The sequence below is a fragment of the bacterium genome (genome assembly GCA_022616075.1).
Lineage (GTDB): Bacteria > Acidobacteriota > HRBIN11 > JAKEFK01 > JAKEFK01 > JAKEFK01.
Window position 1 is genome coordinate 1 of record JAKEFK010000202.1, and the last position, 50,701, is coordinate 50,701.

Sequence of the window (50,701 nt, forward strand, 5' to 3'; positions counted from 1 at the left end):
CTTTTCTTGCTTTTGGGCGGTCCAAGCTTTCCATCTTTCGTAAGGGTGCGTCTGATATGAATTCTTTTCTTGTCCAGGTTGACTTCTTCCCAATTGAGCGCTGCAGATTCGCCGGCTCGCAGTCCTGCCTGAAGTGCCAACGCGAAGAAGTAGTAATACTGCGGTGGCTCTTGTTTAGCCGATTTTAAATACCGTTCAATCTCAGTTTCGGTCAGTGGATTAATTTCCTCATGTAGATTTGCCGCTTGTTTGTATTCCTCACCAACGCGGCTGGCTGGATTGGATCCGATTCGGCCTTCCTTCAGCGCCTTGTTTAAAACCTTGCGAAGATAGGCGATCTGAAGTCGGATTGTACTTTTCGAAAGTGGTTTGTCTTTCCGGTGATTGTTTCCTTTGCCTCGCTTGGTCATCAAGCCAACGATGAATTCTGAAATCTTCTTTGGAGTGATTTGTGAAAGGTGGAGATCTCCAAGTACCGGGAGAATGTGGAGTTTAAAATTATCAACATACGATTCTGCGGTGGAGGGACGAACTGAATTCCGCAAGTGAGTATCCTTGAAGCTTTCGAAGTATTCACGAAGTGTGACATCGTTTTCCGGATCGATTTCCTGCGGCGCTTTCTTGAATTGGAATTCGCCGCTCGCGATTTTTCTGATCAGGGCCAATCGGGTTTTCTCGGCTTGCCGACGGTCCTTTCCGATCCGCTGTGCCTGGCGAACCTTCTTGTAATTGATGTAAATGTAGTATTCGCCGCGGTGTTTGCGGATTCTTACGCCCATTTGCTAAAATGTCCCCTCGAGATTAAACTGTGATGGGAATTATGCACGTGACGAGCGTATCATTGAGATCCGAGAAATGCAACCAGGCGCAACCAAAGTGCAACTGGCGGCAGGCCATAATTGCAACTTAAGTCATTGCATTATAAGTACTTGGGCCGTTAGCTCAATTGGCAGAGCATCTGACTCTTAATCAGGGGGTTGTAGGTTCGATTCCTACACGGCCCATTTTCACCCTCTTTTTTCAGACATTATCATTGTCTCGTTTCCAGTGACGGAAAGAATCGAGAGTCAGCATTCCAAAGCAGACCAGAATCAATAAGAATCCGTAGCGAAGTCTGTATAATGTTCCGAGATTTGGAATTGCAATGCTCAAGACCGTGATCATACTAATTGAAAAGGCCAAGCCCATCCAAATTGCCAAATTATTACGATATCTACTCACCAGTCCCCATCCAAGCAATGTAAGTCCAAGATAGACCACTACGGTCTCGATCACGGCAGTAAGCCAGAAAAGCTTTCCATGTGAGTGCCCGGAAATATCGGACCAGTCTTTTGGAAACGGCGCTAGTAGTCCTATTGCCAGTGCGCGTGGTATGTACCGAATAATTTCGGCCGCACTATTCAGTCCGACATCAATATCAACGGCGCTTGTTGCGGACCTGTGGACTTGACGGTATACCTCGCGTTGTAACGCTAAAAGATAGAAGCCTCGGTCTATCAGAGAAGGAATGGATTTGTGCTTGCTCCATTTTAGTTCGACTCCAAATTGTTCAGAAGGCGCCGGAGGGGATTCAACTCGGATCATCAAGAAAGCAGGAATCATCGCAACAATTAGAAACGCAATTAAAAGGGATGGTATCGGAGAAACTAGCGTGCGCGCCTTTCTCGAGTGTAGAATCCACGCAAAAGACAATAGGGCGAACATCAAGGAACCGGTCACGAGCAACAATAACAAAGTATCGGGGCGAGCTAGCCAGACTACTCCGATGCCTAAAACGCCTGATATCCCACTCAGGATCGTTTGTTTCGTTCTCTGACCTTCTTTCTGCAGCCAGGGAAGCAAAGACAGGAAACTGTACAAGAACAAATAATTACCAAGGATAAAAAAGCCATCCTTATGAATCTGCGTATACCAGATCATTGCTGAAGGGAAAATTACAAACGGAATTACGGAGACGAGGGCCAGCTTTTGGTTGACGACAAAAAGCCTTGCCATCTTATGTAGAAGGATGGTTGCCGTTGCATGGAGCGCGGCGGCAATCGGAAGGAATACGATCGGCCGTTTCAAAAAGAGAGCGTAAAGAAAGGCGAGAATCCCTGACATAACCTGTCCTTCAGGGCGTAGTTTCCAGGCTGCCCATCCTTCCATTTCGATCTTACGGGACATTTGAAGAGCGATCTCATGGAAATATAGAGAATCTCCCTCTGCGAGCAGTCCCGCGCCACCATGTTTCGAAGGAAATAAGTAAGGCAGAACTATCATCTGCATGAGTACTCCAACAAGGAATACATACCCGGCCGAATACAGCCATAGAAGCGTGGTAACTTGTGCTTTCCGATGGTTCATTGCGGAGGACTGCAATGGCTAATCAGCTTGCCGTGGTAAGAATCGTTTCAACGTCCCGGCAGAATAGGTCCGAATTTCACGATTCATTAGTATTGCCGAAACAACAAAGAGAACTATTCCCGCCGGCACTGCTGCTTGCATGGCGAAAGTCCGAGCGACCATATACGTCAGGAACATGATTCCACAAGCTAGAAGTGGCTTAATGACAATTCTTAAAGAAGGAAGTTCAGTACTCTGCGCGCGAGCCATCCGGTAAGCGAGAACTCCGTTGATCACAACAGCCGTGAGAATCGCTATCGCGGACCCGATAGCATGATACTTTGGGATTAGAGCAAGGCTCAACAGGAGACTCACCGCTGCGCCACAAGCCGAAGCTGCAAATTCTTTCCGTTGAGAATTCAAGACAATTAGAACGGACCGGTAATGGCCACTGAGAAGAGCTATAGGAATGGTCCAGATCAGAATTTTAAAGGGAAGTACCGATCCGCCATATTGATACCCAAAAACGTAAATTAATAGATCTTGACCCACTATAAGCACGGCGAACGCCAGAAAAAGCCCGCTCCAACAGGTAAGCCGAATAGAATGAGTTAGAAGTTTATTGAAGTGAAAAGGCGATTCGATGGAAGATCGGGATAAGGAAGGGAGAAGATTATAAAAATATAAAACTACAAAAGCGTAGAGAGTCATAACCGGCCTGTGCGCTGCTCCGAATAGACCCACGTTTTCCCCTTTCGTGAGAATTCCCAAAAGAATCGGTGCAGAGTACCACATACCAAACCAGGTCAGCTCGCTCAATCCAACCGGAAAAGCCTGAGACAGGAAAGCCGTCATGGATTGGAAATTCAATCGGATCTGAATCATGCCTGTCAGCCTTCTCACAACACACAGGTTATAGATAACTACACTGATGGCAGCTATACAGGCGCCCACGCCGATCAACCAGATTTGTTCGGGAGTTCGAACAAAAACAACAACTCCAAGAGCAAACACCGCCTGACGTAACACGGTAACCGGGGCGACCCACTTCATTTGATCCAGGCCCTGAAATACATATTCCAATAAGCCTGGACCCCCAAGAAGAGTTAGCCCGTATACGGCGATCAGGCGCTGAAGCGTTGCGTTCTCAAGATAGAAAAAGGACCAGACGACCAGAACAAAGTAAGCGCCTAAGGAAAGGAAAACTCGCAAAACGACAATGTTAGAAACGATTTCGCTTATCCGATTCCTGTCTTTGGCTATTTCCCGAGCGGCGGAAGTGCTGGAACCCATATCAACAATCAGGGCAAGGAACAAAAGAAGGCCAATCGTAAACTCAAGGTAGCCATAAGCGCGAGGACCCAGCATCCGAGCTAAAAAGATTAATACCAGGAAAGTGATTCCTTTGCTTAGAACACGTCCTGCGAATAGAATCGTAAAATTAGAAAAAAGTTTTTTGAGCTTCATTTGAACGGAATAAATGGTGGATGAAACTATCGCGATGCTTAACTATTTATTTTCCCAAGCGATTGTATCACGGCGGGGAATGCAGACGGCTAAACATGTGGTTCATTGCGAGCGCAATAACCATCGCGCTGACCGGCATCAGTATCATCCTTGTTCTACAAATCGGAATACTAAAAACCGCCGTTATCACCAGGAAGTACCCACAAAGGAAGAGGCCCACAAGACCTGCTGCTCGTTCGCTTTCGCCCCGCGTGATGAGTAGAAAGAGAGACCCAATCGTGGCGAGACTTAGCAGCAACTGAAGAAGCGGACCTGCTAATCTCACGCGCTGAACCATAATCCAGTAGGCATCAGCCAGCAACGGAACATACGTTGCTCGCTGTCCCGGTAGGGTGGTGCCGTTGCTTCTTTCCCCTGGCGGTTCAGCACTTCCCCCTTGCACGTGTAGTGCATGTATCTCAGTGCGCGTTCAAACACTGATACTGTAAATTTTAATGGTTGCGCGCACACCGCTTCCCGTGCAATCTCGAACATACGATCCTGCGTTTCGTTTGCGGAAAGCCCGGATTTTATCAGGGCTTCTTGCACAGGATATCCAGCCCTCGGATCCTGTATTGTGTTTGCTAAGACTCGCTTCTTTGTATCAGCAGCAATTTCGCTATCGGGATAGTCCAATGATGCCCACAAGAAAACGGATCGCCATAGTTGAAAACCAGCTGTATAAGTCAGAATTGGACGGCCTGTCAAAAAATATCCGCGCAGCATCCACGGTGTAATCATGCACAACGTAAGCAAGCACACAACGGCAGCAACTCTCATATGTTGTCGCACGGCGTGGGTAACTTTGCGGTGGCGAACCACTTCGATGATCGCAGGCAAAAAAAGTATTCCTGCAAGAAAGTGTGGAATCCCGCGCACCAATGCGGAACAACCGAGCGCGATTCCAGCAACCGCCGCCCAGAAATCATTTCTTGAATCAGACCTCAGCGAAACCAGATATGCGGAAAAAAAAATTGACAAAAAGGGCAGAAATAAAGCTTCCGACAGGATCCTGGTTCCGAAAAAGGAGGGCGCGGCCGGCAGAACAAGCAGCACGCATGCGATGGACGCTGCCCGAATGTTTCCAGAAAAACGAAAAACAGCCCATGCGACAAACAGATTCGCTGCAAAACCAAAAGCCTGTTGAATGCAAGATGAAAACAGGATTCCGAATCCGCCGCCGAAAAATTGCATCGTTCCAAGAAAGGCGGGATAGAGTGGAGGACGTTGAAGCTGGATCGGATCGGACAGCAGCCAGTCCCCCCTGGCCATCTGTTCGGATAACCTCCAGTAATCTAACGCATCCTTTTCCAGAGGCGGTATTCCGTAACCGACCCTCAGAAACCTCTGAACAAGATCTCCTGTAGCCGCGGCAATCATCAGAAATTTCCATAGCCGCTGTTTGATCAAAAAATTCGGAATCAACGCGATTTCACTCTAGAATTCTTGCATATTACAGGAGAAATTGGATGAGCACGATTAGTATACGACCTCCGAATTCCATGCATCAAACACTGAAGACAATGGCGGAAAGGGACGGTGCAGTGCAAGAAATTCAGACGTGTGACGGAATCGCCGGTTCCAGGAAGAAGAAAGTAGGGCAGGAAGCGTTTCCGATTGAAGATGTCACGGGCGTTTGGGACACATTCTATAAGGGAGCCACTTCCTACCAAGTTTAGTTGTGCCAAAGAATCTCACGGGAAAAGGATGGAGTCTCCTTGTGCTACACGCGCTTTTTCAAACTCCTGCACAATAGCATCGCGCCGTTTCATCATGGAACGGATTTCATAAGTGGTCAGGTATTTTCCGAGCCGGTCCTGGACCTGCGCTTCATCCAGTTTCTTCAAAGCCTGAATAAACGATAAAGAGAAACGCGCGAGATCGGACTTCGCTTTCAAGTTTTCCATGCTCTTGAAACACCGCGAATGATCAATCATCCAGACTTTCCACTCGGGCGTGATGAGGAGATTTCCAAGATTTCTGTCGATGTTATAAACGAGATTGTCGAACAATCTAACTTTGTAGAGTGCCCGATTCCACGCATCAATATCCGGTGGTTCCAATCCTTTCTCCTTCCTCTGGCCTTCTGTCATTGCATTCTCGATCCACCAGACCATTGCGCCGTTCTCACCTTCATAGCGTCGCTCAATGGTTACCGGAATCATGTTCAGGCCAAGCAGTTTGTCGAGCTCATAAGCGGCCACATCGAATTGCCAGGAGTCCTTGAAATCTAGTTCCACGCCACCCTTCAACTTTGTCATTCCGGGTTTGCGTACATGCACGTCCTTGAAAACGGCATAGAATTGCGTGTCCCCATCTTGCATTGTGAGCTTCAGCGGATTTGTGATTCCGGTACCAAGCCTTTTCGACTTGATGACCTTTGCGGTGCGCAAAGCATACTCTTTTGCCTCAAGAGTCGGATAAAGTTCCGAAAGCCGTGATTTTTGAATTGTTTCCTGCGCATAGAGGGAAAAAGTGATGAAGAATGCGAAAAGCGCAAGGAAAATTCGACGGAACATTGGATGGTGTTCTCTAGTCATTTTTTGCTCCTTTTGTCCTTTTGAATTGCAACCATTCTGCCAAATACAAGAATGGAAAGCCCGACGATAGCGTCAACGTTGGCACAGGAAGAAGAGTAAAAATTAACTGGTAGCGCTTTTTAGGGGGCTAAAATTTGCACTTTTTAAACCGCCAAGGCGCCAGGACGCCAAGTTATGAGAGATCCTATTTAGTTTTTCAGCGTTCTATGTGAAGGTAAGACTATGAATATTCAAAAAGTGGCCATCATCATTATTTCCGTATTACTTGCGCTAACAGGTGTGGTTGCGCAGCAGCCTGAGTATTCCAGGCTTAAGGCAGAAGCAGAGCAGCACTACAAGGAAGGTTCTTATGCGCTCGCCCTGGAACTATACCGGAAAGCACACGAATTGGAATTACCTGAAGAAGAAGCTCGCTGGGTCGTTTTCCGGATCGCGGACGCAACGTGGCGGGCGCAGGCTGCTACACAAACTTCCGATCCGACCGTATTCGATCAGGCCCGGGCACGGCTTTTGGAGCTTGCACAGAAAGAAGCAAAGGATCGCATCGTTGCTGAGGCAAGTGAATCGCTCGGTGATTTTTTCTGGACGCGCCGTGATTCACGAGACTGGGGTCAAGGGTGGTCCCACTATCAGCAGGCATTGAATTGGTGGGCTGGTTCCGAGGAAGTCGAATTTGCGCGAGAACGTTATCTGAAAATCGTCCGGACCATCGCGTCTCCTCCAGCTCCTGATCCCTACTATTACTACGGCTATCATGGCTATGTTCTTCCGCTTGAAATCCTGGACAATGCGCTGAAGATATCCACCACGGAAAATGATCGCGCGTTTTTCCATTACCTGATTGCAATGACGCTTCGCGGTCAAGGAGATCCACAGGACCGTGCCTCGGAAGAGTTTGAGCTCGCTTTAAAGGCCGGAAAGAAAACGGATTGGTACGATGATGCTTTGTTTCATTATGCACAAAAACTGGAACAGATATCCGAGTTTCCACGAGCTTTGTCACTTTACCGGCGAATCACGACAGAATTCGCGAAGGGAGAAACGCGCTATTTTGATCAGGCGCAGAATCAGATCAAAAACATTACGAACCCGTCACTCAATATTTCCGTATCCAATCTGTTTGTGCCTGAATCGGAAGTCAGTTTCTACTTAAGTACGCGCAACGTAAAGACGATTCAGTTTTCTCTCTTCCGTGTGGATCTTCTTCGCGATCTGGAAATGTCCACTGACGCCGGCTGGATCTCACAGATCAATACTTCGCAAGCTCAAACTGTGAAGACGTGGACCAAACAGACAGGCGATCAGGGAGATCACAAGCAGAAAGGGGAAGCGATTCAGATCGAAGAAAAATTGCCGGCGGGAGCTTATCTGATTGAAGGCGTCTCCGGAAAATTGCGCGCGCGTGATCTGATCCTGATTACCGACAGAACGCTCGTTACAAAATCGAGTCGCAAGCAATTGTTGATCTACTTTGCCGATGGATACAGCGGCGCCCCGCAACCGGACGCTCCGGTCAAAGTATGGAGAAAGGTCTACGAAAATTCCCGTTATCGATGGCAGCTACAAAGCGGGGCTACAAACAGGGATGGACTCCTTGTTTTAGAGGTGCCGCCTCTCTACAACACCTCTGAGTTCCTGGTCGTAGCCGCCGCAGGGGCAAGACAGGCCTTTTCCATTGGTTACAGCTACTACAATTCTCCGGAGCGGTTTGATTGGCGGATTTATGCTTTCACGGATCGTCCCGCATACAGGCCCGCTGAGGAAGTTCACTGGAAATTTATTGCCCGCAAATACGACGGCACCAGCTACTCCAACCCATCTAATGAATTAGTAAACTACGAAATCACGGATCCACGGGGCGCAAAAATCAAAGAAGCGGAAGTGAAACTGAACGCTTTTGGCAGTGCCTGGGGCAGCTTTCTCTTATCGGAAACGTCCCCGCTCGGTGAATACCGCGTCACCTTCTACGACAAGGGAAAGTCGCGTCATATCGGGCAGGCTGCGATGTTCCGGCTTGAAGAATACAAACTTCCGGAATTCAAAGTTGCCGTTCAGACTCCGGAAGAGAACGGGAAAAAGAAAACATTTCTAACGGGCGAAAGCGTGCAGGTAAACATTCAGGCGGATTATTACTTTGGCGGCGCGGTTTCGAATGCAACGGTGGAAGTTCTCATTTATCAGAATCCTTTTTATCACTGGTGGCATCCGCCTCATCCTTATCCGTGGTACTACGAGGACATCTATCAATCTCCGCACAGATACTGGTATGGTGGCGGGCAGATTATCAAGCGGGAAACGTTGAAAACGGACACTACTGGAAAGGCGACAGTCACGTTCGATACACCGCGAAACTCCCAGCAGGATTTTGAATACAGAGTGGAGGCCCGCGTTACCGATGCATCGCGAAGAGAGATCACCGCGAATGAAGCGGTGCGCGTCACGCGACAACGCTACTATGTTTACCCGCGTCCCGATCACTACCTCTACAGCCCGCAGGATAAGGTAACGTTTCGCATTCAAACACTCGATGCGAACAGCCAGCTGGTTCCTGCAAAAGGTTCGGTGAAACTCACGCGTGATTACTGGTACGAGATCTGGATCAATCCGGAAGGCAAAGAGATCAGTGGTAAAGAGTTGCAGGAGATCCGTGACAAGATAGGTGTCTTTCCACCCACTCCGCCGGTTCCGGGTCCCGGACAGAAACAATGGACATTGAAATTTCGCGGATATGAGCATGACGAAATCTTCACACGAATCGTAAATACAGATGGAAAAGGAAAAGCAGAACTCACCTTTACTCCCGAAAAAGAAGGCTATTACCGTCTTGCCTGGAAAGATGAAGAGAAAACGCGCCAGCCGGTTACCGCGGAAACAACTGTGTGGGTCGTGACCGGAAAAACAACGGAGCTTGGTTACCGTCCGGGCGGCGTGGAAATCATTGTGGACAAAGATACATTCCGCGCGGGAGAAAAGGCTCCTGTAATGATCGGTGTGCCGTCAAATGACCGGTATGTTCTGTTCTCAACCGAAGCCGAGGATTTTTACAGCTATCAATTGGTTCATGTGACCGGTTCAGTGAAACTTGTGGAGCTTTCCATCGAAGAGATGCACGTTCCAAACTTCTACCTTAGCGCCGCGATGATTGATAACTATCAACTATTTCTGGATACCGAACAGGTGATTGTTCCACCTGTGAACCAATTTCTTGAGGTTCAGGTGAAGCCGGATCAGGATGTTTATCAACCGCAACAATCCGGGACCTTAACTGTGACCACACGCGATGCCAAAGGAATGCCGGTTTCCGCAGAAGTGGCCCTCGGAATGGTGGATGAGTCTGTGTACTACATTCAACAGGATTATGCGGGTGATCCGCGTCAGTTTTATTTCGGGAGCAAGCGGCAGCATGGCGTGCAGACGCAGAGCATGTTTCAGCAGAAAAGTGTTGCGCGCAGACTGGAAGCGAAAGAGCGAGGCACTCGTAGCGATCATGCGCAGTTGTTTAAAGATGAGGGGATCGCTGGGGGGAAAGTAGGCGGTGTCGAAGCTGCCGCTGAACTTTCTGTCATGGATGCAAGGAAGAGCGTGGCAAATGAGCCTGTAGCTTCCCCTGCGGCCCCGCCGCCCGCGCCGGAAGAAGCTCCGGAAGCGGCGGTACAAGTGCGCAGTGATTTTCGCTCCACCGCTTTCTGGCAGCCGGATGTTGTTACGGATGCTGCCGGACAAGCGGTTGTGCGTTTCAAGTATCCGGACTCGTTGACTTCCTGGAAAGCGGTTGCCCGTGTTGCAAGCGCAACGAATCAGTTTGGAATTGCGGATGTTTCCACGCGCACAAGAAAACCGCTGATCGTTCGATTGCAGGCTCCGCGCTTCTTCGTTGTTGGCGACACGGTAACTATTTCCGCTATCCTGAATAACAATACCGACTCTGCGCTGAATGTTGCATCCACATTGAACACCGAAGGGATCCGGATATCGAATTCCAATGCAAATACTACTGTCCCCCGAAACGGTGAACGACGTTTGGATTGGGTTGCACAAATCGAAAAAGCCGGTGTGGCAAAACTTACGGTCATCGCGAAAGGCGGAAGTTATTCCGATGCTATGGAGAAGAATTACACGATTTACGAACATGGCATCGAAAAATTTCTGGCCCGGTCCGGCAAAGTTCGCAGCAATGAAGTGAAGATTTCACTCGATCTCCCCCCGGCGCGGCGCTCCGATGAAATGGTTGTTCAGGTAACGCCAAGCATAGCGGTAACAATGCTGGATGCGCTTCCGTACTTGATTGACTATCCGTACGGTTGCACCGAACAAACCATGAGCCGCTTTCTTCCTTCTGTGATCACAGCGCGGACGATGAAAGATCTGGGACTTCCAGCGGAGCAAGTGTTCGACTTTGGCGGCATTGAAAAAACGTACGCTGAAAAAACTCATCCGGGTGGAAGAAGGAAGCTCGGAAATTTACCGGCCATGACAAAATCGGGCCTTGATCGACTTTATGATTTCCAGCATCAGGATGGCGGATGGGGATGGTGGAAAGAAGGCGAGAGCGATCACTTCATGACCGCTTACGTGGTTTGGGGATTGAGACTTGCCAAACAGGCGGGAGTTGAAGTTCGTTCTAATGTTCTCGACCGCGCAGTCGATTTTTTGCAAAAGGAGCTTGTGGAAGCCGAAGAGCAATACGATCTGCAAGCCTGGATGCTTCATGCTGTGGCGATCGATGGGATGAAGAATGATTTTGAAGAAAAAGCCTTCAACAATCTCTGGGCCAAACGGGAACGGCTGAATGCTTACACCAGGGCGTTGCTTGCGCTGAGCGCGCATGGAATGGGCAGAGCCGAAGATGCACGGATTCTGGTTCGGAATCTTGAAAATGGCGTGAAGATCGATTCGAAACCGGATACTTCTGTTTTGATTGAAGGCGCGTACGATGCATCGGCCATCTCCACGGCTCACTGGGGTGAAGACGGCATCTACTGGCGCTGGTCTGAAGGAGGCGTAGAAGCAACCGCTTTTGCCCTGCGCGCGCTTCTTGCGATCGATCCTTCTAACAAATTAGTAGAGCCGGTCACCAACTGGCTGGTGAAGAATCGCCGGGGCGCGCAATGGAGCAGCACCAGAGACACAGCCATTGTGGTTTTGACTCTGAATGACTATTTGCGAAAATCCGGCGAGCTAAAGACGGATCTTGAATTTGAGCTGGTTGTAAATGGCAGCCGCATCGCCGGCAAAAAGATCACTCCGCGAGACATGTTTCAAGCGCCTAGCGAATTCCGAATCGATGCGAAACTCATCCGCGATCACAATGAAATTGTGATTCGCAGAACTGCGGGAAACGGTCCTCTGTATTTTGCGGCAAATGCCAAATTCTTCAGTCTGGAAGAACCGGTTACAGCTGCAGGAAATGAGATCTTTGTGAGCCGTCAATATTTCAGACTTGTGGGCAAACCAACTTTGCTGAAAGGTTATTTGTATCACCGGGAACCGCTGGCCGATGGCGGAGTTTTGAAGAGCGGCGATCGCGTGGAAGTCGTGGTACGGATTGAAGCCAAGAATAATTACGAGTATCTGGTGTTCGAAGATTTAAAACCTGCCGGACTGGAGGCTGTGGCGATTCGAAGTGGAGAGTCGCTATACGCTCAGGAGCTGAAAGCCGGTAAAGCAGGGGCGAATACAATTTCGCCCCTGCCTGATTCTGGCATCTACACGGGTGATAGTCGCTGGGTGTACCAGGAGCTGCGTGATCGCAAAGTGGCGTTGTTTGTTGACAAGCTGCGAGAAGGGATCTGGGAAATCCGCTATGATTTGCGCGCGGAAGTTCCCGGCAAATTTCATGCTCTGCCACTGCTGGGCTATGCCATGTATGTTCCGGAAATTCGAGCGAATAGCAACGAAGTGCGGATTACAGTGGAGGATTAAGAGCGTAGGCTGGAAGCCTGCGCTCCGTACACGATGCTAGAATCAGTGCTATGGTTCGTAGGTTACTCGAATTGTGTTGCCTGGTTGCTCTCCTTAGCGTCGAATGCCGGAGTCACGAGACCCGAAAGCCACATATTCTTCTGATCCTGATGGATACATTGCGAGCCGATCATCTTGGCTGCTACGGTTACTCGCGGAATACATCCCCTAATATTGATGCAATGGCGCAAAACGGAATTTTTTTCAAGTATGCCTATACGGTTTCTCCATGGACCAACCCCACAATTGCTTCCATATTTACAGGACAATTTCCGCAGGCAATCTTCCCTACCGCCGTACATGAAGAAGCGATCACTCAAGTTCTGCCAAAGGAACTGAACACCACGGCTGAACTACTGAAAGCGAACGGGTATAAGACGATTGCTTTGATAGATCATCCCGGCATTGGTCCAGAGCTGCAATACGATCAGGGTTTTGATGTTTTTGTTAAGCTGTTCGAAAAAGGAAACTTTGGACAATGGAGCCGAACGGATGTGGATTATGTGTTGAAAGAATTCAACGAACAAATGGACGCTGCGCGCGGAAAAAGAGTTTTCCTCTACTTGCATCTGGTCTATCCGCACATGCCCTACAGGCCTCCTCCACCTTACGACACAATGTTCGGCACCGGATTCACGAAGCTTTCACAGGAAGAGAGACAGGGGATTATCAATATGTATGATGGCGAAATCCGCCAGACCGACGATGCCATCGGCAGGATCAACAAGGAGCTTCAGAAAAGAAAATTAACCGATGAAACTTATGTTCTTGTCACGTCCGATCATGGGGAAGCCTTTTGGGAGCATGGCCGTTTTACGCACGGAAATTCGTATTTCGATGAAGTTCTTCGAATAGCCCTCGTCATCACCGGACCCCGCAACGCTGTAAAACCGGCGCAGATCTCTGAGCCGGTCAGCAACATCGACATCTTTCCTACAATTTTGCATCTGGCTTCAGTGGAGCCTCCGCAAGGAACTCCAGGAAAAAGTTTGTTGCGTTACGCGACAGATTCTTCGCGCGCGCCTGAGCCGGGATTCATTTTTAGCGAAAATGCAAGTTCAAAAGATATTCATTCCACCGCTTGTTTGCGTCAGAACAGAAAATACGTTCACGAGCCAGGCGTTCCAAACAATCCACATCTCCTCTATGATCTTTCCAGGGATCCCGAAGAAAAGCGCAATCTCGCTGCGGAGGGAGTCCTTTACTCAGATTTGCAGAAGCGCATGCTGGAGCATCTCCAGGAGAATAAGAACCGGAGATCCAGGCTTAGCGTGAAGAGTGTAGAGCCGGACGATGAAACGAAAGAGCGTCTGCGAGCGCTCGGATACGTCGATGAAAATTAGACTCCTCGACCTGGTGGTTTGTCCGGATTGCAAAGAGCCACTGCAGGTTCGGCCAGGCGCGGAATCAGGAGAGGAAATTCTAGAAGGCTCTCTTCACTGCCCCCGCGGACACAGTTACCCGATCGTCAATGGAATCCCGAGATTTGTTCCGGCCGAATTCTATGCGGAGAGTTTCGGTTTTCAATGGAATCGTTTTTCAAAGGTTCAACTGGATGTGTTTAATGACACAAGGGAATCAGAAGAGACATTCCTGGAAAAAACAAATTTCGATGTGACCGGATTGCCGGGCAAACTGGTGTTGGACGCCGGCACCGGCGCGGGGCGTTTCGCGGATGTTGTTTCCAGAATGCAAGCTGAGGTAGTCGGTGTGGATTTATCCACTGCCGTGGAAGCCGCATATTCCAATCTTGGAGATCGACCGAATGCTCACTTTGTGCAGGCAGATATTTTCCGGCTTCCTTTCAGAGAAAAAATATTCGACCGGATTTTCTCCATTGGAGTTTTGCATCACACGCCGGATACGCGAAAAGCATTTCACTCGTTGGTTCCGCTTTTAAAGCCCGAAGGAGAAATCGCAATCTGGGTGTACAGCTGTCACTCGGAGCTGAGAAAAATCAGCGACACTTTGCGAAAAGGGACCGTAAGAATGCCGCGAAAACTACTTTTTTACGCGTCTACGATAGCGATACCACTGTATTATTTAAAACCTCTTCGTCTTGTTTTTCAGGGAATATTTCGGCTGTGCATGCACAAAAACTGGCGATGGCGCTGGCTGGATACCTTTGATTATTTCAGTCCGAAATATCAGTGGAAACATACTTATCCTGAAGTTTTCTCCTGGTTTCGGGAAGCAGGCTTGTCAGAAATCACGCCGCTTCCCGCGGCCGTATCGATGAAAGGCAAAGCCGGTTTGTAACGCTGGCTTCCAGCCGGCCAGATCTCGCAGATCTCGGAGTGTTTTGCCGGCCGGAGGCTGGCGCTGGAGTTTCTACATTTGCTTCCGTATTTACGAGGAGAATGATTTTTCTAAGACGAACCATGCCGGCAGAATGCCGGCGATCATTTATGCCAGCCTGGAGGCTGGCGCTCATCTACCGGCATCAAAGATGAGCGCCGCCATTCTGGCGGCATTGATGTCCGCCGGCTTTTAGCCGGCGCTGCCGGCCGGAGGCCGGCGTTACAAATCGCAATCGAGAGTCGGTGCTAAAGTGACAACCGGAAACCGAAACGAAATAAGCGGCCTGCGAGCGCTTCTTCTACTCTATTAAATGTACTGGACGTAACGAGACGATCCCGCTGGAGAACCGTGTTCGCATTGGTGACGTTAAACACGTCGCCCATGAATGTGATCCTGCCCAATTGCCGCATTCCCAAACTCTTTTCGAATCTCAAATCGAGAGTCAACAGATTGTCATACCGTCTGCTGCCGACCGGTTCCAGAAGAATCAGATGATTGGGCGACCCTGTAAATAAGATTAGATTGTCGGACCGAACCGATCCAAACAGTACATGCGGATAGCCTTGTTGATAGCGTAGAAAAGCGGCGATCTGAGAAGACCACGGTAGTTCATAAACGCCACTGATTTTCAACTGCCATTCCGAAAAAGGATAGATCCCGGTCTTACCGCTACCTCCGGTGGAATAGGCGTATGTTTGGTCCGCGAGAAAGGGGATGTTTGTTGGATCAAAAGGTAGAACTGAACCTGAAAGTCCACCATCTCGTAGAATGAATCCCAATGCGCTGTCCAATTCGTAATTTGCTTTCTGTTTTTGCAGAGCTAGCCCGCCCCGCAATTGAAACCGGTCTTTCCATTCTTTTCGAACAAGAAAGTCGACTCCGTTATAAACCTGTTCGTATCCCTGGATGTTGGTGAGAATGGTGGAACCGTCATGTTGGAAAGGAAGGTCATGATAGGGAACATTGAATTCGCCGAGTGGAGTATCCGCATGAAATACACCTGCAGGAATGAAATCATCCGAAGTGATGCCCTGAGGCAGCACTGCGGGCAGGTTGCCGTAAGTTCGATGAGAATATAGAACTTCAACCGAAATATCTTCTGTGATTTCGCGTTCGATGCCCGCAAGCCATTCGGTTGTATGGGGATTTACCAGATCGATCTCAGGCCCACCGTAACTCGGGCCGTCAATGATGGTGTGGTTATTTCCGTACAGGTAGCAACACAGTGTGATTTCGTCGCGTGTGATGGAGCGGTCCCCGTTTCTGTTTTCGTATCCAAAAATCAAACCACTTGCTGTCAGCGCTGGATTTGCATAGTTCAGAAAGGAAGCTCCAAAAGCGTCGTAATAACGCGCGAAATTTCCTCTGAGCAGTGTCTTTCCGTTGCCATTGAGATCATAAACAATGCCCAATCTCGGGGAGAAATCATCAAAGCGTATGCCGGGCTTGTTCCCTGCGAATTGAATCACGGGTCCTAGAAAATCCTCAAACCCTGATACTGTGGGGATGTCGGATGCCAGATTCTTTCCCGTTTGATGATCAAGGTGAAATCCAACGGTGGCTACAAAGCGATGGAACTTCAATGTATCGGAGGCGTACAAGCTGGTCCGGTCGATTTGACCACGGCCGTTGAGCGGTCGCTGAATTTTGGCATATCCTTCCGTTAATGGACCACCGTGAGTTGTTTGAAGATAGTCTACGAGAAGCACACCATTTCCGTAACTGCTGTAAGAGTGAAAGTCAAACTTCCTGTATTCAAATCCGAATTTAAATTCATGATCACCTTTCCATTTTTCTTTGAATACAGAGGCGTCTGCGTGAAACAAATTGGATCTACGATCGATAGGATCAGAATAATAAAAGTTGTCTTCATAGCGGCGAATCTTTTCGAGGTAGATGATCGGGACCACATTGCCACCGCCAGGCACAAGGGAAAATCCGTTCCCAATGTAAGAAAAGCGCGTTGTCAGAAGAAAGTCCGCACTCGGCGTCCAGAGATGCTGTCCCATCCAGAATCCCGGCAAAATGGTGTCGGTATTTTCCTGTTTCCACAATGTCGCGGGATCGAGTTGTTGAGTAGGGGAACTCGAACGCGCAGTTTTTGTTTTGTCGCTGTTGAAGTAATGAAAGCTCAACTGATGAGTCGTGCGGGGAAGAAAATATGTTTTCCATGACACGCTGTCCAGATCGGTTGTATCACCAATATCGCCGGTGAATGCGAGAGTGTTATTTTTCCGGTAAGCGCCCCAGATTGAAAGATGATCTTTCCAGAGAGAGCCCCCTGCATCGATTCCATAGTCCCGTAGCTCCCGTAGATCGATCGCGCGCGACTCTAAGGGATAGTTATCTGCGGAATTGTTTGTGAAGTAGAAAGAACCATTTGCATGAAAAGCATTGGCGGGACGTCTGGAAACAATGTTTACGACGGTTCCGCCTGTGGGAACATTCACATCTCTTGCGGTTGTTGCGATCGAGATTTCTTCGATCACATCAAAATCGTAGTACAGGGAGGATGCGTTTCCCGCGACCAGATCCGATATATCAACGCCATCGTAATACCAGATGGAATTGGTGGTGTTTCCGCCGCGAGCCGTAAAACCGGACTGCTGTCCCGATTCAGTTCCTCCGACGTTGAATCTATCCATGTCCACACCCGGCGTTTGATCGAGAATGGCCCACGGATCTCGGGCGGATGGCAAGGACTGAAGTTCTTCCAGGCAATATTCTGTTTCATAAGCCCCGTTATTCTCTTCGCTACTCTTTAGACAATTCTTTCGTTCTAATACCGTAGAGTTTTCTTCCGCTAAGACTGGAATTACTATGAAAAGGACTAATCCTTAAGGCTACCCATCTCATAAAACCTCCTGCATGGTTTTTCACTTGCGAACTTTAGCAACTGTTGTACCAGAGCGGTTTCCAGAAGAGATGCAGACAATGAGAGTTCAAGAAATTGGATTATTCAAATGGATGAATTCAAGATTCTGCAGTCCGGTCAACCACATAATTCTCAGGCATCTTAGGATGGTATACGAGCATGGACAGGACGTATTGTGGAGATTAGTGGAGGAAAATGTTGCGAAACCTGTTGTTTGCATCTTTGATTCTTTTGGCCGCCTGTTCCGTGTTCCGCAGCTCGTCGAAGAATCGGGTCATCAAGCAATCGAAAACAGTGGATGTTATCAGAGACCTGGGTACGGCGGTCGAAGCCTACAAACTTGTTTATGGAACTTATCCAATCGGGAAGACCGGTCATCTTGAAGAAATCGAAGCGCAACTTGAGCCGAGATTCTTGCGAAAAATGTCTGAAGAAGATGGCTGGGGAAATGAGGTTGAATATTACTGTCTAAATCCGGAAGGTCCTTATTACATCATCAGTCTTGGATCAGACAAAGAACGCGATGTGGGCCTTTACAAAACAGACCGTTCCCCTTCTGGACTGGGATTTAATGTGATAGCCAATCTGAAAGAAGACATCATTTTCTCTAATGGAATCTTTGTCCGTTATCCGCAGGGCGTAAGGACCGGCGCTTCCTAACGTTAGAGGTTTTAACAATGCGAAAAATTTGCTTACCATTTTTGCTGATTGCTTTAATTATTTACCTGCCGGTCCTGTCTGCACAGGACAGGCCTTATGCGTTTGTGGCGGTCGGTGACACCGGTTGTGGTTGTTCCGGCCAAAAGCAAGTTTCCCAACGATTGAAAGAGTGGCATCGCTCGAATCCTTTTTCGGTTGTGCTTATGCTGGGAGACAACATATATGGAAGCTCTTTTGGAACGCGCGGAGGGAGCAGATCGCTTTTTACAGAGCGGTTTGATGAACACTATTTCCCGCTCATGAACGCGGGGGTTAAATTCTACGCAACGCTTGGCAATCATGATATGGAAACAAAGCGTGGCGCCGATGAGGTGGCAGACAAGAAACGTTTTAATATTTTGGTGGCCAGGGCTACTACTCCTTCGACTCCGAGGCAAAAGTGGATGGAAAACCACTCGTTCAGTTTATCTCGCTTAACAGTGTGGATTTGATTGACGCGGATCCATCCGATAAAACACAGATTGCATGGCTCAGTAAAACTCTTACCGAAAGCGGGGCCGTGTGGAAAGTCGTGTACTTTCATCATCCTTTGTACGCTCCCGCGGGAGAAGGACACGAGCCGGAATTGGAATTACGGCGTGACCTGGAAGACGTATTTGTTGCAGCTGGTGTTCAGCTCGTTTTAACGGGACACAATCATTACTATGCGCGCATGAAAACGCAGCGCGGGATTACGCACTTCATTTCCGGAGGAGGCGGACGGAGTTTAAAGGAGCCGATCGTGAATCAGTACACCGTTCGCGCTGCTGAGATCTATCATTTCATTTATTTTGAAGCTTATCCGGACCGGATGAATTTCAGGGTCGTTCCTGCCCGGAGCACCTACAGCGATAGCGGAACGATTCCTGTGACGCCCCCCGGCGGAAATCCTCCAGCCGTTGCCGCTCAATAATTTTTTTATAGAAGATCGCAAAGCAAGCAAACATCAAAAATTCTTTGCGATCTTTGCGTTCTTCTGTTCAAGGACGAGTTAGAACGGGCGGTCCATCGCAATTCATTCTGAGTATGACTTGACACTCAGATATGATCAAATGTCTTGCGGAGGATGTCGCGATGATCAAGAACAGGTGCGTTAGAGTCACGCTTATTTTTCTCACGATTCTTTTTCCTGCGCAACGAATTTTTGTAGAACCTGCGCCGGTCATGGCAATTCGTTGCGGCCAACTTTTGGATCCGATGAAGGGAGCATTCACGCGCGATGCTGTGGTTTGGATCCAGGGAGACAAAATTACGAAGGTCACTCAGGAGATTCCGGAGGGCGCGCGTGTGATTGATTTAACGCGTTACATAGTTCTACCCGGTTTGATCGACTCCCACACTCATATATTGCTTCAACCGGAGGATGAAGGCGCGATTCCTCCAGTCATCACAAAATCGCAATCTTTTAGAACCGTTCAGGGTGTGGCTGCCGTGGAAAAAGATTTACTGGCCGGCTTTACCACGATGCGTGATCTGGATAGTGAAGGTGCCGGTTTTGCAGATGTTGCAATTCGGGACGCCATCCATCGGAAAATCATTCCGGGACCCAGACTGCTTGTTTCTACGCTGGCTCTCAGTATCACTGCAGGTCATATGAATATCCATGGTCTGAATCCTGACGTCAGCTTTCCGGAACCTTCTGCTCTTGTGGATTCACCGGAAGCGATGGTTGCCGAAGTGCGCAGACAGGTGAAGTACGGCGCGGACTGGATCAAACTGTATGCGACAGGAACCTTGCGTCACATCGATCCGGTCACTCTGCAATCTGTCAGTCAGGTTTCTTTGGAGGAAGTTCGGCTTGTTGTTCAGGAAGCAGCGCGTTGGCGGAAGGATGTGGCAGCACATGCCTATGGCGGTGAGGGAGCTAAGAATTCTATCTTAGGCGGTGTTCGATCGCTGGAGCATGGAATCCTTTTGGATGACGAAACGCTGGATTTGATGGTCAAACACGGAACTTTTTGGTGTCCGACTCTTTCTGTCTATGTTCCGGCCATAAAGGAAGACGACACGGAAGTCAGGCGGAAGATCCTGGCAAGCCACAAACAAGTGTTTCAGAAGGCAATGCAAAAAGGAATCAAAATAACGTTCGGCACAGATGTGGGAGCTTACGAACATGGCACATCGATCCGGGAATTTGAGCGAATGGTGGATTACGGGATGAAACCGCTGGACGCAATTCGTTCCGCCACATTGCGCGGGTCGGAGCTGCTTCGAATGGAAAAGCAGATTGGAACCATCGAACCGGGAAAATTTGCCGACCTGATCGCTGTCGAAGGAGATCCGTTGCAGAACATTCGCGCCCTGAGAAAAGTTGTGTTTGTTATGAAAGCCGGCGATGTTTATAAATCGCCGTAGTCATCGCGAGCCAGGTAGTGGCAGAGTACTTGCCATGCATTTTGAACAGCTGTTCTAATTCAAAATTACCTGAAGAAGCACCGGGTTGATTGATGAGCAAGTGCTCTGCTTGTCTGGAATATTAAGCAGAGCAATTTCTCAGCAATGATAGTTCCATCAAAGAATCAGAGTTATAAACCTAACATGTTCATAAACGCCTTATGGAAAATGCTCTGCCACTACCGGTAAAATCAGACATGGCACTTGCGAGAAACACGAATTTAGGACCTTACGAGATTCAGGACTTGATCGGGGCCGGGGGGATGGGAGAAGTCTATCGCGCCCGTGACACGCGTCTGAACCGCAGCGTTGCCGTCAAAGTATTGCCTGCCAGTTTCGCAGAAGATATCGAACAGCGAATGCGTCTGGAACGCGAAGCAAGAGCCGCTGGTATGCTGAACCATCCCAATGTCCTTGTCATTTTCGATATTGGCACACATGAAGGAAGCCCCTATGTGGTAACGGAACTTCTGGAAGGAGAATCGCTCCGGGACATGATCACTCAAGGGCCAATCGCTTTGCAAACTGCAATGACCCACGCGGTTCAAATCGCATCAGGACTCTCGGCGGCTCATGAAAAATCGATCATTCATCGCGATTTAAAACCGGACAACATCTTTCTCACAAGCAGTGGCATTGTGAAGATTCTTGATTTTGGTCTGGCCAAAATCGACACGATGTTGAAACAGGAAACTACCACCAATTTGCCCACACAATCGCTGACACAACCAGGCTCTTTGCTGGGTACGGTTGCGTACATGTCTCCGGAGCAGGCAAGGGGTCAGCTGGTCGATGCACGCTCCGACATATTTTCATTTGGCGTTGTGCTTTTCGAAATGGTTTCCGGACGCAGACCTTTTCAAGGCCAAACCGCCACCGACATCCTGACAGCCATCTTAAGAGACGAGCCCGATTTCAGTGATTTTCCGCAACCTCTTTTTGGTGAATTGCAACGGATATTGCTTCACGCACTTGCGAAAGATCCCGAAGCAAGATTTCAAAACGCCCGCGAACTTGTTTTCGCCCTTCGCATTATCGAGGCCGAACTGCTTGCGCAAAGTAACAGGCAAGGTCAGGCGATGATTTCCCATCAAAAGAAGGGTGATTTTCGGATGGCTGTACTCCCTTTCCTGGATCTTAGCGCGGAAAAGGACCAACAATATTTTTGCGATGGAATGACAGAAGAATTGATCAGTGCGCTGACTAAAGTCGAAGGATTGCGTGTGGTCTCCAGAACATCCGCGTTTCAATTTCAAGGGCAGCGTACCGATATTCGCAGAATCGGACAGCAACTGGGTGTGGGAGCCATTTTGGACGGTAGTGTTAGAAAATCGGGGAGCAGAATCCGGATCACGGCGGAGCTCATCAATGTGCAGGATGGATTTCATTTGTGGTCTGAAAGATACGACCGCGAAATCGCAGATGTTTTTGATATACAGGACGAAATCGCCCGAACGATTGTGGATACATTGAAGCTGGAGCTGGTTGGTTCAAAAGCGCTGAATCTCGTTCCGAGATACACCGATAATCAGGAAGCTTACAATTTGTATTTGAAAGGTCGCTACTACTGGAACAAGAGATCTCGCGATGGTGTGGAGCGCGCGATCGAATATTTTAATCAGGCAATTGAGAAGGATCAGTCGTACGCTATTGCTTATTCGGGACTCGCCGATTGCTATTCCATCATGGGATTTTATGCATATCTAAAACCTGCGGAAATGTACTCGAAGGCAAAGGCGGCTGCCGAAACGGCGTTGCGATTGGATTCCAATCTTCCGGAAGGTCACCTTTCCATGGGCGCCGTCTATCTGTATTTTGAGATGGATTGGCAGCTCGGCCATCGCTGCATGCGCAGGTCGTTGGAGTTGAATCCGGCGTTTGCGCTTGGGCACTGCTGGTATTCCGGTTTTTTGAGCTTGCTTGGCCAGCATCGTGAGGCCCGAGAACATGCACAGAAAGCGTTGCAGCTCGATCCACTTTCACCGCTTTTTTGTTATTTCTACGGTTTTTGTTTTTACAATGACCGCCGCTACGACGAAGCACTGCAACAGTTTCACAGCGCGTTTGAAATAGAACCTGATTTTCTGGTTGCTCTCTGGTGTTCCGCTCAAATCTATTTGAAGAAGCGGATGTATGAGATGGCAATACGTGCGATGGAAAAAGTATGCGCAATCACCAATCGCAGCCCTTTCTATGTGTCTTATCTTGCGCTTGCTTATGCGGAAGCCGGCGCAACAGGAGAAGCAGAACGGCTGCTGGGAGAGCTTCAGCAAAGAGCCGTCAAAGAATACGTTCCTCCTTTCTCATACACGAGGATCTATATGGGACTGCGAAAACTGGATGAAGCTTTTGAGGAACTCAAGAAAGCAATTGCTGAAAAGAATGTGATCATCTATATGTTTCAATCTCCTGAATTTGACATGCTGCGGGCAGATGCCCGATATGAAAGTATTCTTGGGACTCTAAAACCATGAAATATTTGTTTTTGATTGCCTTGATCATTTTTCCTGTAATCGCCTTTGCCGAGATCACACCGGCTTCGGGCTGGTATGTTCGCCTCGATACCGGTTTTTCCAGCGCACGGGCGGACGAACTTGGCACGTCTCCTGTTTTTGGGGGAGGGCTCGGATATTCATATGTTCCCGGATTGCGAGGTGATCTTACTCTCACGTATCGCCCCGGATTCGAAGATGAATTTCAGGCTCTGACAACGCTCCTTTCGCTGTATTTGGATCTTTATTCAACCGCAAGGGTGTCACCTTATGGCGGATTTGGAATCGGTGTCTCACGCAACGAACTGCAAAACGTAAGGACTACACCTTTTGCCTGGCAACTTTGCGGAGGGGCCAACGTTCAACTGGGGAATAGCTGGCTCCTGGACATTGGATACCATCTCGTGAAGGGCGGCGATTTGCATTCACATGAAGTACAGGCAAGCCTGCAGTTTACGTTTTAAGCAAAGTAGCGCGGGCGTCACGCCTGCAAGTCGCCGGCCAGAGGCCCGCGCTACTTTGTTTATTGCGTGGCGCCGGATTTTACGAGCAAACGGATGATGATTTCCTTTTTGTTCTTGACCGCAAACATGAGGGCGGTCATGCCATCATTCCTTTTTACATTCACATCTGCGCCGGCCTTGATGAGCGCTTGAACGATTTCCGCATAGCCTTTGGAAGATGCTGCCATAAGAGCCGTAAGGCCGTTGTCCGTTTTCGCATTCACATCTGCTCCCGCTACGATCAGCATTTGCGCAATTTGCAAATGCCCTTTTAGCGATGCCCAGGTTAATGCCGTGTCGCCTCCTTCGGCAGTTCTTGCGTTTACATTCGCTCCTTCTAAGAGCAGCTCGCGAACGCGCTCCACATTTCCTTCTCTGGACGCCTGAAGCAAATCACCGGTCGCGCGATCTACTTTCACCGGTTCCTTTTTGGGAGCCGGCTCATTTTTCGGCTCCGATACTTTTTCCGTTACCTCTTTTTTCGTCGGAGGCACCGGCTTTGGTTCGGAGGGAGCATTCTTTGGATTTTGTTTTTTCAATACCGCCAGTACGTCCTGCTGACCAGCTTCCTCTGCCAGCATCACCGCATCTTTTCCATCGTAATCGGTTGCATGAACTCTCGCTCCGGCCGCAATCAACGAGCTGACAATCTCAGTAGAGCCATTCATGGCGGCATGCATCAAAGCGGACCGGCCCTTCTCGTCGATCGCGTTTACATCGGGTTTCGCTCGCAAGATCGCCTTTGTTGCTGTTTTATGATTGCCCGCTGCTGCCTTCATTAAAGCGGACATCCCTTCCTTATCACGGACATTTACATCTGCCCGGTGCTCTGCCAGCAGATTCACAATTTCCGAATGACCTTCCCCGGCCGCCCAGTTGAGAGCGGTTCGACCGTCTTGATCAACGGTATTCAGATTTGCGCCTGACTCGATCAGCATTAAGACTTTTTGAATTTCTCCATTCTTAGCTGCTTCGATCAATGGCGTTGCCGCGAAAGAAAAGGAAGCGAGACACGAAAGAAAAAGGCAAAGAAGAAGACGAACTAACATTTTGACCTCACTGACATTTTATAGCATCGGCCGGGAAGTTGAATCTTGCAAGTTTCGTAAGTAAATTTCGTTTCTAGATGAGTCTAACTAGAGGATAACTATATGGAGGTCCTCATGAATACATGGAGATTGATTCTATTGGGCGTGGCGATTTTGGCGTTCACTTCGATTTCAAGTGCAGATATTGCTCCCGGAGCCCGGGTCGGCGCTTTTTTCGACGCAGAAAGCGCATTTATAGGTGGAGAAGTTGTAGCCGACCTGACAGAGAATTGGAGCATTGTCCCAAACGTGGAGTACGTTTTCCTCGACAATGCGAGTCAATTCAATTTCAACTTCGACTTCCAGTACAACATTCGTACTGATTCCAGGTTCGAATTTTGGGCGGGCGCAGGCCCGGCCATCATCCATGTTGATCCGGAGAATGTAAACAGGGATAGCGAGACAGATTTCGGCGCGAATCTTTTTGCCGGTGTCGGATTTCCTCTTCGTGACGCCCGAATTCTACCGTACGTTCAACCGAAGCTAATTCTTGCTGATAATGTTGAATTTGCGCTGGCTTTCGGAGTCCGATTCTAGACTGGCAAGTTTTGCAATCACTTTTCCGGTCGCTTGAATCGGGATTTGCACATACACTTTTTCATCTTCCGATTTCACGTCCACAATAATGTTTGCGCCTTTCTTGGCAATCCAGACCTTTTCGTCAGGAGTGTTCACTTCAACAAAAGGGCCATCCGGACAACGCATCAGTTCATTGGCGGCGGCCTGGATCAGGTCAGAATGCTCGTTGAGTTCGTTTGGCAAATTCACGCGATCCGTAACGGGAGCAAAGTTGAGCGCTGTATTTACCAGCAACATGGGGACCGGTAAAAAGATATGCCCGTCCCTGCTTTGGACGTCCACGATCAGGACGCCGGTTTTTTGAATGACGATACCGGCTACAGCAACAAAACTGAAGCCGATGGCCAGAACTAAAATGCCAAGTTTCACAAACATGGTTGTTTACTTCGCCTGATTCTTATCGTCGATCCAGACACGGACCGAAGTGTCATTGTCTTTGACGGTGATAATGTCTTTCACTCCGCTGTCGCGCAAGGCTTTGATTGCTGCGGTCAAATTCAGTTCATTTCCCTTGCCAGACAGCATTGCATCCACAACTTTCAACGGAATCCGGATGTCCACTTTACTGTTTTTGGATTTTTCTTGCGGTTGCACCAGGAGGAAGTTTCCCTCAATGTAAACACGCACGTTGTTGTCGCGGCTTTCTATGGTCACAAATTCCATGTCCCCTTCTTCACGAATTTCATTCCAAACCTTTCTCAGGTCTTCGACCTTGAGATCGCTGTCATTGAAATTGAAGTGCCCTTTCCGTACTTGCTTTTCCTCAATGAGTGGAAGCATCGTTTCAACAACGGAAATGGGTAAATTGATTTTGACTGTTTCCTCTTTGGCAGTATCTTCGATATGGACATGCACCCACATCTTGGATGCAGCTGAAGAAATACCCGCGCATAGCAGGATGAGTGTGAAGGACAGGAACAGGTTTTTCATTCGCATTTGGCAACCCCCAAACTGGATTTCGTATGTAAGAGACGGAGGTCGAGAGAAGAAAGTTCTTAAACGAAGTAGCGCGGGCCTCTGGCCGGCGATTCGCAGGCGGGACGCCCGCGTTACTGTGTGCGCAGAATACCGAGAGGTTTACGATTCAACACACCGAGGCTGGAGAGGGCTCCTACGAGCGTCACCAGGGCGCTTGTAACCAGCACTCCAAGGAGATAGACGAGCGGGGTTAACTCCCAATCGATCTCGAAAACATGTTCCGTGATTGCATAGGAGAGCCCGATGGCCGCCACAGATCCGATGAGTCCGGAAACCAGGCCGAGAAGGGCATATTCCAGCATAAGTATCGAAAGGACGATTTTTCTGGTAGCGCCAAGTGTTTTTAGAATGGCCGCTTCGTAGATCCTCTGAAACTTGGTCATGGCGATGGAACCGATCAGGATCAAGACACCGCTTAGAAAAACAAAGCTGCCAATAAAGGAGATGCCGAGCGTGATCGTGTTCAGAATCTTCTGAATTCCCCTCACAATGTCCACCACATCGATCGCTGTGACGTTCGGATAGGCATCCACCAGCTTACTCTGGAACTGGGACCGGGCAGGTTCAGTGAGAGGCGCATCGAGCGCTGCAACATACACGTTGGGTGCCGCTTCCAGAACACCGGGACGAAACAGAACATAAAATCCCGTGCGAGCATTCTTCCAATCGACGCGCCGGATGCTTGTAACTTTTGCATTGATTTTTCGGCCCAGGATATCAAAGGTGATGTTCCCTCCAACATCCAGTCCCATCATCCCTTTCAAGCTTTCCTCGATCGAAACTTCAGGTTTTGGAGACGCCGTATTCTCCCAGAATTTGCCTGACAAAATACTTTCGGTTTCATCCAATTTGCCGCGGTAAGTAAGAGTGTATTCAAAGCCAAGCCTTCCACGGTCCTTCTTGTAGGCCTCGCTTTCCGGATCGATGTTTTTTCCGTTAATTGCGGAAATGCGCGCGCGAACCGTGGGGAGCAAAAGTGGTTTTTGATTTGTTGCGTTTCTTATGATTTTTTCCACCCCTTCTTTCTGATCGGATTGAATATCGATCAAGTACATGTTGGGGAGATTCGTGCGTTTTTGAAAATCCATTTCACGAAGCAAGTTGGATTGCATTGCCTGAGTGGCGATAATAAAAAAACTTCCCAGCCCTACAGCCATCACGATCACATGGGTCTGATTCCCTGGACGGTACAGACTGCTGATCGCGTGTCGGGTTTCAAAGGATGCAATCCGTTTGAACCTGCGTACCAGACGCATCAGGAGCCGTGCGGTGAAATGCAACACCAGAGCTGTAACCACAAGACCGCTCAGGAAAAAGATTCCCACGCGCAGCGAACCGGCTTGCCAGACGGAGAGAAGGAGCAGCCCACCCAGCACTGCTGTCGCGACCGACCAGCGAAGAACATCGATTCTTCGTTTTGTTCTTGGTCCCGGCAGAGTGGACTCTGTTTCTTCGCGCAACAGGACATTTGGCTTGATGTGACGAATTCTCAAAAGCGGCAACACGGAAAATAGCATGGTGACGAGCAAACCGAACCCCATTCCTTGGATCACGGCATGCCACTGGAGTGAATAACTCATGTTTGGCGGCAGAACCGATTCATAGTGAGCGCCTAGTAAGTACAACGTGATTTTTGCAAGCACAATCCCTACCAGACTTCCGGTCAAGCCAAGTAAAGAAATCTGAAGAAGGTAAACAGAAAAAATCTTGCGGCCGGTTCCCCCAAGACACTTCAGAACCGCTATGCTTTTCCGCTTTTCTTCGATGAATACTCGCGTAACACTGGATACTCCGATGCCACCAAGGATCAGAATGATGAATCCGGTCAACGACAAAAAATTTTCCGCTCGCGTGAACTGTTCGTCCATTCGTTCCTGGGACTGGCGGTAGGTACGGACGCTCACAAAACTCGTCTTGAGTTCTGTGCGAAGCTGTTCGGAGACTTTTTCAACATTTTCCTCTTCCACACGCAACGAGATTCTCCTGCGAGACCGGCTTCCGAAGCCTGTTAACTGGGCCCTTTCGAAAGCGATCTTTGAAATGAGCGCTTTTGGACCGAAACGGAAACCCCCTGACGCTCCCGGTTCGCGTTCCAGTATTCCGCGGATTGTAAAAACCTCCGTGCCGATCTTTACTTTGTCACCGGTTTTCAGATGGAGTCGTTCCAGGACGCTGTTGCCTACAAGAACGCCGTTGTTCGCAATCAATTCATGTTGAAAGATCTGGCCATGCGCCAGCGTGAACTGTCCGTAAAAAGGATAGGGAGGTTCAATTCCCTCCAATTCCACGAGAAGTGCTCGTTGATTCGATTCTTCAGCCGGTCGCATCATTGTGTCAGACTCTACCGATTCTGCACGCTCCTTCACAAATGGTTTTGCAATGCGATCAATCACTGCCAGAATGTTCGGGGTCCACGGACGGTTGGAACTGATTCGAATATCCGCGCCAAGGATCGCGCGCGCATCGGAGGTCATGACGTGGTTGAAATTCCGGATGATCGAACGCAATGCAACGATTGCTCCAACACCAATCGCAATGCAAATGAAAAAGAATAGAAGGCGCCGCCAGGCAGAACGCAGATCGCGCCGCGCCATCTTCAGAATGAATTGCATACGATATCTTCCACGATGCGGCCGTCACGCAGATGAATCTGACGGTCTGCTTGTTCGGCCAATTCCTTTTCATGCGTTACAAGAAGAAGTGTTGTTCCGCGATTGCGGTTCATCTTCACGAGCAGCTTAAAAACCAGCTTGCCATTTTGCGTATCCAGATTCCCGGTTGGTTCATCCGCGAGCAAAATCGAGGGATTGTTTGCAAAAGCGCGTGCGATCGCCACGCGTTGTTGCTCACCACCGGAAAGCTGTGAAGGATAATGATGAGCGCGTGGCTTCAATCCTACGTCTTCCAGGAGTTGCCACGTGCGTTCTTCGGCCTGAGCAAGTCCTGCGATTTCCATAGGCACAATCACGTTTTCAAATGCTGTAAGAGAGGGAACAAGATGAAAGGATTGGAACACGATTCCGACTTTCTGACTTCGCAGCGAGGCAAGCTCATCCTCATTCATCTTTGTAATATCATGACTATCGATTTCGATTTTCCCTGAAGACGGATAGTCGAGTCCTGCGATCAAACCTAAGAGCGTCGATTTCCCACTGCCGGAAGGTCCAAGAACAGCGACAAATTGTGCATCCGGGATCGTCAAATCTAACGGGTGAAGTATCGTTAGCAATTCACTTCCGGAAGGAACAACTCTTGAAACTTTATATAATTGAATCATGCGATTTAACCGCCAAGTCGCCAAGAACGCCAAGACTGGAATTTATTTACTTTTAATGCTGTCACTTTTTGCATGCGATCAGAAAAGCGAAAAAGCTTCTCCGGCTATTTCGGCCGAACCTGCGCTAAAAGAAGAAAAGTTACCCAAGATCGTGGCGTTTGGCAACAGTCTGACGGCAGGTCTGGGACTTCCTTTGAATCAAAGCTATCCCGCCATCCTTCAAGAATTGATTCAAAAAGACGGTTATAAATACGAAGTTATCAACGCAGGAGTTTCTGGAGACACGACTTCCGGCGGCGTCAGACGACTCGAATGGTCTCTGGAAGGAGACGTTCGATTCTTGATTCTGGAGCTGGGTGGCAACGATATTTTGCGTGGTCAACCAGTTGCAATGATCAAAAAAAATCTTGCTAAAATAATTGAAGCTTCCCGTTCGCGCGGTATCAAAGTGTTGCTTGCCGGAATGGAAGCGCCTACAAATGCGGGTCCTGAGTACAGGCAGGAAGTGCATGAAGCTTATTTAGATCTGGAAAAACAACACGATGTGATCTTTATTCCATTTGTTTTGAAAGATCTAGTCGGCAGCGAAAAACTCATTCAGCAAGATGGCACACATCCCACCGCCGAAGGCACACGATTGATCGCAAAGATGGTGTACGAGCGTTTAAAGCCGTTAATGTAGCGCAGGCGTCTCGCCTGCATTATGGATCGCGGACGTCCCGTCCGCCAAAAGCTTTCTTGCTTCTATGCGAATCGCGGGAAGTGCGCGATAGAACCAGTAAGAAGCGGCAAGGCAGATCAAACCCGAAACGAATACTGTTGTCTGGGGACCAAGAATTTTTGCGGCGTATCCGGCAATCAAACTCCCGATCGGAGCCGTACCTATCAGCATCGTTGTAAAGAAGCTCATCACACGCCCGCGGAACGAATCAGAAATCATCCACTGGATGGCTGTATTTGTGGATGCGACCATCATCATCATGAAAAAACCGGACAGAGCAAGCGCAAGGAAAGCCAGCCAGAAAATCGTTAAAAAGCTGAACAACATCAAGGAAGCGGAAAAGCCAAAAGCTCCTATCGTGATCAGTGTGCTGATCCCCGTTATTCCTTTTCTTCCAGCGAGCAGCAACGCCCCGGAAAGCGCTCCCAGACCCAGCGCGGTCATGAGCCACCCGAGTCCTGTAGCGCCACGCAAAAATATTTGATCCGCAAAGACAGGAAGCAAGATAGCAAATGGAAAGCCCGCCACTCCGAAGCTGCCCAAAAGTTGCAACATCACGCGCACAGGCAATGTTTTTTTCACGTACCGGAATCCTTCCATTAAGTCACGGGTGAGTGTTTGTTTTCTCGGGATTTCTGAGTGAGGCACGCGCATCAACAACAATGACACTAAAACGGCAAGATAAGAGACGCCATTCAACAAAAAACATAAAGCTTCTCCCCATTTTGCAACAATGAATCCAGCGATGGCTGGTCCGATCATTCTTGCGGCATTGAACAGAGAAGAATTCAACGCAATGGCGTTCATGAGATCATCTTTGTTCACCATCTGTATTAAAAAAGACTGTCTTGCCGGCAAATCGAATGCGCTGATTACTCCAATGACAATTCCCAGGATCATGATTTGAGCAACTGTAATATCCCCCTTATAGGTCAGAACTGTCAGCAGAACTGCCTGGAAGAGTGCCAGAGTTTGAGTGATGATCACCAGACGATGCCGGTTGCTGCGATCAACGAGTCCACCTGCCGGTAACGCGAGAATCAGGATCGGGATTTGCTGCGAAAAGGCAACCGTTCCCAGGTAAGCCGTTGAATGTGTGAGCCGGTAGACAAGCCAGCTCAGCCCGACATACTGCATCCAAAAACCAAGAAGCGAAATGAATTGTCCGGGCACAAATAGCCGGAAGTTCCTGTGCTTGAGAGCTGAAATGGAGTTCCGTAACTGCCAGGACATAAGTTCACCGCAGAGAGCGCAGAGAACGCAGAGAAGAACAAACAAAACTCATTTTTACTCTGCGACCTCTGCGTTCTCTGCGGTTAATCTAAGAGGTTCTGTCTTTCACGTCAATTTGACTCGAGGCTTTTTCGTTTCTATAATGCATGGCAATGAAGCGTTTACGCTGGTCAACTCTGATCCTTGCGCTGTTTTACGCTGCCATGCTAGTCGGAGTGCAGTTCCATACGCATTCCGTGGAACAGGATCAACTGACGGCGCACTGCAAGTCCTGTCAGATTTCACATAACGTCTACGACAATGTGAAATCCGCAGACATTCAGATTGCTCAGCCTGTTCTGCATTATCAGGAACAGGAAAGTCTGGCGCATTCAATTCGCAAACTTCAGGAAATCCACTCCGGTCGCGCGCCTCCTCTCTCATAGTTCTCTCTCCCGACGATCAAATAGATTCCAACTCAATCTAACGTTATTTCCATTTCAAGCGGAGGGAACGATGAGACAGTCATTCATTGCCATTTTTATTTTTGCGCTTGTGCTGATTCATCCTGCATTTGCTCAGGACAATGCAGTGCAGGAACTGAAGAATCAAATTGAATCGTTAAAACAGGATTACGAAAAGCGGATTCTGGAGCTGGAGCAAAAGGTCCAGCAGCTGGAAACGCAAATGTTGCAGGTCCCGGAGGCAGAGGTTGCTCCACAGGTCGTGGAAACGCCGCAGCAAACAGCGCCGGGGATTTTGAATCCCGCCATTTCTGTCATCGGCAATTTCGTCGGCCGTGCCGATGACCAGGAAGTGTTCAACGAAGAAGGGGATCGAATCGATGACAAGCTGAATGTGAGGGAAACGGAAATTGATTTCCGCGTCCCGGTCGATCCTTATGCAGACGGTGTGTTAATCGTCGCTTTTGAATCGGAGTTTCCCGGCGAATTCGAAGCGGGTGTGGAAGAAGGATTTGTTAATATCAAAAAGTTACCCTTTTGGGACCAGAATCCACTCGGTTTGAAGCTGAAAGTCGGAAGATTCCGTCCTGCATTCGGCAAGACAAACATCCTACATACTCACGATCTTCCCACCACATTTCGTCCCATGCCTGTGGAAGAGTTTTTGGGCGAAGAAGGTTTTGTCCAGAATGGTTTATCCGGCACGTTTTTTATCCCCACACCATGGGATTCTGCTGCCAGTCTGGATGCAACGGTTGAAATTATGGATGGAGGAAACATTGCAGTTTCTCCGCAAACCGAGTCGCGTCTTTCTTACCTCGGCCATCTGCGCTATTTTCGCACCTTCGAAGGTGGTCACGACATGGAGGTCGGATGGTCCAGTTATTTCCATCCATCCGGAAATGGAGTAGGAGCGGCAACGGCACACGGCGCGGATTTTCTCTATCGCTGGAAACCTTTTCGTCAGGGCCAATGGCGTTCGTATTTGCTTGGCGCTGAGCTGATATTTGCTCCAAATCTAACGGCTGACGAGGAAGAAGAGATTGTCGTAGATGACACACCTCTCGGCTTTACAGCCTTCACGCAATGGCAGTTTGATCGCAGAACCTATGCGGGGATCCGTTACGATCAGACCGATGTGCTGCTCAGTCCGGATCTTCAACGCCGGAGCATCACTCCTTATCTGTCCTACTACTTCAGCGAGTTCCTCCGTTTCCGGGTGAATTTTGAGCACCGGTGGAGCGACTTAGAGGAAGAAGATGGCCGGAACAGCCTCGTTCTTGAATTGAACTGGGTATTCGGCTCACATCCGCCGGAACCCTACTGGGTTAATAAGTGAGGTGATTATGAAATACACAAAAAACATATTATTCAGTTTATTCCTTCTAATAGTTTCGAACTTTGCACAGGCACAAGGCAAAAAGGTCAACGTGGTGTGTACTCTCCCCACTCTGAAAGCGTTGACTCAAGAAGTGGGGGGAGATCGTGTGGACGTAATCTCGCTCGCGCGGGGAGATCAGGATCCGCATTTTGTGAGTCCGACACCTGTATTGATGAAGAAAACGCGTGAGGCCGCGCTTCTGATTGAGAACGGAATCTCTCTTGAGCTCTGGGGTGATGAAGTCGCAAACGGATCCGGTAATTCAAAGATTTTTCGTGGTAATCCAGGACGTGTCGTGGCGTCTAAAGGAATTCCGACCCTGGAAGTCCCTTCTGTGTTAACACGTGAGATGGGGGACATACACCCGCAAGGAAATCCGCATGTTTGGCTCGATCCGTTGCTTGCAAAAGTTCAGGCAACAAACATAGCTGAAGCGCTGAAGGCGGCCGATCCTGAAGGCGCATCCTATTACGAATCGCGAAAGAAAGATTTTCATAACCGGATCGATAACGCTCTCTTCGGGCCGGAGTTGTTAAAGCTCGTTGGGATCCAGAAACTCACACGGCTCGCGGCGAGCGGTGAGCTTCATAATTTTTTGCAAAACAACAAATTCGGTGGACAACCCCTCAGCGCGAAAACCGGGGGATGGTTAAAAACAGCTGAAAAACTGCGGGGCGCAAAAGCTTATGAGTTTCACAAAGTATGGGTGTATTTTGCGCGCATCTTTGGAATGCAACTAATGGGCACGATTGAAGAGCGTCCCGGCATCCCCCCTGGGCCGCAGCACGTCAGGGATCTGACAACCAAGATTCAGAATGAAAAAATTCCACTGATCCTGGTTGATAACTTCTACGATCCCGCATTGCCACGCAATATTGCAAGCAAAACAGGATCGAAAGTTGTTGTATTGCCCAATCAGGTGGAAGGTGAGCCCGGCATCACAACATACTTTCAGTTGATCGATCACATCATCCAGAAGACCACAGGAGTGCTGTAGTATGGCCAGCGCGATGGAGCTTCAATGGATGCTTTTGCCATTTCTGGCTTGTCTCGTTCTCTCGATCATTCACGTTTACTTGGGCATCCACGTTATTGCTCGCAAAGTCATTTTCGTGGATCTGGCGCTTGCGCAAATCGCCGCTCTGGGCGCCACATATGCAACGACACTTGGCTATGATCCCTACGGCGATTCACTCAAAGTTTCTCTTTTCTCACTTCTCTTTACGTTTGTTGGCGCTGTAGTGTTTGCGATTGCAAGAATGCGCAAGGAGAAAGTTCCGCAGGAAGCTTTTATCGGCATTATTTATGCGGCAGCGACAGCAGCATCCATTTTGATTCTCTCTAAATCGGTCACGGGTGGAGAAGAATTAAGACACATGCTCGTTGGGGACTTGTTGCTTGTGAGCCGCGAATCCGTTCTCCAAGTGGCGATCTTGTACGCTTTTCTTGGCGTCTTTCACATCCTCTTTCGCAAGAAATTCATAGCAATTTCCATCGATCCAGAAGCGGCTGAAGCTTCTGGTATTCGTGTTCGTTTCTGGGATGTTTTGTTTTACATGTCCTTTGGCGTAGTCATCACCAAATCCGTTACCGTGGTTGGGGTGTTATTGGTTTTTTCGTATCTTGTGGTACCCGCTGTGGTTGCGCAGATGTGGGCGACTTCCGTATCCGGCCGTTTGTTTCTCGGTTGGGGTGTAGCTATCCTCGCAAGCACCGCGGGGATTGTCTGGTCTTTCTATTCGGATTATCCCACCGGCCCGGCTGTTGTTGTGATGCTCACGTTCTCACTCATCCTTTCTTCGATTGTTTACTATCTGCGCTACTCAGTTTCTCGCGCGCAGGCGGTCTTTCAAATAGGCGCCATGGCAGTATTTCTGGTTCTCTTTTTCTTTGGTCTGTCACAGTTCAAAAAGGTTGAACACACAGAAACCAGGAAAGCTCCTGTCGATTTGCTCTTAGGGGAATTGAAGGAGGAGGACCAGACTCATCAATTGGATGCGGTTCAACACCTCGGTGAGATGCATGACTCCCGTATTGTTCCGGCCCTCACCGAGTTCCTGGAGAAAGCATCTTCCGAACAATTGGTGGAGGCTACGATCGAAGCTCTTGCAAAACAGAGTGATCCACGAGCCATCTCAGCGTTACGAGAAGCCGCAAAAAAGGATTACGACGAATTCATGAAACTTTCCATTGCGAATGCGCAACTCAAAGTCGGTGATGCTCAAGGTGTTCTCACACTGATCAGGATTTTGGAAACGGAATCGGGCGCGTTTGCGCGCCAGCAAGCAGCTGATGCATTAGGGGAGCAGTCGGGAGTAAAATTCGGTTATAACGCTGAAAAATCAGTTGCAGAAAATGCCGTGGCCTTGAGGAAAATTCGCGCCTGGTGGGAGAACAGAGGAAGCAAACTGAAGTACAACAAGGATACCGGCAAATTCGAATGATTCTTGAACAGAAGCTCGCAAAGTACGCAAAGATTAAAAATTCTTCGCGATCTTCGCGTTCTTCTGTTCAAAAAAAGCTATGCCGGACGCAAATCAATATCGATATTTTCTTGCAACTCGATTTCATCCAACTGCATTCGCAATCGATTGATGCTGACTCCTGCCGGAATAGAAAGTTCTGCTTCCATTCGAAAAATCGGGGTGCCGCTGTCAGGAGCGGCGTAGGTCTCCGTCTCCATGGATTCAATGTTGATTCCAAGATCGCTTAGGATCGTGCTCAAACGGTGCACAACTCCGGGATGGTCCAGACACGAAGCAGTAAAACGATAAGGCAAAGAGGGCTGAATTTTTTTTCGAACTCCCGGTTTTCGTACGTAAATATCCAGTCCGATATCCGAAGCAAGAGTCTGGCGCTTCTCTCCCAGCACGTTGATGTTTGCTGCTTCGCCCGAGACCAAAACCATGAATGCAAACTCACCTGCAAGAACCGCCATTTTACTGTCTTCGATGTTGCAGCCGGATTGCTGGATGAATTCTGAAATTTTTTCTACAAGACCGACGTGGTCCGCGCCCACTGCTATCAAAACAAGATTTTGACGTTCAGCCATGTTCTTAGTTTAAGGTTCAAGGTTCAAAGTTCAAAGTCATTGTGGAAGACACCGTATGTAATCCTCTGAAAGGATTTGCCGGAAAACATCTTTTAACCCTGAATGCATTTCATCAAGGATGAAGATCAAGTCTGAAACGTTCACAGGGCCGGGATTACGAGATTCCATATTTAGTTGTATGCAATAACCGTCGATTTGATCATCCCAATCCGGTTGTAACCAGACGCGGATTTCACCAAATTCATATCGATAGGTAAATTCCGTACGAAAAAATTCAATTCGGTCTTTCAATGAAGCAGGCATTTGAAAGCTGATGTTGAGATAGTTTTGAAAATTTCTGAGATCCTGCAGCGGGATCTCATTCGAATACGAAAGGGAAACGCCGGTTAGCTTTGTGATCCCAGCTGTATTCAAGATCATCGGCAATAGCGTACTCCAATGCTCTCGCAATCGCCCGAAACTTATTTTTTGACTGTTGTGTAGCTCGAGACGGTCGGAACGAATCACGATCGACTCCGATGGATGCATTGTTTGATCCCCGAATGCCAGACGATCCTGGGCCGCCTCGTTTGGATCAAATTGCAACTGCAGAATAACTTCCAGCAGTGGTGGGCTGTCTTCTAATGCATCATTTGCCATAACGCCCTTACCAGTGACGCGTAGACTCGCAGACGCGCAAACGCGTCGACGCTTTAGTGCGCCTGGAGGGACTCGAACCCCCGACCTACAGCTCCGGAGGCTGCCGCTCTATCCACTGAGCTACAGGCGCAAGATCGTCTTCGCGTTGGCGCGTCGGTGCGTCTACGCGTCGTCTAGGCGTGCTCGCGTCTATTCGTCGAAGCGTTGATGCGTTCGCGCGCTAGTTCGTAAATATTTTATCAGGTTTGAAAGCATGCGAGATGTATGGTCCGTTTCCTCATATAGTTGTTCGAATGAAACACAGGAGAAATACTCCTGATCCAGAGCAATATAAGATTGACTCTGTAATTCTGCAGCTGAACCGCGCGAAATATACAAAAATTGAGTGAATTCTCTGTCCGTATGACGCGAAAATCCTTCAGCTATATTCGAAAGAATGGAAACTGCAGCATTCCTCATTTGATTCCGCAGCCTGAAGTCCCTGTTAAATTGCGGGGCCTCTGTTAATCGGTAAACCAGCTTCGCAAGCTCTCGAGCTCTCTTCCAAACTTCTAAATCTTCAAATCGGCGGATCGTACTCATGTGTTCACTCCTTCCCGCCAATTTGCGCGACGCGACAGACGCGCAGACTCGAAGACGCATCGACGCTCTAGCGCGCCCGGAGAGACTCGAACTCCCGACCTACAGGTTCGAAGCCTGGCGCTCTATCCAGCTGAGCTACGGGCGCAAAATCGTCTTCGCGTCGCGTGTCTACTCGTCGATGCATCTACGCGTCGCGTCGTTAAGGATACAAAAAAAGGGAGGGCGTGGCAAACGAACTATTTTCGCCACAGAGAACGCAAAGAGCGCAGAGGAAAAAAGAGATTATTTATTCTTTTCTTTCCTCTGCGATCTCTGCGGTCTCAGCGGTTAATCTTAACGGAACCAGTGATAGCCCACAAACATCTGAACGCTATTGATCCCAGGGTTTGGGCTGTCGAGGCCGCCGTTCGAAATGTGCATGTACTTCAACGTGAGTGTGAAAGCTTGTCTTTGACCGGTCATTATGTGAAAACCAAAACCCGCTTGTGGAGTGAAATTGAAGGGAAAAGTTTTTTCGGGAACATCCTCAGAGGTCAGCAACATGCCTGCCCCCGCTTCAAAATAGGGAATCCATCTGTTGTGCGCCGAAGTGAAATTCCATTTCAAGATAATTGGTGTCACATCAAAACCGTAAACCGTGGAATCTTGAAATACAAAAAATGCCGGAATCGCTTCTACCGCATATTCCAATCGCCCTCGAAAAATTCCTTTGCCCAGATCTCCAGTCAATACTTTGCCAATCCGCGCTCCAGTCAGCCAAAGCTGCGTATCAGCTGTGGTGCCGCTTACTCCGCTTCCTCCGCCTGTCCAGACTCCAACATTCCAGCTCCCCTTATTCAGTATCAAGCTTTCCTGAGCGCTGGAATGAGATGTAAAAGCTAACAAAAGGATGGACAGGAGAAAGAAAGACTTCGTCATTGCCGGAAATCTTCTGCTTTTAAATTATGCTTCTTCATGAGGCGATAAAGCGTGCCTCTTGGAATTTCTGCTTTTCTTGCTGCCCGGGAAATATCTCCCAGACAAACCCGCAATAGATTCGACAGATACCATTTTTCGAAGGCTGCCATTCTCTGCGCGCGAACTGTGAAGAAACCACCGCGATCACGCGAACGACGTTCTCCACCCTGAACAACGATCTCATCCGGAAGATCATCCACAGTCAACAAGTGATGCGAACTCATAGCGAGAGCGCGTTTAATGACGTTCTGCAGTTCGCGTACATTCCCGGGCCAGGAGTAACGCATCAGAATCTCCGTAACTTCAGGTTCAATTTCCACCAGCCCTTTTCCCATCTGTTCTGCATACATAGTAACAAAATGGGAGACCAGCAACGGAATATCTTCCGTTCTTTCCCTCAATGCCGGAAGTGAAATTCTGGCTACATTGATTCTGTAATAAAGATCGTTTCGGAACCGTTGTTCCCTGATTTCATTTTCGAGGTTTCGTGAAGTGGCGACGATTACCCGAACATCCAGGTTGATCTCTTCTTTTCCGCCCACTCTGCGGATTTTTCTTTCCTGCAAAGCCCGTAGCAGTTTCGCCTGCAATCGGATTGGCAATTCACCAACTTCATCCATGAAGAAAGTACCTTTATTTGCGACTTCCAGAAGTCCAATGCTCCGGTTTTCCGCTCCAGTGAATGCTCCTTTTTCGTATCCGAACAATTCCGATTCCAGCAAATTTTCAGGTATAGCACCGCAATCAATCGCAACAAACCTGTTTTCTTTTCTGGGACTGCGATCATGAATGCTCCGGGCAACGAGTTCTTTGCCGGTGCCTGTTTCTCCAAAAATCAACACATCCAGATCGTTTTGCGAAACCATCTGGATGGTTTTAAATACTCCCCGCATTGCGGAACTTCGACCGACAATTCCATCCAGTGAATGCGAACGAACCATCTGCCACTGCAATGACTTGTATTCTTCACGTAAACGTTTTGCTTCCAGTAAATGCCGGACCGTTGAAAGGAAATCATCAGGGAAAAAAGGTTTTGTTATGTAATCGGCGGATCCAAGCTTCATGCAATCAATGGCGGCTTTAACGCTGACCGATTCGGTAAGAAGCAAAATAGGAATGTTTGGATCTTTTTGACGAGCCACGCGAAACAATTCGCGAGTTTGTTCAGCAGGGAATTGTGTATCAATTACGAGTAAATCCACATCTTCCTTTTGCAGCCTGTGAACGCCGTCTTTCGGGTTTTTGGCTGAATAAACTTCTGTCTCAGGAAGTTTCGTTAGCGTATGAGCGCAAAGATCAAGAATGCTTTCCTGTGCATCGACAACTAAAACCTGTGAAATCATATATCAGTCATCATTCGGTTCATTTTCGAAGGTGAGTGAGGGGACTCGAACCCCCGACCACTGGAGCCACAATCCAGTGCTCTGCCAACTGAGCTACACTCACCAAACAAGCTTCCCTAATATATCGACAACCTCAAATCGAGTCAAAACGACGCGCAAGAACGTCTTCGCGTTGACGCGTCTTTGCGTTCCCGCGTCCAATCTGCGTATCCAATGACGCGATAGACACGCAGACTCGCGACGCGTCGACGCTTCAGCGCGCCCGGAGAGACTCGAACTCCCGACCCTCTGCTTAGAAGGCAGATGCTCTATCCAGCTGAGCTACGGGCGCAAAAGATCGTCGACGCGTTAAAGCGTCCACGCGTCTTTGCGTCGAGAGACGCGCAGACGACGCGGAAACGCATAGATGAGTCGACGAGTCGACGCACTTAGTCGGGGCGAGAGGATTTGAACCTCCGACCCCCTGCGCCCAAGGCAGGTGCGCTACCAGGCTGCGCCACGCCCCGAAAAGCCCACATCCATTATATATCCATGGCCTGCGAGCGTCGCCCATAGAACCATTTAGCGGGAATGCGTCATTCAGACAATAGAATTGGAAGATGAGGCAATCAGAAAATAACACACAGACAGGAACCTGTCAAACTTCTGTAATGGAACTTGTTACTGTCTTTTTTAATGATAAACTTTTTTAAAGAGAAGAAGTTCTATGGAAAAAGACAGTAAGACCAAAATCGGTGAGAAAGTTCAAGAAACGGGAAACTACGTTTGCGACAACTGTGGTCATTACCAGTATTTTGAAAGGGGAGACGATTTCGAAGATTGCCACTCATGCTATGAGCCAGACATAGTCTGGGAAGAAGAATAAAACAGATGTGCGGCTAGGGTGCAAAAACGAGAAGGATTAAACCGATTGCGGCCAGCACCAGGATTGCGCCGATCCCTAACCAGATGTAATCAGTAAACGCAGATGATGTCTTACCTTCGGGAATAACAACGGCTTGTCTTGGCGCAACATGAGCCGGTGGAGGTTCAGGTTTTGGCTGTTCAACAGCCGGAGATTCGGCCGGTTTCTCCGGGCTTGGAGCCGCCTGTTTTGGTTTTTGCTCTTCCGCAGGCTTTGACGCCCCAAGATCGGGCGCCGTGCCTGATCCTATTTTTTTCTGAGCAGGTGGTTGCGCCGATACCTCAATCATTGTATCCATCGATTCGTCTTCTACGACGAATTGAATGGTGTAGGGAGAAACAGTAATTAAATCTTTGTCTTGCAGAGAATATTTTTCCCTTGCGACCAGTTGCGCTCCATTCAGCAGAGTCCCATTCGTGCTTCCCAGATCCATCACAAAGTATTCATTGTTTTCGAAAACAAAAGCGGCATGGCTTCCCGAAATCTCAGCGCGGTTGAAAGATAAATCATTGCTCGGCTTGCGCCCGATGGTGATGCTGGGACGGTCAAACGGAACTTCCTGCACCGTTTGACGATCTTTAGAAGTAAGAACCAGTTTTGCTTTCATATTGAAACTTTAACGCAGCTCGTAGTTACAGAGCATTTGCCACGGAAAAGAACGGCCATATTAGCGATTTTGTTCATATCAAATACAACATAATCCGATGACGGTGGCAAATGCTCTGCCACTACCTAAGACGTACGCTCCAGCTTCCTTCTTCGCCGGTGGAGCTTACTTCAAAATTGCCTACCAGAGCTTCCCCTTCTAATCTGCCGACAAAGTTTAGTCTCCGCGAATCCTTTTCCACAAACGTAAACTCTAATGGGTACGCTTGTGATTTTCGATACATTCCTGACAGCGGGAAGGTTCCTAACTTTTTGTAAGCTACGTTCTCAAATCCGCCTTCATTCCTCCCCATTCCAACTTTCCAATTGACTTCAGCAGTTCCAGAAACCGTTCCTTCACCGCTCTGGCGCAACGTTAAGACCAGCTCAAGATCGGCATCCGAGATGTTTGAATAGAGATTATTTGTCATTCTTCCGCCCCATTTGCCGTCCACACTGGAGATTTTTTTGGGGGGAGACATGCTTAAAGCAATCAGTTTGTTGCGTTGTTCCTGAGGCAAATTATCAAGGAAGTCTTTTTTGTAATATTTAGTTCCCTGAGGACTCTTCACCGAATAAAAATTGTAGATTTGTTGGAGAACGGAGCCGCCTGCGCCCAGAATACCTGTGCTGGAAGGACTTTGAACCTGAACAAAGACTTTGTAGTACGAATCGATCAGCATCCGCCACCACTCCGCCAGTGCATCCACTGTTACCATACGTTGCGTAATCTTGCTGTACGCCAGCGCATCGTCCGGAAACACACGAAGTAGAAGTTCACGGTGATCCAGCACATCCGAACCTGCAAAAATAGAATTGATTCCTTCTAGTTTTTCTAAACTGATTCTGGCTGATGAATTTTGACGGAAGAATGGAATCTTGTCATTTAGATTTCTGGCAATGACTTCTGCGCGTGCCCTGCTGCTCGCATATTCATCTTTCGCAACGAGGACGAGGAAGGTACCGATGTTCGTGCCGACAGAGTGTTCATTGAAACCCAAAGCACTCGAATAGGGCTGCGCGCTGAAAGAGAGTTGGAAGCTTTCAATGTATTCCGGCAGCAGGGTAAATTCTGCTTTCTGTCCCACCGGCACATCCTTCACTCTTACGTGAATCGAAATGACCCGACCTCCTTCAGGAATGCTTTCCGGAAACGCCGGGACAGTCACAACGATTTCATTTGCAGTCGTGGTCTTGATCGCGGCTTGCGTGTTGTCAAAATAAACTACAGCGAATGCTGGAACTTCATCCATCACAATGCGAACGTCCGCGCCCGAGTTTGCCGAAGAAGGAATCACGGACTGTATTCGGATGCCCGGAAGGATCAGGAAATCCCTTCCTTCTTTGCTCCTGGTTCCCTCTAGAGCGAGCGTCACGGGCAGTTTCAGCCCATCATCCGGAACATTTTCTTCAATTGCCGGAACGGACACAGTAAGCTGACTTCTGTTTTGTGAAACAACAGGAGCTCTCCGTGAACCAAAGTATACTTCGAGGTTCTCCGCGGCTCCGCTGGTTTCGAGGATTACAACACTGCCTGACCGGCCGGAGACCGGCTCCATCTTTTTGATTTCAGGAAGAAGAATCAGCAGGAAGGGAGCTTTTGCCACGGTGCCTTTCTCACCTTCGAGTATGATTTCGGTTTGTTGAGTGCCGGTCCGCACATTCGGAAACGAGGGGACTTTTAGCTGGATTTCATTTTTCTTCTTTTCCAGAATAGGCGCTTCTCTGCCGGAGATCGTGGCGGTTCTTATCAGTTCTGTATCGAGATTCTGATTGAAGATCACAATCAAATCTCCGGAAGTCCCTTTGTCCGGGTTCGCAATTTGCTCGGATACCGTTTGTTTTCCCGAATAAAACAGGAGTCCGATTGCTACAACCGCCAGTAGTACAATCAAAGCCGCGCCGATCATCAATCCTATTGTCATAGCGCTCGTCCCTTTTTTCTTGGGAGCTTGCTCGCGGACAGCTGCAACTTCCGGCCCTGACGGTGGAGGTACAGGCACAGGAGATATTGCGTTTGCCTCGGATGGCGCCGCCTCTGGCGCAGTTTCTGGTAAAACCGGCTGTTCCTGCTCGCTTGTAATGTTTTTCGATTCTACGGCGCCCGGTTTGCTATCCGTAATTTGTACTTCTTCGATTTTTGACAGAAGCGCTTCTGCAGGATTGCTGAAAACCAGCCTCACTGGATCGCTATGGTTTTGCTGGCCCAGACGGATCTCATCGCGGTCTCGCAGCTTGTACGTTCCTTCGATGCGAACATCGTTACAATACACTCCATTAGCGCTGCCAAGATCTTTTACAAAAGCGCCATTCCAGCTAAAAGAGATTTCGGCATGTTTTCGCGAGATCGTGGGATGATCGATGACGATATCGCATTGATTGCCACGTCCCATGACAATGACTTTTCCTTCCGTTAGTTCAATCTGTTTACCATTGTTTGGGCCTCCCATCACGATGATCCTGGGTTCCTGTTGTGATTCCCAGGAACCGAGAAGTTCCATGACCATCTGGCGGGCCACTTGAACCGTTGCTCCTTGATCTACTGGAGAGACTGCAACTCCGCTTGTAAAATAAAGCTCGAATGATTGAATTCGAATCGTATCGCCATCCTGGAGCAGTTTCTTTTCACCCGCAAGAAGGCGCTGATCGTTCAGGAAGGTCCCATTGATGGAGCCACGATCGACCAGGTAATAGTTTTCCCCTTCTTTCAAGATTTGTGCATGGAATCCGGAGACAGTGGAATGAGGCAATTGAATGTCATTTTCTTTAAGACGTCCGAGTGTTACAACAGGCTGATCGTATTCATAGTTGTAGGTTTTCGGGTCAGCTTCTGTTCCCTGAGTCTTTAAAATGAGTTTGATCATATGAATTAAAGCCTAACCGCAGAGACGCGGAGGCGCGGAGAAAAGAAAAAACTCCTCTAAACTCTGCGTCTCGGCGTCTCTGCGGTGATGCTATTCAAGTTGAGTATAACACCTGAAGTTTACAGATTTCGTTCAAGAAGTTGACAGACGACGTGAATGCACAGCCCATGAACCTCCTGGATGCGTGGTGTCGAGTCGTGAGAAACAACCAGCGCCACATCGCATAGTTCTTTTGCTGCTCCGCCATTCCGCCCGAGAAGGCCGGCCGTGCGACACTGTTTCCGGCGGGCTGCGCGCAATCCTTCTACGATATTAGAAGAAGTTCCGGTCGTAGAAATAGCGACCGCAAGGTCACCTGGCTCGGCCAGGACCGCAATTTGTTGGGCATACACCTCGGCGAAAGCGTGATCGTTCGCGATCGCAGTCATCAGGGAAGTATCAGTGTGAAGCGCAAGAGCTTTCATTCCGAGAGGGCGCTCGTCGACTTTGTGCATAAGCTCGGCTGCAAAATGTTGAGCATCCGCAGCGGAGCCTCCGTTGCCAAAAATCAGGACCTTTCGTTTTTCGTTCCGGACCTCTTTCAACATTTTCCAGAACAGAAGAACCGATTCCCGGTTTTCATTGAAAAAAACTTTCTTCAATTCCAGCGAATCACCGACAGCTTTTTCCAGAAATTCTTCAGCGTTCATAGAATTAATGACGCATCTCCGTAACTGTAGAAACGGTAATCATTTTTTACTGCGTGTTGATAAGCAGCGCGAATCAACTCATATCCGGCGAAGGCGGAAACGAGCATCAGCAGGGAAGACTTGGGAAGATGAAAATTCGTGATCAATCCCCGGACCACATGAAATTGATAACCGGGATAGATGAACAGGTTTGAAAACCCGTGGAGCTCTTTCGTGAGTGCGATTGTCTCGAGCGCCCGGATTGTTGTGGTTCCAACGGAAACTACACGCGAAGCATTCTGGATCTTTTGCCACGTTGCGGCGGAACAGGAATAGTATTCCGGATCGATGCTGTGTTCGGTAACATTACTGTTTTTTACAGGACGGAACGTGCCCGGTCCAACATGGAGAGTTATTTTGCAACTCTGAATCTTGCGTTTCTTCAAATCGCCCAAGAGCCGTCGAGTAAAATGCATGCCGGCTGTCGGCGCAGCAATGGATCCAGGTTTTCTTGCGTAGACGGTCTGGTATCGTTTGCGATCTTCGATGCTCGGCTCGCGGTCAATATACGGAGGAAGAGGAACCCTGCCGTATCTGTTCAGCAACGCATCCACATCCCCGTTGAACCGGATGAGCCTGCCATTCTTTGAGTGCGAAAGCACTGTCGCTGAGACGCCGGCAATCTTGAAGACTGCGCCGGGCTTGAAATGTTTTCCTGGATAAACGAGACAATCCCAACAGGATGGCTCCACCTCACGAATCAAAAGAATTTCACCCGCATCACTGAGTATCCTGGCAGGGATGACTTTTGTATTATTCATTACAAGAAGGTCACCGGGTTGCAAATATTCCGGAAGATTGCGGAAAAGGGAATCCTGGAACTTTTGATTTTGCCGGGAGATGAACAACAGTTTGGAAGCATCCCGTGGTGTGACGGGAAACTGCGCAATCCTTTCGGACGGAAGATAGTAGTTATAACTCTCCAGCGAAAGTAGTCCAGACGAATTCATTTTTCAAATAAGGTCTGTTGATTCTGCGTTTGGTTGGGCTTAAATCCCAGATGCTTGTAGGCGAGAGGCGTTGCAATTCGTCCGCGGGGCGTTCGTTGTAGAAAACCGATTTGCATCAGAAAGGGTTCGTAGATGTCTTCGAGTGTGGATTTTTCTTCGGATGTCGCTGCTGCAAGAGTGTTCACTCCCACCGGACCGCCATCGAATTTTTCAATGATGGTTAGCAGGAGTTTGCGGTCAATTTCATCGAGACCGAGCGGATCGATCTCCAGCATTTCCAGGGCGCGTTTCGCGACATCCTGTGTGATGATTCCATCCCCTTCCACCTGTGCAAAATCCCGAACTCTTCGCAACAAACGATTGGCAATGCGGGGAGTGCGTCGCGAACGCCGCGCGATCTCTTCGGTGCCTTCTTTTTCCAAAGCGATATTCAAGATGCGGGCGGAACGGGTGATGATTTTGAATATGTCTTCCACCGAATAGAAGTCCAATGTGTGCCGGATCAAAAACCGGTCGCGCAAAGGTTTTGTAAGGGAACCTGCGCTGGTGGTTGCGCCGATCAAAGTAAAAGGGGGCAAATTGATTTTGAAACTTCGCGCTGCAGGTCCTTGCCCGACGATGATGTCGATTTTGTAATCTTCCATAGCAGGATAAAGTATTTCTTCGATCGCTGGATGAAGGCGGTGGATTTCATCGATAAAAAGGATTTCCAGCTCCTGTAGGTTTGTGAGAAGAGCCACGAGATCACCAGCGCGTTCGATGACCGGTCCGGCTGTGGTCTTCAAACTCACATTCATTTCGTGAGCGACGATGTAGGCCAGCGTTGTTTTGCCCATACCCGGAGGGCCCATCAATAAGATGTGATCGAGTGCTTCTTTGCGCTGGCGCGCTGCCTGAATTGCCACCTGCAAATTCTTGCGGACTTTTTCCTGGCCAACGTACTCGTTAAAAGTTTGCGGACGAAGATGCGCTTCTTCTTTGAGCTCTTCGCCGGTCGGCACGCTTACGATAATCCGTTCCGTCTGATTGGCCATGCTATTTTTGAACCGCCAAAGCGTCAAGGAGCCAAGATAAGAACAAAAATTCTAATATTCTTGGCGTTTTGGCGTCTTGGCGGTGGTATTTCATGCTGAGATGATCTGCAGCGAACTCCTCAAAAGAACCTCAAAGCTGGCGTCGGAAGTGACCTGATCCAGCACCGTTTTTACGGTACGTTCCGCTACAGACCTATGATAACCCAGATTGACCAGCGCACTGATCAGATCCTCACGAACCGGCTTCTCTTTTTCCGGTTGCGTTACTTCCGAAAGGAGTTGCGGGATCTGTTCGCGAAGCTCCAGACAAACACGTTCTGCCGTTTTGCGTCCGACTCCCGGAATCGATGTGAGTTTCAACAGATCCTGTCTTTGGATTGCAGGAATCAATTCCTCGGCTGTCATGCCGGACAAGAACGAAATTGCCATTTTCGGTCCGACATTACTCACACTGATGAGTTTTTCAAATAGATGTTTTTCCCGCACAGTTCGAAATCCATAGAGCGCAATGAGATCTTCGCGCACAACGGTATAAATATAGAGAGCAATTTCGCTTCCTTCACCAGGAAGATCATAAAAAGTTGATACGGGAATACTGACCGTATATCCGACTCCATTTACATCGATCAGAACGCTGTTGGGTGTCTTTCCCAGTAAAATTCCTTTCAAATATCCGATCATTTTAGCTTGCTCCGAAACGCAGAAACTTGCGCATGTGTGATCGCCAGACCCAGTGCATCGGTAAGATCATATTTTGCGTGGCCAAAATCGGCATGGATCATCATTTCAATCATTCTTTTGAGCTGATTTTTTTCTGCGCGCCCGTAACCCGTGACCGCACTTTTCACTTCAAGCGTGGAGTATTCAAATATCTCACAAGCGTTGTTGATCAAACTGAGCAAAATGACCCCACGAACCTGACCCAACATCAGCGCAGAACGCACATTACGGGCATGGAATATTTGTTCGACCGCCGCTGTCTGAGGTTTGTGTTGGCGGCAGATGCCCGAGATTTCTTCAAAAAGCTTTCTCAGGCGGGAAGAAAAAATGGTGTCGGAAAGTCGAATGCAGCCAGCTTCAACGAGCTGAAAGTTTTGGCCATCGGAATCAATGATCCCGTAACCGGTAATGCGCGAACCAGGATCTATTCCAATGATACGAGTAATGTCTTCACCCTGCTAATTGGACCAGTTCTTCTTCGGAAATATCAAAATTTGCCCAAACTTTTTGAACATCCTCATGATCTTCCAGCGCTTCCACGAGTTTGAGCACCTGCTGTGCTTCTTTTCCAGTGACTTGAATCCAGGTTTGAGGAATCATCGCCAGTTCAGCGGAAACGGTTGGAATTTCGCTGGCCTGCAGCGCGGCAGTCACTTTGTGAAAAGCTTCCGGTGTCGTCAGAACTTCAAAATTCCCGGAATCTTCCTGAATATCGTCTGCGCCTGCTTCCAGCGCGATCTCCATCAATTTTTCCTCATCCACCGCGTTTTTGTCGATTACGATCGATCCTTTTTTGCTGAACATCCAGGAGACGCTGCCGGCTTCACCCATGTTTCCATTGTTTCGTGAGAACACATAACGCATTTCGGAGACCGTACGATTCTTATTATCGGTCATTGCCTCCACAAGAATCGCGATTCCACCAGGCCCGTACCCTTCATAGGTAATCTCTTCGTATTGAACACCAGGCAATTCGCCGGTTCCTTTTTGTATCGCGCGTTTGATGTTGTCACCCGGCATATTTGTTTGCTTGGCTGCCATGATCGCGGCCCGTAAACGAGGATTACCATCGGGATCCCCGCCGCCAATCCGCGCCGCTACCGTTATTTCTTTGATTACCTTGGTGAAAGCTTTGCCCCGTTTAGCATCCTGTACCGCCTTGACATGCTTCACCTTGCTCCATTTTGAGTGGCCTGACATAAAATTCTCCTCTGTGAATTAGATGATGGTCGTGTTGATGATATTTTAACATAAAGGTTGCTTCAAACGGAACGTTGAGATATAACAGGTTTATGGCTGTAAGTCAGGAATTACTGAATATTCTCGCCTGTCCCGTCTGCATCAAAAGCGTGCATCTCACCGCGGATGGAAAGGGATTACGTTGTGAACAATGTAAACGGATCTACCCGATCGTGGATGATATTCCTGTGATGCTGATCGAAGAAGCGACTCTCGAGGAAACCCCGGAAAAATCATAATTTTGTCCCACCGCGAAATCTCTATGGATCGTTCCGCCGCCGAAAAACTGATACACAGATTTTCTGAGCTGAAGATTCTTGTGCTTGGAGACTATATGTTAGATCAGTTCATTTGGGGGCACGTAGATCGAATCTCACCGGAGGCTCCCGTGCCGATTGTGGATGTGGAGCGGGAATCTTTTTCGCTGGGAGGAGCCGGGAATGTCGTTCAAAACCTCGAGGCGATGGGAGCTCACGCAATTCCTCTCGGAGTTCTGGGTGAGGACGATGCCGGTAAAAAAATGCTGGACCTGTTCCGTGAAAGAAACGTAGACACGGAAAGCTTGTTTGTTATGCAGAGACCAACAACGGTTAAGACGCGAATCCTGGCTCATCAGCAGCAGGTGGTGCGCGTCGACCGGGAATTGAAAACTTACATCGATAACGCAAATCGCTCGCGTCTCGTAAGCCGTTTTCTGGAGAAACTGGATCAGGTGGATGGCATTATCATCTCTGACTATTCGAAGGGCACCATTACTCCTAATCTATTAGAGGAAATACTCCCCGCGGCGCGAAAACGAAAAAAGATTGTTTGCGTGGACCCTAAGGTCCGTTTTTTTTCTTCTTATACGCCCGTCACGATCCTCACGCCAAACGTGAGTGAAGCAAGTAGTGTGCTCGGATATCCCATTCAGACGGAGCAGGAACTCGCGGAGGCGGGAGAACGTATCCTCAAAACGATTGATTGCAAGGCGCTCTTGATCACGCGGGGAGATAAAGGGATGGCGCTTTTTCATGAGGGCAGGATGGATCTGGTTCCAGCTCGCGCCCGGGAAGTGTACGACGTTACGGGCGCAGGTGATACCGTGATTTCGGTTCTTTGTCTGACTCTCGTTGCCGGGGTCGATCTGCTGGATGCTGTGAAGATTACAAATATCGCGGCTGGAATCGTTGTGGGAAAAATAGGAACGGGAACGGTTGCTCCCGGAGAACTTTTAGCGGAATTTTAATCACCAGGAGAGGTTCGGATGAAACACAATGTCTGCATTCTGATCGCAATTTTATTCACTACAACGAGTTTTGCGCAGCACCAGCACGGCACAGAAGAAAAAAGTGGTTCTGCGGTGCTGCTGAGTGGCTTGGGAAATTATCATCACCCCGTATCTACGAAAAATCCTGAAGCGCAAAAATATTTTGATCAGGGTTTCAATCTGATTTATGCATTCAATCATGACGAAGCGATTCGTTCTTTCCGGAAAGCACTCGAACTGGATCCAAACATGGTCATGGCGTACTGGGGAATTGCTTTTGCTTTGGGACCGAATATTAACCTGGATGTGAACCCGGAGCGCGAAAAGCAAGCCTACGAGGCGGTTCAAAAAGCTATTGGAGTATCGTCAACTGCGCCGGAAAATGAGCGCGCTTACATAGAAGCGTTGGCGAAACGGTACAGTAACGATCCAAAAGCAGATCTGAAAAAACTGGCGGTCGAATATAAAGATGCGATGAAGATTTTGATGGAGCGTTATC

At 48.7% G+C, this 50,701-nt stretch carries 43 protein-coding genes, 6 tRNA genes and 1 pseudogene; 20 read left to right on the forward strand and 30 right to left on the reverse strand.

The genetic code is table 11. The features are described 5' to 3' along the window. Positions 1–779: site-specific integrase (locus L0156_16015; GenBank protein ID MCI0604500.1), on the reverse strand; the 779-nt coding region annotated here is incomplete at its 3' end. A gap of 152 nt (positions 780–931) precedes the next feature. Between L0156_16015 and L0156_16020 the strand changes: the two genes are divergently transcribed. Continuing rightward, positions 932–1,004 (forward strand) — tRNA-Lys (locus L0156_16020). 16 nt (positions 1,005–1,020) lie between these two features. Here the strand turns inward: L0156_16020 and L0156_16025 are convergent. The 3 genes from L0156_16025 to L0156_16035 form a co-directional block, all read right to left on the reverse strand. Beyond that, the gene (locus L0156_16025; protein ID MCI0604501.1) at positions 1,021–2,346 is read right to left on the reverse strand and encodes a hypothetical protein; all 1,326 of its coding nucleotides are present in this window, start codon (positions 2,344–2,346) and stop codon (positions 1,021–1,023) included. An 18-nt stretch (positions 2,347–2,364) separates the two neighbouring features. Next, positions 2,365–3,792 carry a flippase gene (locus L0156_16030; GenBank protein ID MCI0604502.1) on the reverse strand — a complete coding sequence of 476 codons (1,428 nt, stop codon included), beginning with the start codon at positions 3,790–3,792 and terminating at the stop codon, positions 2,365–2,367. Between the two features lie 321 nt (positions 3,793–4,113). Continuing rightward, positions 4,114–5,256: a hypothetical protein gene (locus tag L0156_16035; protein MCI0604503.1), complete on the reverse strand. Its 1,143-nt coding sequence runs from the start codon at positions 5,254–5,256 to the stop codon at positions 4,114–4,116. Positions 5,257–5,300: 44 nt separating this feature from the next. Between L0156_16035 and L0156_16040 the strand changes: the two genes are divergently transcribed. Continuing rightward, complete coding sequence (locus L0156_16040; protein MCI0604504.1) at positions 5,301–5,510, forward strand: hypothetical protein; 210 nt, start codon at positions 5,301–5,303, stop codon at positions 5,508–5,510. A gap of 15 nt (positions 5,511–5,525) precedes the next feature. Here the strand turns inward: L0156_16040 and L0156_16045 are convergent, their stop codons facing one another. After that, positions 5,526–6,371, reverse strand: coding sequence for a hypothetical protein (locus L0156_16045; GenBank protein MCI0604505.1), 846 nt, complete (start codon positions 6,369–6,371; stop codon positions 5,526–5,528). A gap of 222 nt (positions 6,372–6,593) precedes the next feature. Between L0156_16045 and L0156_16050 the strand changes: the two genes are divergently transcribed. From L0156_16050 to L0156_16060, 3 genes are read left to right on the forward strand one after another with little or no spacing between them, the layout of a single operon-like run. Continuing rightward, positions 6,594–12,293, forward strand: coding sequence for an MG2 domain-containing protein (locus tag L0156_16050; protein ID MCI0604506.1), 5,700 nt, complete (start codon positions 6,594–6,596; stop codon positions 12,291–12,293). A gap of 50 nt (positions 12,294–12,343) precedes the next feature. Beyond that, on the forward strand, positions 12,344–13,675 hold the full coding sequence (locus tag L0156_16055) for a sulfatase-like hydrolase/transferase (GenBank protein MCI0604507.1): 1,332 nt from the start codon (positions 12,344–12,346) through the stop codon (positions 13,673–13,675). Beyond that, positions 13,665–14,591: a methyltransferase domain-containing protein gene (locus L0156_16060; GenBank protein MCI0604508.1), complete on the forward strand. Its 927-nt coding sequence runs from the start codon at positions 13,665–13,667 to the stop codon at positions 14,589–14,591. Before L0156_16055 ends, L0156_16060 begins: the two co-directional genes overlap by 11 nt. Positions 14,592–14,878: 287 nt before the next feature. On the opposite strand, the gene L0156_16065 is transcribed toward L0156_16060, so the two are convergent. Continuing rightward, on the reverse strand, positions 14,879–17,332 hold the full coding sequence (locus L0156_16065) for a hypothetical protein (GenBank protein MCI0604509.1): 2,454 nt from the start codon (positions 17,330–17,332) through the stop codon (positions 14,879–14,881). Positions 17,333–17,703: 371 nt separating this feature from the next. Here L0156_16065 and L0156_16070 point away from each other — a divergent pair, with 371 nt between their 5' ends. The 5 genes and pseudogenes from L0156_16070 (at position 17,704) to L0156_16090 (ending at position 23,557) form a co-directional block, all read left to right on the forward strand. Beyond that, positions 17,704–18,168: a type II secretion system protein GspG gene (locus tag L0156_16070; protein ID MCI0604510.1), complete on the forward strand. Its 465-nt coding sequence runs from the start codon at positions 17,704–17,706 to the stop codon at positions 18,166–18,168. A 17-nt stretch (positions 18,169–18,185) separates the two neighbouring features. After that, positions 18,186–19,120: pseudogene (locus tag L0156_16075) on the forward strand (metallophosphoesterase). Between the two features lie 161 nt (positions 19,121–19,281). Next, on the forward strand, positions 19,282–20,562 hold the full coding sequence (locus L0156_16080) for an amidohydrolase family protein (GenBank protein MCI0604511.1): 1,281 nt from the start codon (positions 19,282–19,284) through the stop codon (positions 20,560–20,562). 200 nt (positions 20,563–20,762) lie between these two features. Then, positions 20,763–23,075 carry a protein kinase gene (locus L0156_16085; GenBank protein MCI0604512.1) on the forward strand — a complete coding sequence of 771 codons (2,313 nt, stop codon included), beginning with the start codon at positions 20,763–20,765 and terminating at the stop codon, positions 23,073–23,075. Then, positions 23,072–23,557, forward strand: coding sequence for a porin family protein (locus L0156_16090; protein ID MCI0604513.1), 486 nt, complete (start codon positions 23,072–23,074; stop codon positions 23,555–23,557). The genes L0156_16085 and L0156_16090 overlap by 4 nt, the downstream gene beginning before the upstream one ends. A gap of 59 nt (positions 23,558–23,616) precedes the next feature. Here the strand turns inward: L0156_16090 and L0156_16095 are convergent, their stop codons facing one another. Further along, complete coding sequence (locus tag L0156_16095; GenBank protein MCI0604514.1) at positions 23,617–24,645, reverse strand: ankyrin repeat domain-containing protein; 1,029 nt, start codon at positions 24,643–24,645, stop codon at positions 23,617–23,619. Between the two features lie 114 nt (positions 24,646–24,759). Here L0156_16095 and L0156_16100 point away from each other — a divergent pair, with 114 nt between their 5' ends. Further along, positions 24,760–25,221, forward strand: a complete 462-nt coding sequence (locus L0156_16100) for a hypothetical protein (protein ID MCI0604515.1) — start codon at positions 24,760–24,762, stop codon at positions 25,219–25,221. Here L0156_16100 and L0156_16105 read toward each other — a convergent pair. The 4 genes from L0156_16105 to L0156_16120 form a co-directional block, all read right to left on the reverse strand. Beyond that, positions 25,168–25,638 (reverse strand): hypothetical protein, encoded by a 471-nt coding sequence (locus L0156_16105; GenBank protein MCI0604516.1) that lies wholly within the window; start codon positions 25,636–25,638, stop codon positions 25,168–25,170. The genes L0156_16100 and L0156_16105 overlap by 54 nt on opposite strands. Before the next feature lie 6 nt (positions 25,639–25,644). Beyond that, on the reverse strand, positions 25,645–26,199 hold the full coding sequence (locus L0156_16110) for a hypothetical protein (protein MCI0604517.1): 555 nt from the start codon (positions 26,197–26,199) through the stop codon (positions 25,645–25,647). Between the two features lie 113 nt (positions 26,200–26,312). After that, on the reverse strand, positions 26,313–28,853 hold the full coding sequence (locus tag L0156_16115; GenBank protein MCI0604518.1) for an FtsX-like permease family protein: 2,541 nt from the start codon (positions 28,851–28,853) through the stop codon (positions 26,313–26,315). Further along, entirely contained in the window at positions 28,838–29,518 is a 681-nt protein-coding gene (locus L0156_16120; GenBank protein ID MCI0604519.1) for an ABC transporter ATP-binding protein, read from the reverse strand. Before L0156_16120 ends, L0156_16115 begins: the two co-directional genes overlap by 16 nt. On the opposite strand from L0156_16120, the gene L0156_16125 reads away from it, so the two are divergent. After that, a complete protein-coding gene (locus L0156_16125; protein ID MCI0604520.1) occupies positions 29,517–30,200 on the forward strand; it encodes an arylesterase in 684 nt (227 codons plus the stop codon). The genes L0156_16120 and L0156_16125 overlap by 2 nt on opposite strands. Here the strand turns inward: L0156_16125 and L0156_16130 are convergent. Continuing rightward, positions 30,192–31,472: an MFS transporter gene (locus tag L0156_16130; GenBank protein MCI0604521.1), complete on the reverse strand. Its 1,281-nt coding sequence runs from the start codon at positions 31,470–31,472 to the stop codon at positions 30,192–30,194. The two genes, L0156_16125 and L0156_16130, sit on opposite strands and share 9 nt — an antisense overlap. A gap of 152 nt (positions 31,473–31,624) precedes the next feature. On the opposite strand from L0156_16130, the gene L0156_16135 reads away from it, so the two are divergent. From L0156_16135 to L0156_16150, 4 genes are all read left to right on the forward strand, one after another. After that, positions 31,625–31,897, forward strand: coding sequence for a hypothetical protein (locus L0156_16135; GenBank protein ID MCI0604522.1), 273 nt, complete (start codon positions 31,625–31,627; stop codon positions 31,895–31,897). Positions 31,898–31,967: 70 nt separating this feature from the next. Continuing rightward, positions 31,968–33,254 carry a hypothetical protein gene (locus tag L0156_16140; protein MCI0604523.1) on the forward strand — a complete coding sequence of 429 codons (1,287 nt, stop codon included), beginning with the start codon at positions 31,968–31,970 and terminating at the stop codon, positions 33,252–33,254. A gap of 7 nt (positions 33,255–33,261) precedes the next feature. Further along, positions 33,262–34,293 (forward strand): metal ABC transporter substrate-binding protein, encoded by a 1,032-nt coding sequence (locus L0156_16145; GenBank protein MCI0604524.1) that lies wholly within the window; start codon positions 33,262–33,264, stop codon positions 34,291–34,293. A 1-nt stretch (position 34,294) separates the two neighbouring features. Next, complete coding sequence (locus L0156_16150; GenBank protein ID MCI0604525.1) at positions 34,295–35,740, forward strand: metal ABC transporter permease; 1,446 nt, start codon at positions 34,295–34,297, stop codon at positions 35,738–35,740. Between the two features lie 77 nt (positions 35,741–35,817). Here L0156_16150 and L0156_16155 read toward each other — a convergent pair whose 3' ends face one another. The 10 genes from L0156_16155 to L0156_16200 form a co-directional block, all read right to left on the reverse strand. Then, positions 35,818–36,348 carry an ACT domain-containing protein gene (locus L0156_16155; GenBank protein MCI0604526.1) on the reverse strand — a complete coding sequence of 177 codons (531 nt, stop codon included), beginning with the start codon at positions 36,346–36,348 and terminating at the stop codon, positions 35,818–35,820. 36 nt (positions 36,349–36,384) lie between these two features. Then, the gene (locus tag L0156_16160; protein ID MCI0604527.1) at positions 36,385–36,987 is read right to left on the reverse strand and encodes a hypothetical protein; all 603 of its coding nucleotides are present in this window, start codon (positions 36,985–36,987) and stop codon (positions 36,385–36,387) included. A 57-nt stretch (positions 36,988–37,044) separates the two neighbouring features. Next, positions 37,045–37,117, reverse strand: a tRNA-Arg gene (locus L0156_16165). A gap of 59 nt (positions 37,118–37,176) precedes the next feature. Continuing rightward, a complete protein-coding gene (locus tag L0156_16170) occupies positions 37,177–37,569 on the reverse strand; it encodes a four helix bundle protein (GenBank protein ID MCI0604528.1) in 393 nt (130 codons plus the stop codon). Between the two features lie 71 nt (positions 37,570–37,640). Further along, positions 37,641–37,714, reverse strand: a tRNA-Arg gene (locus L0156_16175). Positions 37,715–37,902: 188 nt separating this feature from the next. Continuing rightward, complete coding sequence (locus tag L0156_16180; protein ID MCI0604529.1) at positions 37,903–38,487, reverse strand: acyloxyacyl hydrolase; 585 nt, start codon at positions 38,485–38,487, stop codon at positions 37,903–37,905. Further along, a complete protein-coding gene (locus tag L0156_16185) occupies positions 38,484–39,869 on the reverse strand; it encodes a sigma-54 dependent transcriptional regulator (GenBank protein ID MCI0604530.1) in 1,386 nt (461 codons plus the stop codon). Before L0156_16185 ends, L0156_16180 begins: the two co-directional genes overlap by 4 nt. 30 nt (positions 39,870–39,899) lie before the next feature. Beyond that, positions 39,900–39,972: transfer RNA gene (locus L0156_16190), tRNA-His, on the reverse strand. Positions 39,973–40,126: 154 nt separating this feature from the next. Then, positions 40,127–40,200, reverse strand: a tRNA-Arg gene (locus L0156_16195). A gap of 101 nt (positions 40,201–40,301) precedes the next feature. Further along, positions 40,302–40,375: transfer RNA gene (locus L0156_16200), tRNA-Pro, on the reverse strand. A gap of 200 nt (positions 40,376–40,575) precedes the next feature. On the opposite strand from L0156_16200, the gene L0156_16205 reads away from it, so the two are divergent. Further along, positions 40,576–40,734, forward strand: coding sequence for a hypothetical protein (locus L0156_16205; protein ID MCI0604531.1), 159 nt, complete (start codon positions 40,576–40,578; stop codon positions 40,732–40,734). Between the two features lie 13 nt (positions 40,735–40,747). On the opposite strand, the gene L0156_16210 is transcribed toward L0156_16205, so the two are convergent. The 8 genes from L0156_16210 to L0156_16245 form a co-directional block, all read right to left on the reverse strand. Next, the gene (locus tag L0156_16210; protein MCI0604532.1) at positions 40,748–41,380 is read right to left on the reverse strand and encodes an FHA domain-containing protein; all 633 of its coding nucleotides are present in this window, start codon (positions 41,378–41,380) and stop codon (positions 40,748–40,750) included. A gap of 121 nt (positions 41,381–41,501) precedes the next feature. Next, positions 41,502–44,282, reverse strand: a complete 2,781-nt coding sequence (locus L0156_16215; GenBank protein MCI0604533.1) for an FHA domain-containing protein — start codon at positions 44,280–44,282, stop codon at positions 41,502–41,504. 119 nt (positions 44,283–44,401) lie between these two features. Then, positions 44,402–44,971: an SIS domain-containing protein gene (locus L0156_16220; protein MCI0604534.1), complete on the reverse strand. Its 570-nt coding sequence runs from the start codon at positions 44,969–44,971 to the stop codon at positions 44,402–44,404. Continuing rightward, positions 44,968–45,960, reverse strand: coding sequence for a tRNA preQ1(34) S-adenosylmethionine ribosyltransferase-isomerase QueA (queA, locus tag L0156_16225; protein MCI0604535.1), 993 nt, complete (start codon positions 45,958–45,960; stop codon positions 44,968–44,970). The genes L0156_16220 and queA overlap by 4 nt, the downstream gene beginning before the upstream one ends. Further along, positions 45,957–46,994 (reverse strand): Holliday junction branch migration DNA helicase RuvB, encoded by a 1,038-nt coding sequence (ruvB, locus tag L0156_16230; protein ID MCI0604536.1) that lies wholly within the window; start codon positions 46,992–46,994, stop codon positions 45,957–45,959. Before ruvB ends, queA begins: the two co-directional genes overlap by 4 nt. Positions 46,995–47,084: 90 nt before the next feature. Beyond that, positions 47,085–47,675, reverse strand: coding sequence for a Holliday junction branch migration protein RuvA (gene ruvA / locus L0156_16235; protein ID MCI0604537.1), 591 nt, complete (start codon positions 47,673–47,675; stop codon positions 47,085–47,087). Next, positions 47,672–48,106: a crossover junction endodeoxyribonuclease RuvC gene (gene ruvC / locus L0156_16240; GenBank protein ID MCI0604538.1), complete on the reverse strand. Its 435-nt coding sequence runs from the start codon at positions 48,104–48,106 to the stop codon at positions 47,672–47,674. The genes ruvA and ruvC overlap by 4 nt, the downstream gene beginning before the upstream one ends. 58 nt (positions 48,107–48,164) lie before the next feature. After that, the gene (locus L0156_16245; GenBank protein MCI0604539.1) at positions 48,165–48,914 is read right to left on the reverse strand and encodes a YebC/PmpR family DNA-binding transcriptional regulator; all 750 of its coding nucleotides are present in this window, start codon (positions 48,912–48,914) and stop codon (positions 48,165–48,167) included. A gap of 92 nt (positions 48,915–49,006) precedes the next feature. Between L0156_16245 and L0156_16250 the strand changes: the two genes are divergently transcribed. The 3 genes from L0156_16250 to L0156_16260 all read left to right on the forward strand — a co-directional run. Then, entirely contained in the window at positions 49,007–49,192 is a 186-nt protein-coding gene (locus L0156_16250; protein ID MCI0604540.1) for a Trm112 family protein, read from the forward strand. A gap of 23 nt (positions 49,193–49,215) precedes the next feature. Next, on the forward strand, positions 49,216–50,181 hold the full coding sequence (gene rfaE1, locus L0156_16255) for a D-glycero-beta-D-manno-heptose-7-phosphate kinase (GenBank protein MCI0604541.1): 966 nt from the start codon (positions 49,216–49,218) through the stop codon (positions 50,179–50,181). 18 nt (positions 50,182–50,199) lie between these two features. Beyond that, positions 50,200–50,701 (forward strand): tetratricopeptide repeat protein (locus L0156_16260; GenBank protein MCI0604542.1); only part of this gene is annotated, 502 nt, incomplete at its 3' end.

Bases quoted from the DNA above. Each gene is read 5' to 3' on its own strand.
- L0156_16045 (MCI0604505.1), bottom strand. From the start codon at position 6,371: ATGACTAGAGAACACCATCCAATGTTCCGTCGAATTTTCCTTGCGCTT.
- L0156_16140 (MCI0604523.1), top strand. From the start codon at position 31,968: ATGAGACAGTCATTCATTGCCATTTTTATTTTTGCGCTTGTGCTGATT.
- L0156_16185 (MCI0604530.1), bottom strand. From the start codon at position 39,869: ATGATTTCACAGGTTTTAGTTGTCGATGCACAGGAAAGCATTCTTGAT.
- L0156_16025 (MCI0604501.1), bottom strand. From the start codon at position 2,346: ATGAACCATCGGAAAGCACAAGTTACCACGCTTCTATGGCTGTATTCG.
- L0156_16220 (MCI0604534.1), bottom strand. From the start codon at position 44,971: ATGAACGCTGAAGAATTTCTGGAAAAAGCTGTCGGTGATTCGCTGGAA.
- L0156_16095 (MCI0604514.1), bottom strand. From the start codon at position 24,645: ATGTTAGTTCGTCTTCTTCTTTGCCTTTTTCTTTCGTGTCTCGCTTCC.
- L0156_16130 (MCI0604521.1), bottom strand. From the start codon at position 31,472: ATGTCCTGGCAGTTACGGAACTCCATTTCAGCTCTCAAGCACAGGAAC.
- L0156_16160 (MCI0604527.1), bottom strand. From the start codon at position 36,987: ATGGCAAATGATGCATTAGAAGACAGCCCACCACTGCTGGAAGTTATT.
- L0156_16150 (MCI0604525.1), top strand. From the start codon at position 34,295: ATGGCCAGCGCGATGGAGCTTCAATGGATGCTTTTGCCATTTCTGGCT.
- ruvA (MCI0604537.1), bottom strand. From the start codon at position 47,675: ATGATCGGATATTTGAAAGGAATTTTACTGGGAAAGACACCCAACAGC.
- L0156_16080 (MCI0604511.1), top strand. From the start codon at position 19,282: ATGATCAAGAACAGGTGCGTTAGAGTCACGCTTATTTTTCTCACGATT.
- L0156_16055 (MCI0604507.1), top strand. From the start codon at position 12,344: ATGGTTCGTAGGTTACTCGAATTGTGTTGCCTGGTTGCTCTCCTTAGC.
- L0156_16070 (MCI0604510.1), top strand. From the start codon at position 17,704: ATGTTGCGAAACCTGTTGTTTGCATCTTTGATTCTTTTGGCCGCCTGT.
- L0156_16250 (MCI0604540.1), top strand. From the start codon at position 49,007: ATGGCTGTAAGTCAGGAATTACTGAATATTCTCGCCTGTCCCGTCTGC.
- L0156_16120 (MCI0604519.1), bottom strand. From the start codon at position 29,518: ATGATTCAATTATATAAAGTTTCAAGAGTTGTTCCTTCCGGAAGTGAA.
- L0156_16135 (MCI0604522.1), top strand. From the start codon at position 31,625: ATGAAGCGTTTACGCTGGTCAACTCTGATCCTTGCGCTGTTTTACGCT.
- L0156_16145 (MCI0604524.1), top strand. From the start codon at position 33,262: ATGAAATACACAAAAAACATATTATTCAGTTTATTCCTTCTAATAGTT.
- L0156_16210 (MCI0604532.1), bottom strand. From the start codon at position 41,380: ATGAAAGCAAAACTGGTTCTTACTTCTAAAGATCGTCAAACGGTGCAG.
- L0156_16205 (MCI0604531.1), top strand. From the start codon at position 40,576: ATGGAAAAAGACAGTAAGACCAAAATCGGTGAGAAAGTTCAAGAAACG.
- rfaE1 (MCI0604541.1), top strand. From the start codon at position 49,216: ATGGATCGTTCCGCCGCCGAAAAACTGATACACAGATTTTCTGAGCTG.
- L0156_16100 (MCI0604515.1), top strand. From the start codon at position 24,760: ATGAATACATGGAGATTGATTCTATTGGGCGTGGCGATTTTGGCGTTC.
- L0156_16090 (MCI0604513.1), top strand. From the start codon at position 23,072: ATGAAATATTTGTTTTTGATTGCCTTGATCATTTTTCCTGTAATCGCC.
- L0156_16110 (MCI0604517.1), bottom strand. From the start codon at position 26,199: ATGCGAATGAAAAACCTGTTCCTGTCCTTCACACTCATCCTGCTATGC.
- L0156_16060 (MCI0604508.1), top strand. From the start codon at position 13,665: ATGAAAATTAGACTCCTCGACCTGGTGGTTTGTCCGGATTGCAAAGAG.
- L0156_16085 (MCI0604512.1), top strand. From the start codon at position 20,763: ATGGAAAATGCTCTGCCACTACCGGTAAAATCAGACATGGCACTTGCG.
- L0156_16170 (MCI0604528.1), bottom strand. From the start codon at position 37,569: ATGAGTACGATCCGCCGATTTGAAGATTTAGAAGTTTGGAAGAGAGCT.
- L0156_16040 (MCI0604504.1), top strand. From the start codon at position 5,301: ATGAGCACGATTAGTATACGACCTCCGAATTCCATGCATCAAACACTG.
- L0156_16115 (MCI0604518.1), bottom strand. From the start codon at position 28,853: ATGCAATTCATTCTGAAGATGGCGCGGCGCGATCTGCGTTCTGCCTGG.
- queA (MCI0604535.1), bottom strand. From the start codon at position 45,960: ATGAATTCGTCTGGACTACTTTCGCTGGAGAGTTATAACTACTATCTT.
- L0156_16125 (MCI0604520.1), top strand. From the start codon at position 29,517: ATGCGATTTAACCGCCAAGTCGCCAAGAACGCCAAGACTGGAATTTAT.
- L0156_16155 (MCI0604526.1), bottom strand. From the start codon at position 36,348: ATGGCTGAACGTCAAAATCTTGTTTTGATAGCAGTGGGCGCGGACCAC.
- L0156_16050 (MCI0604506.1), top strand. From the start codon at position 6,594: ATGAATATTCAAAAAGTGGCCATCATCATTATTTCCGTATTACTTGCG.
- ruvB (MCI0604536.1), bottom strand. From the start codon at position 46,994: ATGGCCAATCAGACGGAACGGATTATCGTAAGCGTGCCGACCGGCGAA.
- L0156_16245 (MCI0604539.1), bottom strand. From the start codon at position 48,914: ATGTCAGGCCACTCAAAATGGAGCAAGGTGAAGCATGTCAAGGCGGTA.
- L0156_16105 (MCI0604516.1), bottom strand. From the start codon at position 25,638: ATGTTTGTGAAACTTGGCATTTTAGTTCTGGCCATCGGCTTCAGTTTT.
- L0156_16180 (MCI0604529.1), bottom strand. From the start codon at position 38,487: ATGACGAAGTCTTTCTTTCTCCTGTCCATCCTTTTGTTAGCTTTTACA.
- L0156_16030 (MCI0604502.1), bottom strand. From the start codon at position 3,792: ATGAAGCTCAAAAAACTTTTTTCTAATTTTACGATTCTATTCGCAGGA.
- L0156_16215 (MCI0604533.1), bottom strand. From the start codon at position 44,282: ATGATCAAACTCATTTTAAAGACTCAGGGAACAGAAGCTGACCCGAAA.